General features: G+C 69.8%; 57 protein-coding genes and 1 tRNA gene. 34 read left to right on the top strand and 24 right to left on the bottom strand.

The window, feature by feature from the left end; translation table 11 throughout:
• Positions 1 to 301: 301 nt before the first annotated feature.
• Positions 302 to 1,573: a tyrosine--tRNA ligase gene (gene tyrS, locus FIV44_RS26645; protein WP_141007090.1), complete on the bottom strand. Its 1,272-nt coding sequence runs from the start codon at positions 1,571 to 1,573 to the stop codon at positions 302 to 304.
• Between the two features lie 115 nt (positions 1,574 to 1,688).
• On the opposite strand from tyrS, the gene FIV44_RS26640 reads away from it, so the two are divergent.
• Positions 1,689 to 3,002 carry a serine/threonine-protein kinase gene (locus FIV44_RS26640; protein ID WP_141007089.1) on the top strand — a complete coding sequence of 438 codons (1,314 nt, stop codon included), beginning with the start codon at positions 1,689 to 1,691 and terminating at the stop codon, positions 3,000 to 3,002.
• 11 nt (positions 3,003 to 3,013) lie between these two features.
• On the top strand, positions 3,014 to 3,979 hold the full coding sequence (locus FIV44_RS26635; RefSeq protein WP_141007088.1) for a protein kinase family protein: 966 nt from the start codon (positions 3,014 to 3,016) through the stop codon (positions 3,977 to 3,979).
• A gap of 16 nt (positions 3,980 to 3,995) precedes the next feature.
• On the opposite strand, the gene FIV44_RS26630 is transcribed toward FIV44_RS26635, so the two are convergent.
• Positions 3,996 to 5,051, bottom strand: a complete 1,056-nt coding sequence (locus FIV44_RS26630) for a DNA adenine methylase (RefSeq protein WP_141007087.1) — start codon at positions 5,049 to 5,051, stop codon at positions 3,996 to 3,998.
• A gap of 41 nt (positions 5,052 to 5,092) precedes the next feature.
• Between FIV44_RS26630 and FIV44_RS26625 the strand changes: the two genes are divergently transcribed.
• The 14 genes from FIV44_RS26625 to FIV44_RS26565 all read left to right on the top strand — a co-directional run bounded on the left by FIV44_RS26625 (position 5,093) and on the right by FIV44_RS26565 (position 15,301).
• Positions 5,093 to 5,833 carry a DUF72 domain-containing protein gene (locus FIV44_RS26625; RefSeq protein ID WP_141007086.1) on the top strand — a complete coding sequence of 247 codons (741 nt, stop codon included), beginning with the start codon at positions 5,093 to 5,095 and terminating at the stop codon, positions 5,831 to 5,833.
• Between the two features lie 12 nt (positions 5,834 to 5,845).
• Entirely contained in the window at positions 5,846 to 6,592 is a 747-nt protein-coding gene (locus FIV44_RS26620; RefSeq protein WP_141007085.1) for a PIG-L deacetylase family protein, read from the top strand.
• A gap of 342 nt (positions 6,593 to 6,934) precedes the next feature.
• Positions 6,935 to 7,117 carry a helix-turn-helix domain-containing protein gene (locus FIV44_RS26615; protein WP_141007084.1) on the top strand — a complete coding sequence of 61 codons (183 nt, stop codon included), beginning with the start codon at positions 6,935 to 6,937 and terminating at the stop codon, positions 7,115 to 7,117.
• A 211-nt stretch (positions 7,118 to 7,328) separates the two neighbouring features.
• Entirely contained in the window at positions 7,329 to 8,426 is a 1,098-nt protein-coding gene (locus tag FIV44_RS26610) for a hypothetical protein (RefSeq protein WP_141007083.1), read from the top strand.
• 2 nt (positions 8,427 to 8,428) lie between these two features.
• Positions 8,429 to 8,875, top strand: a complete 447-nt coding sequence (locus FIV44_RS26605; RefSeq protein WP_141007082.1) for a hypothetical protein — start codon at positions 8,429 to 8,431, stop codon at positions 8,873 to 8,875.
• A 1-nt stretch (position 8,876) separates the two neighbouring features.
• Positions 8,877 to 9,074: a helix-turn-helix domain-containing protein gene (locus FIV44_RS26600; RefSeq protein ID WP_141007081.1), complete on the top strand. Its 198-nt coding sequence runs from the start codon at positions 8,877 to 8,879 to the stop codon at positions 9,072 to 9,074.
• Between the two features lie 135 nt (positions 9,075 to 9,209).
• The gene (locus tag FIV44_RS26595; RefSeq protein WP_141007080.1) at positions 9,210 to 9,419 is read left to right on the top strand and encodes a hypothetical protein; all 210 of its coding nucleotides are present in this window, start codon (positions 9,210 to 9,212) and stop codon (positions 9,417 to 9,419) included.
• A 1-nt stretch (position 9,420) separates the two neighbouring features.
• Complete coding sequence (locus FIV44_RS26590; protein WP_141007079.1) at positions 9,421 to 10,176, top strand: hypothetical protein; 756 nt, start codon at positions 9,421 to 9,423, stop codon at positions 10,174 to 10,176.
• Between the two features lie 246 nt (positions 10,177 to 10,422).
• Positions 10,423 to 10,614 carry a hypothetical protein gene (locus FIV44_RS26585; RefSeq protein WP_141007078.1) on the top strand — a complete coding sequence of 64 codons (192 nt, stop codon included), beginning with the start codon at positions 10,423 to 10,425 and terminating at the stop codon, positions 10,612 to 10,614.
• 64 nt (positions 10,615 to 10,678) lie between these two features.
• A complete protein-coding gene (locus tag FIV44_RS26580; protein ID WP_141007077.1) occupies positions 10,679 to 12,016 on the top strand; it encodes an AAA family ATPase in 1,338 nt (445 codons plus the stop codon).
• A gap of 170 nt (positions 12,017 to 12,186) precedes the next feature.
• On the top strand, positions 12,187 to 12,954 hold the full coding sequence (locus tag FIV44_RS30900) for a hypothetical protein (protein ID WP_181410856.1): 768 nt from the start codon (positions 12,187 to 12,189) through the stop codon (positions 12,952 to 12,954).
• Between the two features lie 196 nt (positions 12,955 to 13,150).
• Entirely contained in the window at positions 13,151 to 13,807 is a 657-nt protein-coding gene (locus FIV44_RS30895; RefSeq protein WP_181410855.1) for a recombinase family protein, read from the top strand.
• Positions 13,804 to 14,124 carry a hypothetical protein gene (locus tag FIV44_RS26570; RefSeq protein WP_141007075.1) on the top strand — a complete coding sequence of 107 codons (321 nt, stop codon included), beginning with the start codon at positions 13,804 to 13,806 and terminating at the stop codon, positions 14,122 to 14,124. Before FIV44_RS30895 ends, FIV44_RS26570 begins: the two co-directional genes overlap by 4 nt.
• Entirely contained in the window at positions 14,105 to 15,301 is a 1,197-nt protein-coding gene (locus FIV44_RS26565) for a tyrosine-type recombinase/integrase (protein ID WP_141007074.1), read from the top strand. Before FIV44_RS26570 ends, FIV44_RS26565 begins: the two co-directional genes overlap by 20 nt.
• Positions 15,302 to 15,308: 7 nt before the next feature.
• Here FIV44_RS26565 and FIV44_RS26560 read toward each other — a convergent pair whose 3' ends face one another.
• Positions 15,309 to 15,533, bottom strand: a complete 225-nt coding sequence (locus FIV44_RS26560) for a helix-turn-helix domain-containing protein (protein ID WP_141007073.1) — start codon at positions 15,531 to 15,533, stop codon at positions 15,309 to 15,311.
• Between the two features lie 58 nt (positions 15,534 to 15,591).
• Here FIV44_RS26560 and FIV44_RS26555 point away from each other — a divergent pair, with 58 nt between their 5' ends.
• A complete protein-coding gene (locus FIV44_RS26555; protein WP_141007072.1) occupies positions 15,592 to 15,858 on the top strand; it encodes a hypothetical protein in 267 nt (88 codons plus the stop codon).
• A 390-nt stretch (positions 15,859 to 16,248) separates the two neighbouring features.
• Here FIV44_RS26555 and FIV44_RS30890 read toward each other — a convergent pair whose 3' ends face one another.
• The 12 genes from FIV44_RS30890 to FIV44_RS26500 all read right to left on the bottom strand — a co-directional run bounded on the left by FIV44_RS30890 (position 16,249) and on the right by FIV44_RS26500 (position 26,746).
• Complete coding sequence (locus FIV44_RS30890; protein ID WP_181410854.1) at positions 16,249 to 16,413, bottom strand: hypothetical protein; 165 nt, start codon at positions 16,411 to 16,413, stop codon at positions 16,249 to 16,251.
• A gap of 50 nt (positions 16,414 to 16,463) precedes the next feature.
• A complete protein-coding gene (locus FIV44_RS26550) occupies positions 16,464 to 16,775 on the bottom strand; it encodes a hypothetical protein (RefSeq protein ID WP_141007071.1) in 312 nt (103 codons plus the stop codon).
• Positions 16,776 to 16,884: 109 nt separating this feature from the next.
• Positions 16,885 to 17,490: a DUF4145 domain-containing protein gene (locus FIV44_RS26545; RefSeq protein WP_181410853.1), complete on the bottom strand. Its 606-nt coding sequence runs from the start codon at positions 17,488 to 17,490 to the stop codon at positions 16,885 to 16,887.
• Between the two features lie 41 nt (positions 17,491 to 17,531).
• A tRNA-Met gene (locus FIV44_RS26540) sits at positions 17,532 to 17,608 on the bottom strand.
• Between the two features lie 158 nt (positions 17,609 to 17,766).
• Entirely contained in the window at positions 17,767 to 18,417 is a 651-nt protein-coding gene (locus tag FIV44_RS34240) for a phosphotransferase family protein (protein WP_219996569.1), read from the bottom strand.
• Positions 18,418 to 18,817: 400 nt separating this feature from the next.
• Complete coding sequence (locus tag FIV44_RS26530) at positions 18,818 to 20,557, bottom strand: efflux RND transporter periplasmic adaptor subunit (RefSeq protein ID WP_141007069.1); 1,740 nt, start codon at positions 20,555 to 20,557, stop codon at positions 18,818 to 18,820.
• On the bottom strand, positions 20,545 to 21,351 hold the full coding sequence (locus tag FIV44_RS26525; RefSeq protein WP_141007068.1) for a DUF5666 domain-containing protein: 807 nt from the start codon (positions 21,349 to 21,351) through the stop codon (positions 20,545 to 20,547). The genes FIV44_RS26530 and FIV44_RS26525 overlap by 13 nt, the downstream gene beginning before the upstream one ends.
• 29 nt (positions 21,352 to 21,380) lie before the next feature.
• Positions 21,381 to 22,607, bottom strand: a complete 1,227-nt coding sequence (locus tag FIV44_RS26520) for an ABC transporter permease (protein ID WP_141007067.1) — start codon at positions 22,605 to 22,607, stop codon at positions 21,381 to 21,383.
• On the bottom strand, positions 22,604 to 23,308 hold the full coding sequence (locus tag FIV44_RS26515) for an ATP-binding cassette domain-containing protein (protein ID WP_141007066.1): 705 nt from the start codon (positions 23,306 to 23,308) through the stop codon (positions 22,604 to 22,606). The genes FIV44_RS26520 and FIV44_RS26515 overlap by 4 nt, the downstream gene beginning before the upstream one ends.
• Positions 23,305 to 24,414 (bottom strand): efflux RND transporter periplasmic adaptor subunit, encoded by a 1,110-nt coding sequence (locus FIV44_RS26510; protein WP_246087072.1) that lies wholly within the window; start codon positions 24,412 to 24,414, stop codon positions 23,305 to 23,307. Before FIV44_RS26510 ends, FIV44_RS26515 begins: the two co-directional genes overlap by 4 nt.
• A 209-nt stretch (positions 24,415 to 24,623) precedes the next feature.
• Entirely contained in the window at positions 24,624 to 26,030 is a 1,407-nt protein-coding gene (locus tag FIV44_RS26505) for a sensor histidine kinase (protein ID WP_141007065.1), read from the bottom strand.
• On the bottom strand, positions 26,030 to 26,746 hold the full coding sequence (locus tag FIV44_RS26500) for a response regulator transcription factor (protein WP_181410852.1): 717 nt from the start codon (positions 26,744 to 26,746) through the stop codon (positions 26,030 to 26,032). The genes FIV44_RS26505 and FIV44_RS26500 overlap by 1 nt, the downstream gene beginning before the upstream one ends.
• Positions 26,747 to 27,016: 270 nt before the next feature.
• Here FIV44_RS26500 and FIV44_RS26495 point away from each other — a divergent pair, with 270 nt between their 5' ends.
• The gene (locus FIV44_RS26495) at positions 27,017 to 27,334 is read left to right on the top strand and encodes a hypothetical protein (protein ID WP_141007063.1); all 318 of its coding nucleotides are present in this window, start codon (positions 27,017 to 27,019) and stop codon (positions 27,332 to 27,334) included.
• Positions 27,335 to 27,401: 67 nt separating this feature from the next.
• On the opposite strand, the gene FIV44_RS26490 is transcribed toward FIV44_RS26495, so the two are convergent.
• Positions 27,402 to 30,497, bottom strand: a complete 3,096-nt coding sequence (locus FIV44_RS26490) for a M14 family zinc carboxypeptidase (protein ID WP_219996191.1) — start codon at positions 30,495 to 30,497, stop codon at positions 27,402 to 27,404.
• A gap of 445 nt (positions 30,498 to 30,942) precedes the next feature.
• Between FIV44_RS26490 and FIV44_RS26485 the strand changes: the two genes are divergently transcribed.
• From FIV44_RS26485 to FIV44_RS26420, 15 genes are all read left to right on the top strand, one after another.
• Positions 30,943 to 32,163: a tyrosine-type recombinase/integrase gene (locus FIV44_RS26485; RefSeq protein ID WP_181410851.1), complete on the top strand. Its 1,221-nt coding sequence runs from the start codon at positions 30,943 to 30,945 to the stop codon at positions 32,161 to 32,163.
• A complete protein-coding gene (locus FIV44_RS26480; protein ID WP_141007060.1) occupies positions 32,160 to 32,825 on the top strand; it encodes a hypothetical protein in 666 nt (221 codons plus the stop codon). Before FIV44_RS26485 ends, FIV44_RS26480 begins: the two co-directional genes overlap by 4 nt.
• Positions 32,826 to 32,881: 56 nt before the next feature.
• Positions 32,882 to 33,091, top strand: a complete 210-nt coding sequence (locus tag FIV44_RS26475; protein ID WP_141007059.1) for a MerR family transcriptional regulator — start codon at positions 32,882 to 32,884, stop codon at positions 33,089 to 33,091.
• Positions 33,092 to 33,311: 220 nt separating this feature from the next.
• Positions 33,312 to 34,235 (top strand): hypothetical protein, encoded by a 924-nt coding sequence (locus FIV44_RS26470; RefSeq protein WP_219996189.1) that lies wholly within the window; start codon positions 33,312 to 33,314, stop codon positions 34,233 to 34,235.
• The gene (locus FIV44_RS30885; RefSeq protein WP_181410850.1) at positions 34,235 to 34,396 is read left to right on the top strand and encodes a hypothetical protein; all 162 of its coding nucleotides are present in this window, start codon (positions 34,235 to 34,237) and stop codon (positions 34,394 to 34,396) included. Before FIV44_RS26470 ends, FIV44_RS30885 begins: the two co-directional genes overlap by 1 nt.
• 160 nt (positions 34,397 to 34,556) lie before the next feature.
• A complete protein-coding gene (locus tag FIV44_RS26465; protein ID WP_141007058.1) occupies positions 34,557 to 34,862 on the top strand; it encodes a hypothetical protein in 306 nt (101 codons plus the stop codon).
• Positions 34,859 to 35,296 carry a hypothetical protein gene (locus tag FIV44_RS26460; protein ID WP_141007057.1) on the top strand — a complete coding sequence of 146 codons (438 nt, stop codon included), beginning with the start codon at positions 34,859 to 34,861 and terminating at the stop codon, positions 35,294 to 35,296. The genes FIV44_RS26465 and FIV44_RS26460 overlap by 4 nt, the downstream gene beginning before the upstream one ends.
• Positions 35,293 to 36,657 carry an AAA family ATPase gene (locus FIV44_RS26455; protein WP_141007056.1) on the top strand — a complete coding sequence of 455 codons (1,365 nt, stop codon included), beginning with the start codon at positions 35,293 to 35,295 and terminating at the stop codon, positions 36,655 to 36,657. Before FIV44_RS26460 ends, FIV44_RS26455 begins: the two co-directional genes overlap by 4 nt.
• A gap of 46 nt (positions 36,658 to 36,703) precedes the next feature.
• A complete protein-coding gene (locus FIV44_RS26450; RefSeq protein ID WP_141007055.1) occupies positions 36,704 to 37,126 on the top strand; it encodes a hypothetical protein in 423 nt (140 codons plus the stop codon).
• A gap of 17 nt (positions 37,127 to 37,143) precedes the next feature.
• Entirely contained in the window at positions 37,144 to 37,764 is a 621-nt protein-coding gene (locus FIV44_RS26445) for a hypothetical protein (protein ID WP_141007054.1), read from the top strand.
• Entirely contained in the window at positions 37,761 to 37,979 is a 219-nt protein-coding gene (locus FIV44_RS26440; RefSeq protein ID WP_141007053.1) for a hypothetical protein, read from the top strand. Before FIV44_RS26445 ends, FIV44_RS26440 begins: the two co-directional genes overlap by 4 nt.
• Positions 37,980 to 38,091: 112 nt before the next feature.
• Entirely contained in the window at positions 38,092 to 38,472 is a 381-nt protein-coding gene (locus FIV44_RS26435; RefSeq protein ID WP_181410849.1) for a hypothetical protein, read from the top strand.
• Between the two features lie 146 nt (positions 38,473 to 38,618).
• Positions 38,619 to 38,816, top strand: coding sequence for a hypothetical protein (locus FIV44_RS26430; RefSeq protein ID WP_141007052.1), 198 nt, complete (start codon positions 38,619 to 38,621; stop codon positions 38,814 to 38,816).
• Positions 38,816 to 41,434: a hypothetical protein gene (locus FIV44_RS26425; protein ID WP_181410848.1), complete on the top strand. Its 2,619-nt coding sequence runs from the start codon at positions 38,816 to 38,818 to the stop codon at positions 41,432 to 41,434. The genes FIV44_RS26430 and FIV44_RS26425 overlap by 1 nt, the downstream gene beginning before the upstream one ends.
• A 106-nt stretch (positions 41,435 to 41,540) precedes the next feature.
• Positions 41,541 to 42,332 carry a hypothetical protein gene (locus FIV44_RS26420; RefSeq protein WP_141007050.1) on the top strand — a complete coding sequence of 264 codons (792 nt, stop codon included), beginning with the start codon at positions 41,541 to 41,543 and terminating at the stop codon, positions 42,330 to 42,332.
• Positions 42,333 to 42,335: 3 nt separating this feature from the next.
• Here the strand turns inward: FIV44_RS26420 and FIV44_RS26415 are convergent, their stop codons facing one another.
• On the bottom strand, positions 42,336 to 42,605 hold the full coding sequence (locus FIV44_RS26415) for a hypothetical protein (RefSeq protein ID WP_141007049.1): 270 nt from the start codon (positions 42,603 to 42,605) through the stop codon (positions 42,336 to 42,338).
• Between the two features lie 65 nt (positions 42,606 to 42,670).
• Between FIV44_RS26415 and FIV44_RS30880 the strand changes: the two genes are divergently transcribed.
• Positions 42,671 to 42,847, top strand: a complete 177-nt coding sequence (locus tag FIV44_RS30880) for a hypothetical protein (protein WP_181410847.1) — start codon at positions 42,671 to 42,673, stop codon at positions 42,845 to 42,847.
• Positions 42,848 to 42,939: 92 nt separating this feature from the next.
• Here FIV44_RS30880 and FIV44_RS26410 read toward each other — a convergent pair whose 3' ends face one another.
• The 7 genes from FIV44_RS26410 to FIV44_RS26385 form a co-directional block, all read right to left on the bottom strand.
• Positions 42,940 to 43,506: a hypothetical protein gene (locus FIV44_RS26410; protein WP_141007048.1), complete on the bottom strand. Its 567-nt coding sequence runs from the start codon at positions 43,504 to 43,506 to the stop codon at positions 42,940 to 42,942.
• Between the two features lie 65 nt (positions 43,507 to 43,571).
• Complete coding sequence (locus FIV44_RS26405; RefSeq protein ID WP_141007047.1) at positions 43,572 to 44,396, bottom strand: hypothetical protein; 825 nt, start codon at positions 44,394 to 44,396, stop codon at positions 43,572 to 43,574.
• Positions 44,397 to 44,589: 193 nt separating this feature from the next.
• Positions 44,590 to 45,474: a helix-turn-helix domain-containing protein gene (locus FIV44_RS26400; RefSeq protein WP_141007046.1), complete on the bottom strand. Its 885-nt coding sequence runs from the start codon at positions 45,472 to 45,474 to the stop codon at positions 44,590 to 44,592.
• 65 nt (positions 45,475 to 45,539) lie between these two features.
• Positions 45,540 to 46,046, bottom strand: coding sequence for a hypothetical protein (locus tag FIV44_RS26395; RefSeq protein ID WP_141007045.1), 507 nt, complete (start codon positions 46,044 to 46,046; stop codon positions 45,540 to 45,542).
• Positions 46,047 to 46,121: 75 nt separating this feature from the next.
• Positions 46,122 to 46,397, bottom strand: a complete 276-nt coding sequence (locus FIV44_RS26390) for a hypothetical protein (protein ID WP_141007044.1) — start codon at positions 46,395 to 46,397, stop codon at positions 46,122 to 46,124.
• Positions 46,397 to 46,528: a hypothetical protein gene (locus tag FIV44_RS33395; protein ID WP_281285771.1), complete on the bottom strand. Its 132-nt coding sequence runs from the start codon at positions 46,526 to 46,528 to the stop codon at positions 46,397 to 46,399. The genes FIV44_RS26390 and FIV44_RS33395 overlap by 1 nt, the downstream gene beginning before the upstream one ends.
• Positions 46,529 to 46,577: 49 nt before the next feature.
• Complete coding sequence (locus FIV44_RS26385) at positions 46,578 to 47,174, bottom strand: DUF6907 domain-containing protein (protein ID WP_141007043.1); 597 nt, start codon at positions 47,172 to 47,174, stop codon at positions 46,578 to 46,580.
• Between the last annotated feature and the right edge of the window lie 56 nt (positions 47,175 to 47,230).

Raw genomic sequence — 47,230 nt, 5'->3', positions numbered from 1 at the left:
CATGACACACTGTTGAGTTCTCAAACATCACACGCTCCGAGGTTCCCCGTCGCCGGTTCGTCCTCGAGCTGATGCAGTCCGCGACTTCCTCGACCGTGACCCCGGTCTGTACCAAACCCGCAAGGCTTGCTTTTCTGACCGGCGCCCGAACAGGAGTTCGAGACGTGGTGGTCGCGGGGCCGGAAGCCCTCCGGCTGACCGCCGTCTTGCTTCCCGCCGCACCCGGCGACGAAGAGAACATTACGGACTCCGCCGCCGAAGCACAAATCGGAGCGACGTGACCCGGGCCACAGGCTCCGGGTCAGCGCACGCGCACGCCCGCGAACCGCTTCTTCCCGCGCCGCAGGACCAGCCAGGACCCGGCGATCAGGTCGCTCGCGGCGGGCACGTGCTCGGGGTCGTCGACCCGGTCGTTGTTGACGTACGCGCCGCCCTCGGCGACGGTGCGCCGCGCCTCGCCCTTGGACTTCGCCAGGCCGGTGAGGGTGAGCAGCTCGACGACGTCGGGGACGCCGGCGCTGCCGTCGACGTCGACCGTCCCCGCCTCGCCGAGCGCCGCCTCCAGCGTGGCGGCCGACAGCGCGGTGACGTCACCGCTGCCGAAGAGCGCCTGGGCCGCCGCCTTGGCGCCCTCGGTCTCGGCGGCGCCGTGCACGAGCGTGGTGACCTCGTCGGCCAGCACCTTCTGCGCCTCGCGCAGGAACGGCTTCTCCGCGTGCCGTGCCTCCAGCGCCTCGATCTCCGCGCGCGGGAGGAAGGTGAAGACGCGCAGCAGCTCGCCGACCTTCTCGTCCTCGACGTTGAGCCAGAACTGGTGGAAGGCGTACGGCGGCATCATCTCCGCGTCGAGCCACAGGGCCCCGCCCTCGGTCTTGCCGTACTTGGTGCCGTCCGCCTTCGTGATCAGCGGCGTGGCGAAGGCGTGGGCGGTCGCGCCCTCGGCCCGGCGGATCAGCTCGACGCCGCCGGTGAGATTGCCCCACTGGTCGGAGCCGCCGAACTGCAGGGTGACGCCGCGCTCGCGGTAGAGGGTCAGGAAGTCCATCGACTGCAGCAGCACGTAGGAGAACTCGGTGTAGCTGATGCCGGACTCGAGCCGGCGGCGTACCGTCTCGCGGGCCAGCATCCGGTTGACCGGGAAGTGCTTGCCGATGTCGCGGAGGAAGTCGATGACCGACAGGCCCGCGGTCCAGTCGTGGTTGTTGACCATGGTGGCGGCGTTCTCGCCCTCGAAGGACAGGAACGGCTCGATCTGGCCGCGCACCCGGTCGGTCCACTCACGCACCGTGTCGAGCGAGTTCAGGGTCCGCTCGCCGGAGTCGCGGGGGTCGCCGATCATCCCGGTCGCGCCGCCGACGAGCGCGAACGGCGTGTGGCCGGCGCGCTGGAGCCGCATGGCGGTGACGATCTGGACCAGGTTGCCCATGTGGAGGCTCGGCGCGGTCGGGTCGAAGCCCACGTAGAACCGGACGCTCCCCTCGCTCAGCGCCGTGCGCAGCGCGTCGCGGTCGGTGGACTCGGCCAGCAGGCCGCGCCACTCGAGGTCGTCCAGAAGCGTGGTGTCGACGGACACGTCGGTCCTCTCCGTTCGGGTCTGAGGTGGGCTGGTCCCGTCACAAGGGTGCCCCATCGGCTCGCGGACGGCGCACTGGGCTCTCCTCGGTGGACGCGGGTACGTTGCGAGGACGATGACCAGTCAACGGGTAGCGGGGCGGTACACCCTCGAGCGCGAGATCGGGCGCGGCGCGAACGGCGCGGTGTGGTCGGCGTACGACGAGGTGCTCGGCCGGCGCGTCGCGCTCAAGCGCCTCGGCTCCGCGTCCGGACTCGGGAGCGACGCCGTCCGTGCGGAGCGCGAGGCCCGACTGGCCGCGCAGCTGGGGCACCCGAGCGTGGTGGCGGTCTACGACCTGGTGACGACCGACGGCGGCGCCTGGCTCGTCATGGAGTACGTCGACGGGCGCGCGCTCTCGACCGTCGTCCGGGACGCGCCGCTCTCCCCCGACGACGCGGCGGCACTGCTGGCGCCGGTGGCCGACGCGCTCGCCCAGGCCCACGCACTCGGGATCGTGCACCGCGACGTGAAGCCGTCGAACATCCTGGCCGGCCCGGAGGGCGCGAAGCTCACGGACTTCGGCATCGCCCGGGGCTCGGACGACGCGACCCTCACCCGCACCGGGCTGGTGACCGGCTCCCCCGCCTACCTGGCGCCCGAGGTGGCGACCGGCGGGCACGCGACGCCGGCCAGCGACGTCTGGTCCCTGGGAGCGACGCTCGTGCACCTGCTGACCGGGCGGCCGCCGTACCACCGCGACGACCGGGACAACGGCCCGCTGGCCGTGGTCTACCGGATCGCCCACGAGGACCCGCCGGTCGTGCCCGACGCGGAGTGGTTGGGACCGCTGCTCGCGCGGGCGATGGCGAAGGATCCGCAGTCCCGGCCGGCGATGGCCGAGGTGCGCGATCATCTCGCCGGGACCGCGGTCGTGGCGGAGCGGACCACCGAGCTCCCGGCTGCACCGCCCGCCAGGGGCGGGAACCGGAGCCGGGCCGGCGTCGTCGCCGCCGCGGCCGCCGTCGTCGTCGTGCTCGTCGTGGCCGTGCTGCTCCTCCGTCCGGACGGCGACGACGGGACGCCGGCCGCCCGGTCCACCGCGACCTCCAGCAGCCCGGCCGCTCCGTCGCCCACCGCGCCGACGGCGGACCGGCTGACCACGTTCGCGCAGGAGTACGTCGACACCGCGCACAGCGACCCGGCGCAGGGGTTCGCGATGCTGACGCCGGCCTACCAGGCGGCCAGCCCCGGCTACGCCGACTTCTGGGGAGCGATGCGCAACCCGACGATCCTGGACGTGACCGCCGACCCCGCGGCGATGACCGTCACCTACCGCTACTCCTACGGCCTCCCCGGGAAGGGACGGGTGACGGAGCGGGTCACCCTGCGGCTGGTCGAGCAGGACGGCGTGCTCTTGATCGACGGCGCCGACTCCGCGGCTGGGTAGCCTTCTGGGCCATGGACGACGTGCGGCTGGCCCACCGGGTCCGTACGCACGGCGTCCTGGAGCCCGACGACGCCGCGCGGCTGCTGCTGCCGGTGGCCGACTCCCTCGCCTCGGTCCACGCCGCCTCCGGCCTGCACGGCGCGGTCTCGCCGGCGGCGATCGAGGTCGACGAGAGCGGCCGCGCCGTCCTCCTCGACCGCACCGTGGCCGTGCCGGACCCGTCGTTCACCCCGCCCGAGCTCGCGATGGGCCTGCGGCCGCAGCCGGCCGACGACGTGTGGTCGCTGGCGGCCGTGCTGCTGCACGTCACCACCGGACACCCGCCCGAGGCGTACGGCACGCCGCTCGTCGTACCGCGGACGACGGGATGGCTGGGGCCGCTGGTGGAGCTCGGCCTGCGGGCCGACCCCCGCGAGCGGCCGTCGGCCGCCGAGGTGGCCGACTACCTGCGCGCCCGGGTCGACCCGCCGGCGGAGCGGCGGCGGATCGGTGCCGCGCGGCTGGTGCTCGGCGGCGTGGCGGTGATCGCGCTGCTCGGGCTGGCGGGGGCGGCGCTGCTGTTCTCCGGGGGCGACGACGAGGCGCCGCGCACCCGGCCGGAGACCTCGGGCGCGACGAGCGCCGAGCCCGAGGAGGAGCCGACGACCGTCGAGCCGTCCGAGAGTCCCACCCCGCCGACGGCCGCGGAGCTGGAGGTCTTCGCCCGCGACTACGTCGTCACCGCGAGCGGCGACCCGGCCGCCGGGTTCGCCTGGCTGACGCCGGCCTACCAGCAGCGCAGTCCGCGCTACCGCGAGGTGTGGGGCGCCATCCGCGATCCGCAGATCCTCGACATCAGCGCCGACCCGGAGGCGATGTCGGTGACCTACACCTATCGCTACCGGCTGGCCGGCGGGGGCTCGCGCACCGAGGAGATCACGCTCTTCCTCGTCCAGGACGACGACCGGCTGCTCATCGCCGACGCGACGGCCCGCTGACCCCGGTCAGGCCCGGTCAGTCCCGGGAATCGCGGGTGCGGACCGCGGCCTCCACCCGGTCGGCGGGGCCGGCGACGAAGACGTACTCGACGTTGCGCAGCCGCCCCACCCGACCGACCCGCTCGCCGGCGCCGTTGTGGATGCCGATCTGCGCGCCGACGTACCGCTTGCTGTCGAAGGCCAGCACCTCGACGCGCGCGTGGCCGGCGTCGTGCAGCCAGCGGGTCATCTCGTCGGGCGTCACCCAGGACTCGTCGTTGTAGGAGACCAGCACGACCTCGGCGCGCAGCCGGCCGAGCAGGTCCGCGAGCGCGCCGGGCATCGCGCGCCGGTTGTTGAAGACGCTGCGCCGCTCACGGACGTCGACGCGCTTGCACGCGATGCCGTAGTGCTCGGGTGCGTCCCAGCGGACCAGGGTCTCCCAGATGTGGTAGTTCGCGAAGTAGCGGTGCTGGTTGTACGGCGGGTCGACGTACGCGAGGTCGACCGGGGCCAGGTCGTCGACCACGGTCATCGCGTCGCCGTGGACGGTCCGGCCCGGCCCGGACAGCAGCGCGGGGCGCCGGAGGTCGAGGTCGGCGTGGGAGCGGGGCGCCCACTGCTTGAGGTAGGCCATCTGCACGCCGGTCGTCGAGTCGACCCGGTCGGCGGCGAGGATCAGGCTGGTCAGCAGCAGCGGGCGCAGCGGGCTGCCGGGCGGGTGGTCGCGCTCGATCGCATCCCGGATCGCGTCGATCCGGCGGCCGTTGCGCGGCTGGAAGAAGCGCGCCTGCTCGCAGAAGGTCGCGGTCACGTAGCCCCGCTCGCCCGGCAGGGCCGCGAGGCGCGTGAGCTCGGCGTCGAGCGCGGTCTCGTCGACGTCGGTGGCGTCGGTGGCGACGAAGCAGTCGCTCAGCACCGCCGAGTACGACGCCAGGTCGGCCGCGGTCACGTGCAGCCCCCGGCGCTTGAGCTCCTGGGCGACGCGCGTCGTACCGGTGAACAGGTCGACGGCGGTGCGGGCCCCCGTCGCGACGGCGAGCTCCCCCAGCACGGGCACGAGCGTGCGCTTCGAGCCGAGGTACTTGATCACGACCGCAGCCTAGGGTGCCTCCGCCCGGGTACCGCGTGTCGATGGGTCGCATCCGCGTGGGCACGTCGGGCTGGGCGTACGCCTCCTGGCGCGGCGACTTCTACCCGAAGGGGCTGGTGCAGCGCGAGGAGCTGTCCTACCTGGCCGGTCGGATGTCGTCGATCGAGATCAACGGCTCCTTCTACTCGCTGCAGCGGCCGTCGTCGTACCGGACGTGGCGCGACGCCGCCCCCGACGACTTCGTGTACGCGGTCAAGGGCAGCCGGTTCATCACCCACCTCGAGCGGCTGCGGGACGTGGAGGAGGGGCTGGGCCGCTTCTTCGACTCGGGCGCGCGCGAGCTGGGCCCGAAGCTCGGGCCGGTGCTGTGGCAGCTCCCCGCGTCGCTGTCGTACGACGCCGACCTGATGGGCTCGTTCTACGGGCTGCTGCCGACCGACGTGCGGCACGTCGTGGAGTTCCGTCACCGCAGCTTCTGCGCCGACGAGGCGTTCGCGCAGATGCGCGAGCACGGGATCGGCTGCGTGGTCTCCGACTCGCCCGGGCGCTGGCCGATGGCGGAGGTGGTCACCAGCGACGTGGCGTACGTGCGGCTGCACGGGCACACCGAGCTCTACGCCAGCGGGTACGCCGCCCGCTCGCTCGACCGGTGGGCGCGGAAGTGCCGGCGCTGGTCGAACGACGCCGACGTGTTCGTCTACTTCGACAACGACGCGCGCGGCCGGGCGCCCCACGACGCCGTGGCCCTGATCGAGCGGCTGGGCCGTGGCGGGGACGAGTGACATGCTCGGTGCATGACCGAGAAGCCCGCACCACTGCAGCCGCTCGACGAGGACTGGGAGCGCGCCCTGTGCGTCGTCGCGCACCCCGACGACATGGAGTTCGGCGCCGCGGCCGCGGTCGCCCGCTGGACCGGACAGGGCAAGACCGTCGCCTACTGCATGGTGACCAGCGGCGAGGCCGGCATCGACGGCCTCGACCCCGACACCTGCCGGGAGGTGCGCGAGACCGAGCAGGTCCGCTCCGCGGAGATCGTCGGCGTCGACGTCGTCGACTTCCTGCGCCAGCCCGACGGCGTCCTGGAGTACGGCGTCGGGCTGCGGCGGGTCATCGCCGCCGAGGTCCGGCGGCACCGGCCGGACATCGTGATCACCGGCAACTTCCGCGACACCTGGGGCGGGCGGAACCTCAACCAGGCGGACCACATCGCCGTCGGGCGCGCGGTCGTGGACGCCGTACGGGATGCGGGGAACCGGTGGGTCTTCGCCGACCAGCTCGGCGACGGGCTCGAGCCGTGGAGCGGCGTCCGGGCGGTGTGGGCGTTCGGCTCCCCCGACGCCACCCACGCCGTCGACACGACCGCCACCTTCGACGCCGGTGTCGAGTCGCTGAAGGCGCACGCGGCGTACATCGACGGACTGGGCTGGGAGAACTGGGACCCGCGGGAGTTCCTGGAGGGCATGTCGCGCACCGCCGGGTCGCGGCTGGGCGCCGCGTTCGCCGCGCCGTTCGAGGTGTTCCCCATGGGCTGGGGCGAGTGACGCGGAGTAGGCCGGGTGGGGCTCGAACCCACGACCCAAGGATTATGAGTACCCGGCCCTGAGGCGTCCACGGTTTGCCGAATCGCCAGTGCCTATGCGGGATTCCGTGCCGACACGCCCGATGACCTGCAGAAACGTCGGTACGGCGAGCGACGCCGCGCCCCAGTGAGCAACACCCCGAAACGGCGCGAGCGGGGTCCGTTCGGGGTCGCTGCCCAACAGCTTGGTTCCGTACCAGCGGCACCCCGCCGCACTCGGCTACAGTCGCCTGCGTAAGTCACAGGGCTGCCATGCCTTCCCATCACTTGCGGCCGAGCGCGAGCCGCACCCGGAAGGTTCGACATGGCAGCCCTTGCTCATCTTCTGACCGTTGACGAGGTCGCAGAGATCCTCAGCGTCGCCCCGTACACCGTGCGCAAGTTCGCTCGTGACGGCGCACTACGTCCCGTGCGCCTGGCCGGTAGCCAGCGCCTGCGGTTCCGACCCGAGGACGTCTCTGCCTTCATCGAGGCGTCCGTCTCCTGAGCGCCTTCCGTCTCGCTGGGGTGGGGATTCCTGTCCCAGCGGGTCGGTGGGTGCTCAGACCAACCGCAGCCTGAAACCTCAATAGCGGCGCGCTGTTCGTGTGGACGACCAGAGGACCCCGTTCGCACGAGCGGCGCACATAACTCGGAAGCAGCCGACCCGACGGAACTAGCGTTAGTTGCCTAGTCAACCACTTCGTAGGGAGGGCCCAATGGCTCGTGGAATCAGTTCAACCGGCGACCTGCTCACTCGGCTCGGGGACGGTACCGACCTCAACCGTCTGTGGGCGGACTACTCCGAAGTCGTGAAGGAGTTCAACGCTCGTCGCGACACGCTGTCGAATCTGCTGACGTTCAAGACGACGCTCGCGGTTGACGCCGTCCTTCAGTCCTTCACCGGTGCATCTTTCGAGGATGCGACCGAGTACGGGATCCCGGTGGCGTCGCGGCCGACCGTTGAGGGCGTGGAACTCGGCTACACCTTCAAGTTCAGGGATGCCGCAACGAGGTTCACCTGGCAGTTCCTTGCGTCGGCGACGCGTGAGCAGACCGATGCGATCACGAACAGCGTCCTGGAGGCTGACAACAAGCAGCTGTTCCAGGCCGTCCTCTCGGCGCTGCTGAACAACGTGGCCCGCACCAACGAGAAGGGGGCCGCGGTGTACCCGCTGTGGAACGGCGACGCGATGGTGCCGCCCGAGCACGACGGCCAGACGTTCGGGGTTCATTCTCACTACGTCACATCAGGCACGGCCAGCCTCTCCGCTGCCGGTGGGCAGATCGCAGTCGATGCGCTCATGGAGCTTGTCCTTGAGCACGGCTACGGGGACGGCACGAACGGCCAACTCGTGCTGCTCGTCAACCGAGTTGAGGGCAACCAGATCCGAACTTTCCGCAGCGTGGCGGGTGGCGGCGAGGGGAGTTACGACTTCATTCCTGGAGACGGCGCACCGGCCCGGCTGACCTCCGAGAGCGTCGTGGGCGACACGCCTCCGGCCAAGATCGGAGACCTCCCTTTGATCGGTGCCTATGGTCCGGCATTCGTCGGGATCAGTTCGTTGGTGCCCGCTGGGTACGTGATTGCCGTCGCGACCGGTGGTCCCAACTCGGCGTTCAACCCGGTGGCCATCCGTCAGCACCCGCAGGCGAACCTGCAGGGCCTCAAGCTTCTCGGCGGTGACAACAACGCCTACCCGATCATCGACTCCACCTTCCTCCGCGGCTTCGGAACCGGTGTCCGGCACCGTGGCGCTGCGGCTGTCATGCAGGTGACGGCCAACCCCGCCTATGCAGTGCCGGCCGGTTACTAGCGATGCAGCCGGGAGAGTCCGCCGCGCTGACGCCTGGGCAGCGGGCGCAGGTCGATCAGGTTCTGTCGCTCATCAACGAGGTCGACAAGGCGTGGACCTTCAACGAGCAACTGGCGAATGACGATGAGGTCGAGCGCGTGCTGCTGGAAGAGTTCATGGGCGGCGAGTGGGTCGGGATGCGGAGTGATCGGGCATACCTGCTCTACGCATCCATGAGCCGGATGGTCGAGCTTGACCACGCGCTCACCCCGCACGACATCACCCGACAGGTCGTCGCGACCGCGCCGCGCCGTGAGGTCGAGTGCGACCGCTGCCGCGTCCTGGGTGTCCCCGCTGGGGTCGCCGTGGTCAACATTCGCCGGAACCTCGCGGCGCTCGTCCTGTGCCAGTCGTGCGTCAACCACCTCAACCCTGACGTCCTCATCGAGACGGGAGAGATCAATGCCTGACATGAAGCAGAAGGCTCGCGAGGCCGCATCGTGGCCGAACATGCGCGAGACCGCCGACGACTACGGCATCGAGTGGCGCGTCATCAAGAACGCCGTCGAGCGCGGCGAGATTGAGGCGATCAAGATCGGCCATATCCGGGTCAACCCGGAGAGCGTCGATGCGTGGCTTGAGAGCCGCTACTGGCCCGGAGAGGGCTGACCGAAGGACCAGCGGCGCGGGTGGGGACTCCTCAGGGATCGGACAAACCCTCACGCCTCACCCGCGCTGCTCCTTGGCGACACAACCCCGTGGAAAGGAATCGCTATGTCGCACGCTCGTAAGTCTAGTTCGTCAATGGACCTCATGGTCCGCGTGGAGACCGTCACCGACGACGGCGCCTATGGATGGGTGCTCGAATCCTGCGAGCACTCGGTCACCTTGCAAGTCCCGGACAACGACGTGGACCGGCCCGGCTGGATCATCACCGTGCCGTGGGATCAGGTGATCCGTCTGATCGAGGTCACCGAGTTCATGACCCGCACGCTCACCACCGAGGACGCCTGACATGGGCCGCGTCGTGACCCGATACGACTACACCGACGAGAAGGGCCGACTTCGGTTCTGCAAGGTCCGGCTCGACCCCAAGGACTTCCGCTGGGGCAAGTTCCTCCGATGGGAGGGCGACACGGCCGTCCTGACGAAGGGAATCCCTGCCGCTGATGCAGGCGAGTGGGGCCGCGTGATCTACAAGCTTCAGGAGGTTGCCGCCGCACTCAGGGCGGATGTCCCGCTCGTTATCTGCGAGGGCGAGAAGGACTCGGACAACCTCACCGGGATCACCGGCATGACCTCGACCAGCGCAACGAACCCTGTACGGCCACGTGTCGAGCAAGCCGAGTGGTTCGTGAGGTTCAACAGCCGGTCCGACTTGCTGATCGCAGCCGATCAGGACGTGGCAGGTGCTCGCTCCGCATGGCGCTGGTACCAGAACCTCCGCGAGGTCGGCGCGGAGCAGCGCCGCATCACGGTCATCACGCCGAAGCGGCGCAGGCACAAGGACGTGACCGACGTTCTCGACGCTGGCCTACGGCTTGACGGTTTCCGGGTGGTCGACCTCGACCGCCTCGAAAGAGCGGCAACCCAGTACGCCCCAGGCGGCGGAGGCTCGGTGGGGTCCTCGGGGTCGCTCGACGCCGACGAGTACGACGGCCTGGCCCGCGTGGAGGGGTTGGGGTGGGTCAACGCCAACAACGGATACGTCGTGCAGTTCGACCCCGGCATCCGCAACTGGCGTCCGACGCTCGTGGACGGCGAGCGGTGAGAGTCGATGGAGTCGAGCCGCGAACAGGGTTGCCCGGTCAAGGGGTGCCCGTGGCGCGGACGACCCGACGACTGCCCACTGCATGCCGAGGTTCGCAACACCGACCTCCAACGACTGATGCAGGAGCGACCGGACGGGCGGCGCCGCCGGTAGAGAGCCGGGAGCGGACGGGTCTTGTGCTGGCAGGCCTTCCCCGTCCGCTCCCTCAAACAAGGCCTGCCAGCCGAACAAGAGAAGGAGCCTGCCATGTGGAGGAAGCAACTGATCGAGGGCGACCTCATCGCGTTCATGAACTGGCTGCTGGACAACCCGGAGGACGATCCCGGCTGCGCCGACTGCGGCTCGACGCTGCTGCCACCTGATTGTGGCGGAGTTGCGGTCAACGCTGCGGGACGACCGATCTGCGACATGTGCGACGGCTCGAACGCCGAGGCCTGACCAACGACGAGGACCCCGGCGATGAGGACGACCGAGCCGGGGTCCTCAATGAAAGGACTTCGTGATGAAGCCTAGTTCTGGCGGCGATCCTGCCGCTGCCCATGACCTTGCGGCTGTCAAGGGCAAGCTCTCTAGTGCGTTGGGGCGTCTGATCAGCGAGTCGAGCGACGACGACCTTGTCCTGCACCTCAATCCGGAGGCGGTGTTCAGCCAACTCAAGCGCATGGCCGTCAACGATGTGGCGCGGGACCTGTACGAGCAGCAGCAGTTCGATCCGCCGCCGACATTCCGCACGCTCGCAGAGGAACTGAGGCAGCCCGACCGCACGACGCGGCTGCCGATCCTTCACGACACCGACCGCGACGAGCGCGAGGGAACGATCCTCTGGGACGGTCAGACGCTCGCCATCATCGCTCGCTACAAGGTCGGCAAGACCACGCTTCTGCTGAACCTGGTGCGGTCGCTGGCAGACCGGCAGCCCTTCCTCGATCAGTTCAAGGTCGGCGACGTTGGCGGCGTCGTCGGGGTCTGGAACTACGAACTGCCTGACTGGCAGTGGCGCGAGTGGGCCGACGAGCACGGCATCAAGAACACCAAGCGCGTGAGCCTGTTGCATCTGCGCGGCTACCACGTCGACATGATGCGCGACCACGACGCTGAATGGGCGGTCGAGTGGTTGCAGGAGCGCAACGTCAAGGTCTGGATCATCGACACCTGGCAGGCCGCGCTCAACGGTCTGGAAGAGAACGACAACACCGGCGCGGGCGACTTCTTCCGGCGCGTGCAGTGGATCGCTCGCCGGGCCGGAGTCAGAGCGGTCGTCTGGACCGCGCAGCAGGGCACCGGCGAGGGCAACGGCTCCAAGTCGCAAGCGCGGGCTCGTGGCGCTACGGCGCTCATGGACAACGTCGATGCGTTCTGGACCTACACGTCGAGCAATGACGAGCGCTTCCTCAATGCGAGCGGTCGCGACGTGGACTATCCCGAGTTCAGCGTCACCTTTGACTGGACGACGCGGCGACTGGCATTCGGCGAGGAGAAGTCCGGCGCGAGCGCCCAGCGGCGAACAGAGATCGACGCCTACAAGGACAAGGCGATCAAGCACCTAACCGAGTTGCCGACCGACACCCCGGAGAAGGCACGACAGGTCGGCGCGATCGAGCAAGCGTTGGGCGACACGAGCAAGAAGGGTCTGGTCAGCGCCGCGTTGCGCGAGTTGGACGACCAGAAGCGCATCCACCATACGCACGGCGCTCGCAACGCCAAGGTCTGGTGGATCGGAGACGGAGGCGTGGAGCGTCCTTGCCCCCACCCCTCCTGCGTCAGGAAGTCGCCCGCTCAGGTGGCCGACTTCACCAAGAAGCGTGCTGGTTGTGCTGGCGGTCGTGGGGCGAAACCGTGAGTCCCCGAGTCCCCGCAAGTACCCGCACGAGTACCCGCAGCGGCCACTGCGGGCGAGTCCCCGAGTCCCCGCACCCCTACGGGGAGTGCGGTAGCGGGGACTCGTCGGGGACGCCGCGCACCCGCAGTCCCCGCGACGGCGACTGAAGCGACGAGATAGGAGGCCGAGGAATGGACAGGAAGAAGGCGGCTAGAAGCCCCATTGGGAAGAAGCCGAGGGCTGGGGCGAGCAGCATGGCGGAGCGTGAAAGTGCCGCTGGGCCCGCGAACCGTCCCACCTGTGAGAAGTGTGGGCTCCTCCATGAGGGCTGCAACGCCCACACCAAGCACGGTCCCAATGCCGGGAAGCCATGCGGCATGAAGCCACGCATCGGCTCGCTGGTCTGCGTGAAGCACGGTGGGAATCACCCGGACCACAAGCGCAAGGCCAAGGAGCGGCTGCTGGAGTTGGTCGATCCGGCGCTTGCCGCGCTCCACAAGGTGCTCACGGACAAGAACGCCGACGACTCGACCAAGGTCCGTGCGGCGTTGGGGATTCTCGACAGGACGGGTCATGGTCCTGGCGCCAAGCTTGAGGTCGGCGTGAGCAAGTGGGACCACCTGATGGAAGCCGCGAGCGCTGAGCAGTTCGACCGTGGCGCGATTGAGTACGACGAGCCGAGCGGCCTCCCTTCTGGTGGGGGTGGGGGCCACGAGCCGACGTGGGAGGACGTCGCCCAGGCGCAGAGCAATGCGCGTGCAGAAGCTTGGCGCGAGTACGACTCTGAGGACGCGGCGGAGTACGAGCGACGACCGAACTTCCGGCACTCGCAGACGGTGCGTGGTGAGGCGACGGTCGTGGAGGACTCGATCCTCCCGGGCATCCCGCCGACGAGCGGGCCGAGTGAGTACGGCGGCGACCCGCTCGCGTGGCCGTACGACCGCCCGCCCGCGTCCTGAGGTGGGGCGTACGCGGCTGCGGGGTCGAGCGGCTGGGCCGACCCCCACCCCAGGTCCGCAGGGCCCGCAAACCGCAAGTGACCTCAGCAAGCAGCGTTGCCCAACTGCCTCACCGTACGGTCGCGCCTCCGACGCTCCGGAGCGGCTTCGCCCGTTTCCGATCCGCTCCGGGGCGACAGCAGGAAGGAAGGCACCAATGAGACTGGTGGGATACATCCGGGTCAGCACCCGGAAGCAAGCCGAGGAAGGGCACGGCCTCGACGCGCAGCGAGCGTTGCAACACGGCTGGGCCGGGCAACACGGGCACGAACTCATCGCCGTGATCCCCGACGTGATGACCAGCCGGAGGACTGACCGGCTGCACGGTCGTGAGGCAGCGATCCGGCTCGTGGAGACCGGGCTGGCCGATGGACTGCTGATCCTGCGGTGGGACAGGGCCACGCGCTCGCTCATCGACGGCCAGCAACTTCTCGAGCGCTCACGTGCAGCGGGCTGGCCGATCCTCGACACCAACGGCAAGTCGAGCCTGAGCAAGAGCGACAACCTCATGACCAACATGGAGCAGGTCATCGCCGAGGACGAGCGCGAGCGGATCAGCCAGCGCACCAAGGAAGGGCTCGCCGCTGCTCGGCTCAAGGGCAAGGTGCCGGGCCGGCCAGCAGCCGACCTTCCGGGCATGACCGTGCACATGCTCGCCGACCTCGACCAAAAGGGCATGAGTGCGCGTGCGATCGCTCAGACCCTCAACGAGCGCGGGGTTCCGAGCCCTGGCGGCGGTGCGCGTTGGTCGCACTCGACCGTTCTCCGGGTGCTCCGCCGTGCCGAGGACGAGCGAGCGGAGGCGGCGTCGTGAGCGCATGGGACCTGCCGAGCAGCCGCACCCCTGTTCCGGTGGGGTGGGGAGACCACGAGAGCACCGAGCTTGACCGGCTCGCACGCCGACTCAGCCACGAGCGGACCAAGCAGGTCACCCTCGGGATGCCGGAAGGCCAGAAGGGCACGCGGAAGGCCAAGACGGTCAAGCCGCGTCGGCTGGTGTGCGGCGAGTGGGTGATCTCGTTCCGGTTCGACGGCGAGCGCCACAGCGGCAGGTTCGACACCGCCGAGGAAGCCACGACGTGGCGCGATCAGATCATGAAGGAGAGGAAGAATGGCAACACTGACGACTGACCACAGCCGCCCCAAGCCGTATGAGGTGCGGTGGAGTTGGTACGACGCTGACGGCAAGCGACACAGCCGCAAGAAGCGGTTCGTCACGAAGAAGTCCGCCGAGTCTCACCGGCGCAAGGTGACCGTCGAGCGCGAGCACGACCCACAACAGGGCAAGGAGTCGTTTCGAGAGTGGGCAGCGAAGTTCACCAAGAGCAAGGAGGGCAAGGTCAGCGCAGCGTACCTCCGCAAGATCAACGGCATCCTTAAGAGCAGCGTGCTCCCCGAGTTCGGATCCACGCGGGTCGACCAGATCAATACCGTTGACGTACAGGAGTACCTCGACCGCATCCAGAGCGAGCGGAACCTGACCCCGGCGACGGTCCGTCACCACTGGCTCGTCGTCTCGGGTGTCCTCAAGTACGCGGTCAAGCGCAAGGCGATCCCGCTCAATCCTGCGACCGGTGTTGAGTTGCCGACCGACAAGGCGCTGGGCCGGATCAAGCCGGAAGCCGTGTTCCTCACACCCGGCGAGGTCGCCAAGCTTGCCGCGGCGATGGCCGAGCAAGACCCGACAACTCCGTACGCGCTGATGGTGACGTTCATGGCCTACACCGGCCTCCGGGCGAGCGAGGTCAGCGGGCTAAACATCGACGACGTCGACACGATGCGGCGAGTCCTCCACGTACGACGCACGCGTTCCAAGGTGAGGGGCGGATGGGAGGTCAGCAGCACGAAGAACAGCACGAGCCGCCGCGTGCGTCTGCCCGAATGGCTGGCGCTCGACCTAGCGGCCTATCTGGGCGCTCACCCGAACCGCAAGGAGCCCTCCGCGCCACTGTGGCCCGGTCGGAAGATCCACGACGCGCAGCGGTTCAAGGGCGGCAAAGGTGGGCTCGACTGGTCACGCCCGTGGGACCGAGACGCGTTCTACAAGCGGCACTTCAAGCCAGCGCTCGCGGCGGCTGGGCTGCCCGAGCGCATGAGGCTTCACGACCTGCGTCATACGTGCGCGTCGATCCTCCAATCGGCGGGAGTGCCGATCGAGCACATCAGCAAGCAGTTGGGGCATCGGAACGTCGTCGTGACGCAGGCGATCTACGCCCACGTGTTCGACACCGACACCGCCAACTTCATGGACACGGTCGCCGCGCCTCCATCGACCACGGGCAAGGCGAGCGTTACCCAACTCGCGTAGCGCCCAGTCAGAACAACTCGCTCGGGTGGACACCGAGCGCATCGGCCAGAACCCAGATGTTGTCGAGACTGATGTTGCGTTCTCCGCGCTCGACGCTGCCGATGTACGTCCGGTCGAGGCCAGCGACTTGACCGAGTTGCTCCTGTGACAAGCCGAGCGGCTTTCTCAGTGCGCGCACTCGTGCCCCGAAGTCACGCCGCCGCTCGGAACGGCGATGGTCGGGAGTGGGCACCCGAAGAACATCGCGAAATGACGTCGATGAGTCGACGGACTATGAGTAGCATCCAAGGATGGCGACCAAGGTCACTGACTTCGTTGAGCCGGTCTACGAGCATTTGCGGGCGAACGCTGGCAAGGACGACGAGACCGGCATGCTGGTGACGCACACTCCACTGCACCCGTGGTTGATGGACACCTACGATCTGACAGAGTCGCAGGCCAAGAACATTCGGACCGAGACGGTCCGAGCGCTCACCGCCCAGGGGCGTGTCCGGCGCGATCACCCGCGCTCAGTGAAGGTCTGGATCCTTCAGAGGGACGACGATGGGCAAGTTTGACGATCGGTTCATGGAGCCTGATGAGGACGACCCGTACGCCGAGTTGTTCGCAGACTGCACAACTCCTGAAGAAGTTCTCCAACTCTAGGCTGAGATTGATCACGCCGCGCAAGAGGGCCCTCGCGGCTCGACGGCCTGACGACCGCCCCGACCCCCACCCCTCCGCCCGACGATCCGGCTACGGCCCAGCGAGCACACCCGAGCGAGCCGGTACGACCCCGGCGAGCCCAGGCGAGCGTCCGCGTATGGGGCTGAGGCTGGGCGCGAGCCTCCCGGCTGGGGGCGAGTCCGGGCGAACGTCGCGAGCCCAGCAAACGGGCGATTGCGGGCGAGCCGCGATGTGCTGCAAGGCCGACCGCGGCGGGGGGCCGACCTTGCGAGCGGGGTTGGTCAGTTGTCGGGGTCGTCCTCGACCGGCTCGATGAAGCGGTCAGAGAACTTGTCGGAGTAGGGCCTGTGCGCGTCGCAGAAGAACGTTCCTTCGCTCGTGTCGTCCTCCCCGAGCATCCAGAACTCGTCCTCGTGCTCGACCCACGTCGAGTCAGCGCCGCACACGCTGCAACGCGGCACCCTCGGATCGCCTGGCGAGTGGATGACGGAGAGCATCACTTCGCCGCCTTCCGGGTGGGGGTGGCCTTGGCGGTCGGCGTCTTCGCCGCCGTCTTCTTGGCGGTCGGCAGGTCAAGCCGGTCGCCGGTGATCTTGTCGGCCTTGCCCGCGACGATCGCCTTGCACTTCGGGCAGAAGTTCGCCGGGGTCGAACCATTCTTCCAAGCCGGACCCCGGCTCGTCGCGGTCGTCTCCGACCCGTGGTTGAGGCAGGTCGTCCGCCACTCGTCCCCGTCCTTGCGGGTCCAGGTCGTAGCCCCGGTCGAGCGGCTCACAGCGTGGCGAACTCGGTTGCTGGTCTCGGGCATAGCAGCCCCTCCTTCGGTCGTCGGCTCCCCTTGCAGAAGCCGAGGAGCGGCGAACCGTACGCCTGCCGTTGGGCAGGTTCTTCATTCCGCAGGTCGGCTGTGCCAGGACCTACTCGCCGCCGCGACGTTCCTCTCTGCGCTGGCGGACCCGAGCAACTTGGGCGGGCTCCTGGTAGACGCGGGTCAGGATCGCGTCCATCAGGGCCAGGACCTCCTCCGCGTCCTCCTTGGTGATCGGTTCCTCGGCCAAGTCCGCGTGAGCGACCTCGTTACCGGCGAACCGGATCTCGTGAGCGGCATCCTTCATGGCGTCGGAGATGACGCCCTGCTTCGCCATCTCATCAATCTTCTTGTCGAGCATGCCCTTGGTGATCCCGTGATCCTTCGCAGTTGCCTCGACGACAGCACGGGCCAGTGCGATCGCGCCGCGATGGGCGCCGATACTGAGTGATTGATGAGCCTCGTCAGCGGTGGAGGCGATGTGCTCAGGCACGTCCGGGAACTCCTTCCCACCGACGTGCCTCGGCCACCAGTCGTTGACCTCGCCACTGCTCTGGTGGACGTAGCCACCGATCACCTTGCTGCACGACGGGTTGTTGCATCGACTCGCGCCGTGCCGAGTTGAGGACGTCGGGCCAGCTTGCCTGCTGTTGTCGAGCCATACAACCGAGAACGTGCTGAACGCCTTGCAGTGAGGGCAGATGAACGAAGTCACGCCCCGACGATAGGGCGCACGGCCGACACATCGTCGCGGATTGGTAGGGCAGGTCGGACTCGAACCGACGACCAAAGAATTATGAGTTCTCTCCTCTAACCAACTGAGGTACTGCCCCGTGTCGCGTTCGCAGCCTATCGAGCGCGGATCGGCAGGGGTCCGAACGGGGTCCGTGCCGAGGCGATCCTGCAGCTGACCTGCGGATTCTCGCCTAGGGCCTGAACGTTATGAGTCCTCTGCTCTGACCGACTGAGCTACCGGCCCGCGCGCCTCACCCTAGTGGGGCGGCCCGGCCCAGCGGTGCGGGGTCGAGCAGTGTGGCCAGCCAGGCGGCGGGGCGGAGCCGAGGTCCGCGCGCTCGTCGGGGGTCATCGTGGCGACGCAGCGGCGCCAGGACTCGACGCGCGCGAGCCGACCGAGCTGGAGCGCGGCGGGGAGGGCGGCGCGCAGCGCGTCGAGCGGGACGAGGTCGGACCAGACCTCGAGGGCGGCGTCGGCGATCCGCCACAGGGCGGGGTCGTCGGCCGGCAGGTCCAGGGCCTGGCGGGCGGTGGCGAGGGGGACGAGGAGGCCGGCGAGGGGGGCGCCGAGGACGGCGTCGCCGAAGTCGAAGAAGCGCAGGCCGCCGTCGGGGGCGCGGACGACGTTCCCGGCGTGCAGGTCGTTGTGGAGCAGGGTGAGCGGGAGGTCGAGGTCCTCGACCTCGTCCGCCCAGCGCTCGACGGTGGGCAGCAGCGCCTCCAGCAGGACGGCGACCTCGGGCGCGAGGCGGCGCGGGTCGCCGGGGCGAGGGCGGCGAGGCGGCCGACGGCGTCGGCGACGTACGTCGTGGCGTCGGCGGGGGCGAGCACGGTGAGGCCGAGGTCGGCGACCGCGTCGACGGCCCTGCGCTGGAGGAGGGCGGCGTCGGCGGCGATCCGCGCCCAGGTCGCGGGGTTCGCCGCCCCTCGCGTGCGTGGACGGTCGGGCCGAGGTCGGCGGTGAGCAGCAGGTCGCGGTCCGCGTCGGCCGCGAGGACGGGGACGACGCGCTCCGGGGCGACCCTCGCCAGGACGGTCATCAGCCGCGGCTCGTGGGCCTGGCCCGGGCAGTTCTGCTTGGCGTACGACGACCGGCCGGCCGCCCGCACCCGCCACACCGCCGACCACGGCCGGTGGGCGACCACCTCGACGTGGTCGGGGACGCCGACCGCGGCGCTCAGGAACGCGCACAGCTCGGCGCGGAACTCCTCCGTCGCCCACACCGCGCTCGTCCACGTGCCCGTGCTCACCCCCGCAGCGTCACCCCGCGGGGCCTGTCCGCGCCACCGGTTTCCGTGCGGAGGCGCTCACCGGCGGATCGTCACGCCGCCGGGCGGCCCCATCGGGCTCCCGCCCCCACCGAAGCCACCGCCGCCGAACCCGCCGCCCGGGCCCTGGTCCTGCGAGTCGCCGCTGGGGAGGTTGGCGTCGAGGTCGGCGAGCACCACGTCGGTCCCGGCCTCCACGCCGTCGAGCACCTCGACCTCGGTGCTGCCGACGATGCCGGTCGTGACCCGGACCCGTCGCGTCCGGCCGTCGACCAGGGTCGTCACCGTGCCGTCGCTGACGGCGGAGGCGGGCAGCGTGACAGCGTCCTCGGCGCGCCCGACCACGACCTCGACGGCCGCAGGGAGCCCGTCGGGCAGGGCCAGGTCGCGCTGGTCGAGGGTCACCTCGACGGCGTACGTCGGATCGGAGCTGCCGCCCCCGGCGCCGCCGCTGTCGCTGGTCGTGCTGGTCGGCACGTGGGCGACCCGGCTGATCACGCCGGGCAGCGCGTCGGCGGCGCCGGCGGGCGTGACGGAGACGGCCGTGCCGGTCGCCAGCTGCGCCGCCTGGGACTCCCCCACCTCCACCGCGACGGTGGTGACGCCGGGGGCGACCACGACGGCGACCGTGCCGCCCGCGCTCACGTCGTCGCCCACGGCGACGGACAGCGCCGCGACCGTGCCGTCGGCGGGAGCCCGCACGACCGCCGCGCGCAGGTCCGCGCGGGCCGAGGCGAGCTCGGAGCGGGCGCGGTCGATCGCGGCCTGGTCGTCGGCCAGGGTCGCGGCGGTGACGGTCCGGCCGGCGCCGCCGGACGAGGCCCCACCCGATCCGCCCGAGCCGCTGGAGCTGCTGGAGCTGCTGGAGCCGTCCGAGGCGCCGGAGGACGGCGTGGGCGTCGCGGCGGGCGCGGCGTCGCTCCCGCCCGTGTCCCCGCCCGTGTCGCCACCCGTGTCGCCGCCCGTGTCGGCGGCGGCGACGTCGCCGAGGGCCGCGGTGAGCGTCGTGCCCAGCGTCGTCAGCGCGGTCTGGAGCGCGGCCTGGGCGTCGGCCGTGGCCGCCTGGGCGGACTGGACGGCCGCGAGGGCCTGGGCGCAGGCGTCGTCGACGCCGGCGTCAGCGGGCTCGGTGCTCTCGGCGTCGTCCGCCGGGGTCGGCGCTGCGGCGCAGACCTCCTGCTGAGCCGTCAGCGCGGCGGCCGACTTCTCCAGCGCCGCACTCGCCGCCGACTGGGCCGCGAGGACGGCGTCCTGCTGGGCGGTGAGCGCGGCGAGGTCGGGCGCCGGCGTGGACGGGTCCTTCGCCTTCGTCTCGGTCTTGGTCTCGGTCTTGGTCTTCGCCTGTCCCGTGGCGGCCGACCCGCTCGAGGAGGTCGTGGCGGCGCTGGCGACCGCGGTGGTCTGGGCGTCGCGGTCCTCGGCGAGCTGGGCCTTCGCGGCGGCGAGGTCGGCCTGCGCCTGGTCGACGGCCGCACGCAGCGATGCCCGGTCGAGGACCGCGACGACGTCGCCCTGCGCGACCTGGTCGCCGACGGCGACGGGCACCCGGCTCACCTCGCCGGACGTCCCGAACGCGAGGTCGGCGCGGCCGGTCGCACCGATCACGCCGGACAGGTCGAGGACCTGCTCGACGTCACCCACGGCCGCCTGGACCGTGCGGTACCGGACCGCGTCGTCGCCGGTGGCGCCGTACGCCGCGAAGCCGGTCCCGGCGATCGCCAGGACCGCCAGCGGTACGACGAGGCGGCGGGGCGGCCGCGACAGCCTCAGCGCCCGCACTGGTCGTCCACCGCGTCGCTGACCTGGATCGCCGTCGCGGTCACCGCGCCGGCGTCGTCCGCGTCGCCCTGCACCCGGACGCAGCGGCCCTGGGTGAGGGCGGTGGCATCGGCGTCGACCTGGTGCGTGTAGGTCGTCGCGGCGCCGACCGTGACGGTGACGTCGCCGTCCCTGCCCTCGACGACGAAGCCGGCGTCGGTGACGGCCGTGACCTCGCCCATCACGCCGAGGCCGCCGGGGCGGCCGCCGCCGTCCGGCATGCCCGAGGGCCGGTCGGTGGGCAGGTCCGTGGGCAGGTCCGTGGGCATCCCGCTGGGGCGCTCGCCGCCTCCCCCTCCCCCGGCGCCACCGCCGCCGGGGCCGCCGCCGAAGCCGCCGGTGCAGCCGTCCGCGCCGGCGCTCACGGACACCGAGGTCGCGGCGACCTCGTCGGTCGACGTACCGGTGTCGTCGGTGCGGACGACGACGCAGGTGCCGACCTCGACGTCGGCGAGGGTGCCGGCGACCTGGTCGGTGACGGTGGTGCTGTCGGTGACGGTGACGGCGGTCTGGCCCGCGTCCTGGCTGCGGACCTGGAGCACGTTGCCGTCGACGGCGGCGATCTGCCCGAAGGTGCCGGGCATGCCGCCCGGACCGCCGGCGCCGTCAGCGCCACCGGGACCACCGCCGTCGGCGGCGTTCGGGGCGCCCTCGGTGCCGGAGGCGACGGTCGCCGGCTCGTCGTCGCCGCAGCCGGTGAGCAGGACGGCGAGGGCGGCGCCGGCCGCGAGGGGCCGGAGGAGGAGAAGGGACATGGGTGCTCCTGGGTCGTGGGACGGGACGGTCATTCGCTGCGGAGGGCGTCGATGGGGGTCAGCCGGGCGGCCCGCGTGGCGGGGTACACGCCGAAGCCGACGCCCAGGGCGAGCGCCGTGGCGAGGGCGGCCGTGGTCGCGAGCAGCGAGACCGCGACGGCCTGGTCGATGAGATGCGGCAGCACCTGGGCGCCGACGACGCCGATGAGGACGCCCACGACGCCGCCGGTGAGGCCGAGCAGGGAGGCCTCGACGAGGAACTGGCGCCGGATCACGCGCGGCGTGGCCCCGAGCGCCTTGCGCAGGCCGATCTCGCGGACCCGCTCGGTGACGGAGACGAGCATGATGTTCATGACGCCGATGCCGCCGACCAGCAGCGAGATCCCGGCCACGCCGCCGAGCAGCACGGTGAAGGTCCGGTTGGTCGCGTTGGCGGTCTCGACGAGCGAGTCCTGGGTGGCGATCGAGAAGTCGGCCTCCGCGGTGGTGACGCCGTGTCGCGTGGCGAGCAGCGCCTGGACCTCCTGGTACGCCGCTGCCAGCGTCGCCTCGCTGCGCGCCTCGACGTAGATGGTCGAGACGGCACTGGAGGTGCTGCCGGTGAGCCGGCTCGCCGTGCCGACGGGTACGACGGCGAGGTCGTCCTCGCTCGTGCCGGAGGCCGAGGCGCCGGAGGACGCGAGCACGCCGACGACGGTGACCCGGGTCCCGTTGACGGTGACCTGCTGCCCGACCGGGCTCTGCCGCCCGAACAGCTCCGAGGCGGTGTCGGCGCCGATCACGGCGACCGCCGCGCCCTCCGCGGCCTCGGCCGCCGTGAAGAACCGGCCGGCGGAGAGGTCGCGGCCGCGCACGTCGAGCCACGGTGGCGTCGTACCCACCAGGGAGGTCGTCCAGTTCGTGTCGCCGTTGACGAGCGAGACCGAGCTGGTGACGGCGGGCGCGACCGCGGCGGCGTCGGGGACGACGGCGGTGTCGGCGATCGCGGTCGCGTCGGCGATGGTGAGCGTCGACGCGGAGCCGAAGCCGCCGCGCACGCCGGCGCTGCTGGTGCTGCTGCCGGGCGAGACGATGAGCAGGTTGGAGCCGAGCGCGTCGATCTGCTCCTTCACCTCGCGCTGCGCGCCCTGGCCGAGCCCGACGGTCAGGATGACCGAGGAGATGCCGATGACGATGCCGAGGACGGTGAGCGCCGAGCGCAGCCGGTGCGCGCGGATCGCCGCCAGGCCGGAGCGGACCGTCTCCCACCAGCTCATGCGGGAGCTCCCGCTGCGGCGGTGGGCCGGTCGACGGTGATCAGGCCGTCGTCGATGACGAGGTTGCGCTGCGCGCGGGCCGCGACGTCCGGCTCGTGGGTGATCAGCACGATCGTCCGGCCGGCGGCGTGCAGCTCGTCGAAGAGGCCGAGCACGTCGCGGGTGGAGGTCGAGTCGAGGTTGCCGGTCGGCTCGTCGGCGAGGAGGAGGTCGGGCTCGGTGACCAGCGCCCGGGCGACGGCGACGCGCTGCTGCTGGCCGCCGGAGAGCTCGCCCGGCCGGTGGTCGACCCGCTCGGCCAGGCCGACGCGGGTCAGCGCCGCGACGGCGCGCTCGCGGCGCTCGGCGCGCGGGATGCCGGCGTACACCAGCGGGAGCTCGACGTTGCGCCACGCCGACATGGACGGGAGCAGGTGGAACTGCTGGAACACGAACCCGATCCGGCGGTTCCGGATCACCGCCAGCGCCGCCTCGTCCAGCTCGGCGGTGTCCTCGCCGGCGAGGAGGTAGTGGCCCTCGGTGGGGACGTCCAGGCAGCCGAGCAGGTTCATCAGGGTCGACTTGCCGGAGCCCGAGGGGCCGATCACCGCGACGTACTCGCCCGTCTCGATGGCGGCGTCCACACCCCGCAGGGCCTCGAACTCGACCGAGCCGGAACGATAGGTCTTGCGGACGCCGGCGAGCTCGATCAGCGCGCTCACCGGCCGCCCCCGCCCGGGAAGCCGCCGCCACCGCCGGGGAAGCCGCCGGACGGCATGCCGCCACCCTGCTGCATCTGCTGGCGGAACTGGTCCAGCTGCTGCTGCATCTCCTGGTCGCCGCCGCTGCCGCCGGGGCCGGTGAAGCCGGGTACGACGACCACGTCGCCCTCGCTCAGGCCGGAGACGACCTCGGTGGCCATGCCGGTGGTCTCGCCGAGCTCGACCTCGGTGCGGGTGGTGGCGCCGGTCGCGGTGTCGGTGACCTTCTCGACGTAGGTCGTGTCGCCGTCGGTGCGCACCGCGCGGCTGTCGACGGTGAGGACGTCGGCGCGCTGGCTGACGACGATCGACACGTCGGCCGACGTACCCCCGAAGAGGTCGTCGCGCTGGTCGGTCACCCGGATGGTGACGGGGAAGACCGCCGCGCCGCTGGAGTCGGTCTCGGCGACCAGTCCGACGTCCTGGACGGTGCCGTAGACGGTCTCGTCGACGCCGCTGACCGTGATCTCGGCCTGGAGGCCCTTGGTCACCTTCTCGACGTCGCCGCTGGCGACGGTCGCGTCGACGACGAACCGGCCCGTGGAGACCACGGTGATGGTGCCGTCCGTCGAGCTCCCGCTGCTCCCGGTGGCGCCCGAGCCGCCCGATCCCCCGGAGCCGACCGTGTCGCCGACCTCGATGCCGACGGCGGTGACGGTGCCCTTGGTGGTCGCCCGGAGCACGGCGTCCTCGACCGCGTCCTGCGCCTGGGCCAGCTTGGACTCCGCCGCGAGGACCGCCGCCTTGTCGGCCGCGAGCTGCTCGTCGGACGCGCCGTCGGAGACATGCTCGGACCGCGCCGTCTCGGCCGCGTCGAGCGAGCTCTCGGCGGCGTCCAGCTCGGCCTGGAGCACCTCGTCGTCGACCTCGGCCAGCTTCTGGCCCTTGCGGACGGCGTCACCGGGCTGGACGTGCACCGCCGTGACCGTCCCGCTCACCGAGAAGGACAGCTCGGCCGTCTTCGCCGCGGCGACGGTGCCGCTGGCGGTGACGGTCTGCTTGAGCGTCTGGGTGCCGACGGTGGCGGTGGTCGAGGTGGCGGCGGCGGGCCCGTCGCCGCGGAACAGCAGCCACCCCCGGCAGCAGCGGAGAGGACGACCAGCGCGGCCAGCGAGAGGACGAGGCGACGGCGTCCGCGCCGCGGAGGGCGCACCCGTCGGAGCAGTGAGGCGATCACGCCGACGACGATGGCGGCGCGGACTGTGCCGTCCATCGGCCTCGTCTGTGAGCAGCCTGTGAGTCGGCTCCCGAGCGTCGCCTGTGTGCCTCGGCGCGGTCAGCCGAGGCGGACGGTGATCCGGGTGTCCCCGGGCACGCTGTGCAGCACGACGGATCCCCCGTGCGCGCTGACGATCGCCTGCACCAGCGCCAGGCCGAGCCCGACGCCGTCGGAGCGGTGCCGGGAGGTGTCGCCGCGGGTGAAGCGCTCGAAGGCGGTGTCGACCAGGCCGGGCGGGAAGCCGGGACCGTCGTCGTGCACGTCGAAGCCGTCGGGCCGCACGGTCACGGTGACGGTGGTCCCGGCGGGCGTGTACTTGCGCGCGTTGGCCAGCAGGTTGGTCACGACCTGGTGCAGCCGGTGCTCGTCGCCGATGGTCTCCACCGGCTCGCCGTCGACGGGCAGCACGATCTGCCAGCGGTGGTCGGGGTCGACGACGCGGGCGTCGTCGACGGCCTCGAGCAGCAGCCGGGTGAGGTCGACCGGCTCGGCCGCGAGCGGCCGGCCGGCGTCGAGGCGGGCCAGCAGCAGCAGGTCCTCGACCAGTGCCGTCATCCGCCCGGCCTCCTCCTCCACCTTCGCCAGCGCCACCGCCGAGGTGTCGGCGTCGCCGCGGCGGCGGGCGAGCTCGGTGTAGCCGGCGATCGTCGTCAGCGGCGTGCGCAGCTCGTGGGACGCGTCCGCGACGAACTGGCGCACCTGCTGCTCGCTGCGGTGTCGCGCCGACAGCGAGGACTCGACGTGCGCCAGCAGCTGGTTGAGCGCGAGGCCGACCTGTCCCGCCTCCGTGCGCGGGTCGGTGAGGTGCTCGGGCACCCGCTCGGTCACGCCGATCTCGCCCTCGGCCAGCGGGAGCTCGGCGACGGCGTGCGCGGTGGCGGCGACCTCGGTGAGGGGCCGCAGCTGGCGGCGTACGACGGCGGTGCCGGCGAGCGCGGCGGCGAGGGTGCCGAGGAGGGCGAGGACCACCTCGAGGCGGATCAGCGAGAGGGTCGCCTCGTCGACGTCGTCGGTGGGCAGGCCGACGACCGTCTTGTCGCCGCTCCCGTCGGTGCTGGCGACCACGCGATACGAGCCCTGCCCGGGGACGTCGACCGTGCTCGGCGTGCGCGTCGCGCGCTCCTCCAGGGACGCGAGAGCCTCCTCGGAGAGATCGACCTGTCCGTCGTCGTTGTCGGCCACGACGAGGCCCCCGTCGCCGGTGTCGGTGTGCCAAGCCACGAGCAGGCCGAGCTGGGCACCGGGACGCCCGGCACCGGGGATGATCACCGGGCCACTGCCCCGAGGGCCCGGGCCCATCATCCGGTTCGCTGTCTGCACGACGTCGGCGTCGAGCCGGTTGGTGAGCCAGGCCCGCATGCCGAGCGTCGTGACGGTGCCGACGAGCAGCGACACCACCGCGACCAGGGCCACGGCGGTGACGACGAGCCGCGCGGTGAGCGAGCGCGGCCAGAGCCGGTCCATCAGCCGGCCGGCTTCAGCACGTAGCCGGCGCCCCGCATGGTGTGGATCATCGGCTCGCGGCCGGCGTCGATCTTCTTGCGCAGGTAGGAGATGTAGAGCTCGACGACATTCGCCTGGCCGCCGAAGTCGTAGTTCCAGACCCGGTCGAGGATCTGCGCCTTGCTCAGCACCCGGCGGGGGTTGCGCATGAGGTAGCGCAACAGCTCGAACTCGGTCGCGGTCAGCGAGATCTCCACACCCGCCCGGGTGACCTCCCGGCTGTCCTCGTCGAGCACCAGGTCGCCGACCACGAGGGTCGACCGGCTCTGCTCGACGGCGGTGCCGGCGCGTCGTACCAGGGCCCGGAGGCGGGCGACGAGCTCCTCGAGGGAGAACGGCTTGGTGACGTAGTCGTCGCCGCCCGCGGTGAGGCCGGCGACCCGGTCCTCGACGGCGTCGCGGGCGGTGAGGAACAGGACGGGCACGGTGGGGTCGTCGGCGCGGATCCGGCGCAGCACCTCCATCCCGTCGTGGTCGGGCAGCATCATGTCGAGGACGACGACGTCCGGTCCGTGGCTGCGCACGGCGCTGAGCGCGTCGCTGCCCGTGTGGGCGGTCTCCACCGCCCAGCCCTCGTAGCGCAGCGCCATCGCGACGAGCTCGGCGATGTTGACCTCGTCGTCGACGACGAGGGCGCGCAGCGGGGTGCCGTCAGGGCGGGTCGCGGTCTCGGTCATGGCATCAGACTGTGCCAGCAACCTGTGCGGATCCTGTGGACCGCTTGTGCGGATCCTGCGGCTCTTCATGGGTCGGTCACAGGGTCGCCACAGGCATGCGGTCCAGCGTGGAGCCATGACCCAGCACGACGACGCAGACCAGAACCCGGCCCCGGACGCCGCGCCGGCCCCTGCCGCCGGAGCGCCGCCGACGGAGCCCGCTCCCGTGCAGTCGCCCACGCCGCCGCCGTCGTCCGCGCCGCCGCCGTCGTCCGCGCCGCCCCGGGAGCCGTGCCGCCGGCACCGAAGCCGCGGTGGCGCGACCGGGTGTTCGGCTTCCGCGCGATGGTCGCGGTCGCCCTGGCCGGGCTGGTCCTCGGCGCCGGCGCGGGCGCCGGCACCGCCCTGGTCGCGAGCCACGACGACGGGCCTCGGTTCCGGCAGGAGCGGATGGGCGGGCCCGGCAACGGGGACCGTCCCGGCTGGGGCGGGCGCAACGGCCAGGGCGGACCGCCTGGGATGGGTCAGCTGCCGCCCGGCAGCGCACCCCAGCAGCAGGAGAGCGAGTCCCCGCAGGACGGCGCGTCCCCGAGCACGTCGGGCAGCTGAGGCCCGGACGGCGCCACGGGCCGGCGACCTGACGTCGCCGGCCCGTGGCCGTGGTGTCGGGGTCCTGCTAGCGGCGCGCCACCTTGAGCTTGACCTTCGTCGACGACCCCTCCGCGGAGGCGCTGCCGGCGTAGGTCACCGTCACCTTGTGCTTGCCGGCCTTGGCCTTCGGCAGCTTGACGGTCACCTTGCCGTTCGCCGCCACCGTGACGGAGGCGACCTGCTTGCCGTCGACCGCGACGGTCACGGTGCCGGACACGTCGGCGCCCGGGGCCGCGACGGCGACCTTCAGCTTCGCCCGCTTGCCGGTCGTGACCTTCTTGGCCTTCTTCACCTTGGCGGTGACGGTCGAGGCGACCTTGCCCACGACCAGCGTGACGGACGCCGAGACGCTGGGCTGGAGGTTGGCGTCGCCGCCGTACTCCGCGGTCAGCGACCGGGTGCCGGCCGAGGCGAAGGGGCTCAGCGCGACCGAGGCGACGCCGTCGGCGTCGATCTCGCCGGTCCCGATCACGATGTCGCCGTCGCGGATGGTGACCACGCCCGTGGGCGTCTCCTGGTCTCCGGGACCGGTGGCGGTGACCTTCACCCGGGCCGTGACGCCGGCAGCGCCCACCGCCACGTTCGCCTGGCTGAGGGTCAGCGAGGTGGCGCTCGGGGCGAGCGGCTCCTCGTAGCCGACCTCGGCCTTCCACGAGCGGAAGTTGCCGGCCTGCCCCGGGACGAGATGGCGCTCGACGTTGCCCCGGCTGTCGACCGTGATCCAGCGGATCTCCGCGCCCTCGTCGACCTTCAGCCGCTCACCGTGGGTGTTGCGCAGGCCCGCGGCGTCGTAGCGCTCGGACTCCAGGGTCGGCAGGATGCCGTCGAGGGTGTAGAAGATGGCGGCGGGCTCGTTGGTCTCGAACTCGACGTTCACCTTCCCCTCGGCCGTCGACGGGGTCACCGAGACGGTCGAGACCGGCGGTACGTCGTCGCGCTCGTGGTCGAGGGCGACCTGGGCCATCTCGATCAGGCCGTTGGCGAACTCCTGGCTCTCCTCGTGGGCCGAGGCGCCGCTGGGGGTCGCGGCCTCGAAGGGCGGCTGGAAGGTCGTGCCGACCTCGAAGTCCCAGGCGTAGATGCCGTACTTGTACCAGAGCAGGTCTCCGGAGTTGCCGGCCGCGGAGTACAGCACGTCGACGACCTGACCGGTCTTGGCGGGCGTGACGCTCAGTCCGCGGTGCCGCTTGATGGCGGTCAGGATCCGGGACGAGGCTCCCCAGAAGAGGCCCTCCTCCTCGAGCGTCGGGACGGGCGCGGTCTCGCGGCCGGTCGCCTTGTACGACGCCGGCGACCACATGAAGTAGTTGCCGGAGCTGTGCACGTTCATCGAGAAGGTGATGTTGGGGTTGGTCTTCGCGACCCAGTCGACGTTCCTCGCCTCGGGCTCGGTCAGCTCGCCGGGGCCGGCCGACGTACTGCTGGTGCAGCTGGTCGTGGAGGCGCCGCTGTAGCCGTCGAAGGCGCTGTACTCGGTGTAGTTGCGGTTGACGTCCACGCCCCAGCTGTTGCGGCCGTTGAAGTCGCCGCTGTCGGCCAGGGAGCAGTGACGGGTCATGTTCTTGCGCTGGCTGGCGTAGTCGTAGAACGAGTAGTGCCCGCCGTCGGGGTTCACCGACGGCAGGATCCAGATCTCCAGGTTGTCGACCAGGTCCCGCGTCGCCGCGTGCGAGGCGTAGTTGCGCAGCAGCCGCTCGGCCGTCTCGATCGTCACCAGCGGCGGCACCCACTCGCGGGCGTGCTCCTGGGCGTAGTAGAAGACACCGGGCTTCGAGCCGTCCCGGACCTTGCCGATCTTGATCGCGTAGACCTGCTGCGGGTCGCGGGAGACCGAGGCCGGGGCGCCGAGGCCGTCGGTCAGCGTGACCGGCACGGACGTCGCCGGCGTGACACCCGCACCCGCGTCACCGCGGTAGGTGTAGGCGGTGACCAGCGTGCGGGCCACGACGTTCGCGTTGATGGCCGCGACGATCTGCGCGGCGGTGCTGGTGAGCGCACCGGTGCCGTCGGTGGCCGAGGAGACCTTGATGGCCTTGCCGACGACGTTGACGCTGAGCGGGGAGTCGGGTGCGCCGGGGTCGGTCACCTCGACCGTGATCCCGTTGCCGCCCTGGTGTCCCCACGCCTTGGAGTCGACGCCGAAGCGCTGCGCGTTGGCCGTCGCGTTGTTCGCCGTCGGGCCGACCAGCGCCTGGGCGAGCCGGCGGTAGCCGTTGGTCTTGTAGGGGAGCTCGACGATCTCGGCCAGGTCCGGGAACTCGTCGGCGAGGCTCTTGATCCGGTCGTAGAGCTGGGTCGGGTCGAGGTAGGACTGGATGAAGTCCTCCTGGTAGCCGTCGCCCTTGAACGGGTCGTCCTCGCTGTCCTCGGTGGGCAGCCAGTCCTCGACCTTGGCGATCGCGACATCGCCGCTGGGGCTGGTGATCCGGACCCGGTCGGGGCGCGTCGTCAGGCCCGCGCTGCTGGCACCGGTGTGGTACATGTACACGCCGGAGTCGACGAACCGGGTCAGGTTCTGGGTGCCGCCGCTGCCGAACCCGGTGCCGGCACCGCTGTCCCGCTCGACGGTCAGGCCGGTGACGCTCGCCCCGTTCGCGACCTGGGCCTCGACGGCGAGGACCGGCGTGCCGAAGGAGGTGTAGTAGTCGGCCCGCAGGATCTTGACGTCGCTGACGTCCGGGTCGGTGGCCTCCTCGTCGAACGCCTCCGCCGCCTCGGCGTTGGCCTGCACGGTGGCGTCGCGCTCGGCGAGCGCGGCCTCGGTGTCCTCGACGGTCTGCAGCGTCTCGCCGACCTCGAAGCCGAGGCCCTTCAGCTGCTCGACCTCGCTCGGCGTCACGATGGCGTGGACGCCCAGGCCGTGCTCGTCCTGGTGGACGCCGTGGTCGAGGTCGACCCCGGTCGCCACCAGCCGGTCGAGCTCGGCGGTGCCGGGCACCACGATCTCGACGACCGCGGGGACCTCGTCGTACCCGCGGTCCAGGACGGTGTCGTCCTGGGCCGCCTGCGTACGGGGCACGGCGGCCGTGGACGTGCCCGGCAGGACGCCGACCACGAGCCCGAACAGTGCCAAGCCGGCGGCCGAGGCAGCCAGGCGCTTCTTTCTCAGATGTGCAGACACGATCAGCCTTTGCGTGTGGAGGGACGGATGATCACACTCCCGAGAGAGAATGTGAGGGGCCTCACAAAAAAGTGTGTGCTCACACAATCGGTCGCCGCCGCCCTCGTCAACCAGGTCGCCGAAAGTGGTGCCCTGTTCTGGACGAATGGTCCGGAATCGCCCGCCAGACATGACAAACGCCCCGCCGGGCGGACCGGCCCGACACGCACGAGAGGGCCTGACCCTCCTGCAGGTCAGACCCTCTTCCTTGCTCCCCCGATTGGACTCGAACCAATAGTTTGTTGCTATTGGACCAATCTGGACAGAACCGGTCAGATAGTGCCTGTGACCTGCTGAAACAGACCCTACGTCCTGCAGGTCCAACTGTCCACATCTGGACAGAAACTACCGTATGATCCGATGCATAGCCGATGCAAGCGTCGGTTGCAGCGGGAGGCGGCACGGCATGGCACAGAAGGCGCGGAGGCGCTTCGGGCAGGTGACCCGGATGCGCTCAGGGAGATGGCAGGCACGGTTCTCCGTGCCCGCGAACCACCCGTCGGGCCGCGGCGGCCAGAGCATCACCGCTCCCCACACCTTCGAGCCGAACTCCTACGGCAAACAGGCCGCCCAGGACTGGCTGCGCGCCGAGGAGCTCCGCCTGCAGGCCGAGGGCGCCGGGTGGCTCACCATCGCCGAGCATGCCGAGGAGAATCGCCGCCGAGCCGTCGCCGAGGAGGTCCCGACCTTCAGCGAGTACGCCGCCGCCTGGCTGCGGTCCCGCAAGGTGAAAGGCAAGCCGCTCCAAGAGTCCACAAAGCGCGGCTACCTGATCTGGCTCAACAAGTATCTACTCCCCACCTTCGGCGACATGCCGCTCAACGAGATCACCCCGGCCAGCGTCGTCAGCTGGTACGACGACCTGCCCCACGAGAAAGCCAAGACGGTCCGCGAGACCTACTCGCTCGCGAAGGCGATCATGAAGACGGCCGTCGCTGCCGACGGCGTGCTGCCCGGCGCGGTCAATCCGTTCGCGATCGAGGGCGCCAGCACCTTCGGCAAGCGGTCAGAGAAGAGGACCGAGGTCATCGAGGACAGGGACCTCGCGATCATCCTCGACACAATCCGTCCCGAGTGGCGGGCGATGGTCGCGCTCGCCCTCGGCTGCGGCCTCCGGTACGGCGAGCTGGCCGCGCTCCGGCGCTCCGACATCAACCTGCGGACCACTCCCCCGGTCGTCCACGTCCGCCGCGCCGTCGGCACCGGACCAGGCGGCCAGCGGTACGAGAAGCCCCCGAAGTCGGCCGCGGGTGTCCGCGACCAGCGCATCCCCGAGTCCGTGGTCTCGGTCCTGACCGAGCACCTGCACACCTACGTCACCGGTCGCACCGGTCTCTTGTTCCCGGGGCCGTCTGGTGACTGGCTTCGACCAACCAGGTTCCGGGACGCCGCCGGCGGTTGGTACGACGTCCGCGAGGCCGTCGGCCGCGGCATCAACTTCCACGACCTCCGCGCCACCGGCGCGACACGACTCGCTCAGCGCGGCGCTCACGTCGCAGAGGTGCAGGCGTTCCTCGGCGACGCGTCCTCGCAGGCCGCCGAACGGTACGTGCGAGCCACTCAGAGCCGCATGGACGACCTGACCGCCGCGGCATTCGCAGGGCTGAACTTCGGAGGGAAGGCGTGACGAAGCCGACGAGACCATCGCTATACGCCTCAGAGCTGTGGCTTCGTCGCTTGACCACATCGGAAGCCCGCGTGTCACAGAGGCCAGACTTTCTTGAGAAGATGCGGGTGCGCCTTGTCTGCGACCAGGACCATGCCGCGGTCGACGTCCGAACGCTCTCAATCACCAAATCCTGGAGCGGGATCCGCTGGGGATGGGAGAGCGGCGGTGGCCGCATGGCGCTCGACATGCTCGTCGGTGATCGCGAACTCGACCCCCACTCCTTCAAGAAGACCACAGGCGTAACGGGCGTCCCGGAGACGGTGATCAAGGCCGCGGGGAAAGACCTCCGGCATCGGTACGTCTTTCATTGCCCAAGCCCCAACTGCCCGGTCAACGTGCCGGCCCGCGAAGATTCCCTATCGGCGGCTCTGTGGGCCATGGTCGACAACCCAGAGCTGCTCTGGCGTGAGGAGTACGTCCCCCATCACTGCGGCTGGATCGCTGGAACTGATAGGTGGCTGCCTGTACCGGAAACGGGCATCGTCCCGACGCACCCAGATGACTGGCCGCCGGGCAACTATCGGATCGTGCCACCTAGCGAGGAGCCGATCCGCGCAAGATTCACGGGCGCGTTCCTCCTGCACTTGGACACGTTGCGTCATATACTGACTCTCGTCTGATTGGCACTCCATCGAGTGCAGGGCGCTAGCGCGCCCTGACTCTGGAGGAGCCAGAGATGGCGGAGCCCGCCACTGAAACGCTCGGCCGTAAGGTCAAGCTCTCAGCCGCATCTGAACTGCGCGGTATCTCGACCAAGACGCTGCGCCGCCGAATCGCCGACGGCAGCCTGACCGGCTACAGGCTTGGCAGCCGCATCATCCTTGTCGACCTCGACGAGCTCGACGCGCTGCTCAGCCCGATCCCGTCCGCGACGAAGGTCGGGTGACGCGGATGCGACAGGAACGACGAAGCGGGCCCGCTACCCACGGACCCGCTCCAGAGAACTCGACCACGACGACGAAGTTCATCACCGAGTGTACGCCGACCGATGACGTCGTCCGGTGCACTCGCTGCGGGCACGTCGTCTGGACTGAGGAGTCGGTACGCCGTGAGCTCGGCCCGGTCTGCCGGCGCCTTGTCGCTGAGCTGGCGGGGGTGGCGGCCTGATGACGACCACCATCACGACCAGCACGACGACCTCGAAGACGAGCAAGGTGGTCGTAAGGCACAAGTCCCTTACGACCACCACGCCGGCCAGGAACCGACGTACCGCAGCGGAGTACGCCGAGCTCGACCAGGCCATCGTCGAGGTCTGCCGCGCCGACAACCCGCTCTCGGTCCGCGGCGTCTTCTACCGCGTGATGTCGGCCGGGGTCGTCGCCAAGACCGAGAAGGAGTATGGCGTCGTCCAGCGTCGTGTTCTCAAGCTCCGCCGCGACGGCGCCCTCCCCTACGGCTGGATCGCCGACGGATCACGCTGGCATGTGAAGTCGCCGTCGTGGGACTCGGTCGAGCAGGCGCTGCACGACACCGCGATCTCCTACCGCAGGGCGCTGTGGTCCAACCAGAACACCTACGTGGAGATCTGGAGCGAAAAAGAAGCCGTCAGCTCAATCGTGTCACCGGTCACGGACTCCTACGACGTGCCGTTGATGATCGCCCGCGGGTTCGCCTCCGAGACGTTCCTGTACGCCACCGCCTCGACCATCAGGGCCGTCGGCAAGCCGACCGTGGTCTACCAGCTCGGTGACCACGACCCCTCCGGCGTCGCCGCCTGGCGCCACGTCCAGGTCAAACTGCGCGAGTTCGCCCCGGACGTCGAGATCCTCTTCGAGCGCATCGCCGTCACCGAGGACCAGATCACCACCCTCAACCTGCCGACCAGGCCGACCAAGGCCACCGACTCCAGAGCGAAGACCTTCGCCGGCGAGTCGGTCGAGGTCGACGCTATCCCGACCAGGATCCTGCGCGACCTCGTCGACACCGCGATCACCCGCCACATCGACCCCATCGCGCTGGAAGCCACCAGGGTGTTCGAGCGCGAGGAACGACAAGGACTGCTCGCCATGGCTCGGGGGTGGTCGGTGTGATGTTCACCCGCGACGGATTCCTGACCTTCCTTTTCAAGCAGGCCGACAAGGCCGGCTACGGGTACGCCAACGGCCCCAACTTCGAGGCCATCCCCGGCCTGGAGGACGCGGCTGCTGACTTCATCGAGGCACTGGTCCGCGACCTGGGCGGTGAGCAGTGAACGCTCACCAAACGTACGACGCGTTCTGCTGTCTCTCGCTGGAGATCGAGGAACTCAACCGTGCTGCTCTGTTGGGTCTGACCTGCTCACCAGTTCGGTGTGCTCGTCGTGATCTGGCCACCGCCCGCCCGTCCCTGCACGTGGTCGGGGGTGAGGACCGATGACCACCAGCACCTCAACCTCGTCGACCGAGACGATCGGATCGGTCCTCGACAGGTACGAGCACGGCACCCGTCGGGCTCTCCAAGAAGCTCTGGCGGCCGGGCTGCGTTCGACGTGGCTGCGACGGGCCGAGGAGTTCGAGCGGGCCCGTCCCCGTCCCGGTGACTACGTCGGGCGGTCGACGCCGGAAGAGCGTGCGGCTCGGGACCGGCGACTGGCTCGGATGGCTGAGATGTGCCGCCACCGAGCCTCGCTGGCCTCGCCCGTGGAGTTCGAGGACCTCGTCTGGCAGGTGGTCACGTGAGTACCCGCAGAAGGATCACCGTCACCCTCGACGGTCGGGTCGCGATCTTCCGCGGCTGGCGCGTAGCCGAGCTCATCAAGGATGCCGGAGCCAAGCCGATCTTCTCCAGGTCGGCCGGGTCCGCGGGCGGTTGGATGATCGATCGTCACCGTCTCGGCGACGTCCTCGCGTACCTGGAGCAGCGTGGTCTCGCGGTCACCGTTGACGAGGAGTTGCACGACGAGACGACGGTTCCCGGGGCCGGGAACCTTTCTGCCGGCGCCGACAACATGGTCGAGGAGCGTTTCACGGGATCCCGTGAAATGTGTGTCCGTCCGGCTGACCCCCTTCTCCTGCGGTCGCAGGAGAAGTTCACGGATGACCGTGATTCTCCCGGCACCGGGAAGAACTCCCCGGGACCCCGGAACGTCACCGAGGGCGGTGGTCTGTGGTGAGCGAGTGGCACGAGATCATCACCAAGTTCGCCCCCCACCTGCACAGGCTCCAACCATGGGAGCAACTGCCCGCCGGGTGGGACGACCAACTCGACGAGCAGATCGCCGACATGGTCGAGGACCGCTGGTTCGAGCACACCAGCGACTTCCAGCGACAGGTCCACAGCGAGGCCAGACGGATCCGGGTCTCCGAGCACGCCCGCGACCTGCTGGCCCGGGAGAAGGCCGCACAGGCCGCTGAGCCGTTCGATCTCGGCACCCTCGGCGAGATCCTGCGACGTCCGACCGAACCACCGCACCGGGTCGAGGGCCTGATCCCTTCCGACGCCAGCACCCTGGTGGTAGCGCAGCGCAAGACCGGCAAGACCACCCTGCTGCTCAACCTGGCCAGGTGCCTGCTGACCGGCGAGGACTTCCTGTCCAACTTCACCACCCGCCCGGTGGTCGGGACGGTGGCGTTGTTGAACTACGAGGTCTCCGCCGCCCAAATCGCCCGGTGGGCTGACGACGTCGGCGTCGACCGCGGTCGGCTGCTGCTGGTCAACCTGCGCGGTCGCCGCAACCCGCTCCCCGTACCCGAAGACCGGGCCAAGCTCGCAGAGATCCTGCGCTCATGGCAGGTCGAGACGCTGATCGTCGACCCCTTCGGCCGCGCCTACACCGGCAAATCCCAAAACGACCCCGGCGAGGTCGGCTCCTGGCTCGTCAGCCTCGACCAGTTCGCCCGCACCGAGGTCGGCGCCAAGGACCTCATCCTGGCCACCCACGCCGGCTGGGACGGCGAACGCACCCGCGGCTCCTCCGCACTCGAGGACTGGGCCGACTCCATCATCACCCTCGTCCGCGACAAGGACAGCAACAACGGCGGCAACAACGGTGGTGAGGAGCGGTACCTGCGGGCCGAGGGACGCGACGTCATGGTCGAGGAAGACCAGCTCCGGTTCGACCCCACCACCAGGCTGCTATCCCTGGCGGGCACCGGGAACAGGAAGGCCGCCAACAAAGCCAGACGGGTCGACAGCCTCGTCGGGTTCGTCGTCGACGAGCTCCAAGGCGACCTCGCGCTGTCCGGCTACGAGATCGAGAAGAGATGGCGCGCCAAGGGCCTGTCGTTCCAGAAGGGCGAGGCCAACGCAGCAGGCCGACGCGGTGCCGAGCTCGGTCAACTGCTGCTCGAACCCGGCCCCAGGAACGCCCTGATCTTCCGTCTCAACCCCTCACCTCCCCGACCTCCCCACACCTCCCCAACGGGGACGTCGGATGACCTCCCCGACCTCCCTATATATAAGGGGAGGTCATCGGGGGATGTCCCGACCACTGACCTCCCCGAAGACGCCCCACTCCCCCTGGAGGCGTCATGAGAAGCCTCGACCAGGTCCTCGACCGCCGGCCGCGTCGGTGTTGGGGGTGGTGGCTGTGGCGGTAGAGGCAACGGCGATCCCGACGATCTTCGTGCCGATCGAAGGGGAGGCGTGTGAGCCGATCTGGCAGATCCTGCGAGCCGAGATCGCTCGTCAGCAGCGCAACGGTGGGCAGGTTCGACCCGCGGTCGCTCGGGCTGTCGAGCGACTCCGCAAGGGGGCGCAGGACCACCTGACACTCCAGGCGATGTTCGCGCGCGAACATGTTTCTGGCCCAGTCACGAACATCACGCCAGAGTCGGCAACAAGCGAACTGATCAGCACCAACGAGCTGGCAGATCGACTCCATGTCACCCCGACCCACGCACGCCGACTGGCGCGAGACGCCGGCATCGAGCCGGCAGCCCGCAACGCTTGGCGGCCCGTCGATGCCGACCAACTTGTCACCCAGAGAGGACACCAACGATGACGAAGCCACTGCCCGAGGTGCGGCTGGACCCCGAGTTGGCCAAGGCCCATCAGGCGCGGGAGGACTACCTCGCCCAGGTGCAGGTTCTGCGTGGCGATGTCCGGCTGACCGAGCTGGCCAAGGCCGAGCAGATCGAGGCTGCGTGGCTGGGCTATCGCACGACGGTGGCCGAGGCCAGCCAGGTGTTCTGGACCCGACGCCAGGAGCGTCTCCAGGCGCTAGAGGCGGCGCTGCCGATCGGCCCGAACGTCCCGGACGACACCCCGCGTGCCGACGCTGCGGTGCTGCACCAGGCGTTCGCCGCCGCGTACCAGCAGGCGCTGGATGCCCCGATGGAGCAGCTGCCACAGCGGTACACGCAGGCACGCCGGTTCGGTGACGACCTGACTGCTCGGGCGGTGCTGACCGCGTCGGTGGACCGGGGCAGCCGGGCGGTGGTCGAGGCGTGGACCGCCGAGGCGCCCGAGCGTGAGGTCGCGATGGCCGAGGCGATGGAACTGCGGAGTCTGATCCACGGCGGCGTCACGACCGACGCGCTGTTCGTCAGCCAGGCGTTCGGGGCATCGGAGCTGGACAACAAGCCCTCGGAGGTCTGGCAGCTGCCCCGGCTCCGCGAGGCCGCGGGTGTGACGCGGTGAGCGTGGTCGCGGTGCTCGCCAAGGCTGAGCACGAGGTCACCGTGTGCGAGGTGTGGTGGCGCAGCAGCCAGCAGGGTTACGCCTCGTGCTCGTGTGGCTGGTCGCGTCAGGACGTCAATCTCAACCTGACCCGGGCGTCGGCCTGTCGGCACCTCGCCGACCGGGTCCAGCCGTTCGGGCAGGAGCCGGAGACCCGACGAGGGCGAGCACGGTGACCCCCGGGGACCCCTCCCCATACCGGGGTGGGAGCCGAGTGACTGGGGGTAGCCGCTGGGGTCGAGGTAGGTCCCAGCGCTTCGTTTTCGACAGCACGGACAGGACACCGAGATGACTGACTCACGCGTGAAGACCCCTCCTCGGGGGTTGAAGAAGCACGGTCGCAAGCTGTGGCGCAGCGTGGTTCCGGCCTACACCTTGCGTCCGGACGAGCTGGTTCTGCTCGAATCGGCGTGCAAAACGGTCGATCTGATCGCGGAGTTGGAGGCCGCGATGGTCGACGAGCCGTTGGTCACCTCGGGCTCGATGGGTCAGCTGCGTGAGCATCCGCTGTTGTCCGAGACCCGTCAGCAGAAGGCCCTGCTGGGCCGCCAGTTGGCTCAGCTCAAGCTGCCCGACCTCGATGCCCAGGGTGTGCCGCAGGCCAAGGTGAACGCTCAGCGTGAGGGCGGCATCGCGCGCTGGCAGCAGCAGTGGAGGTACGGCCAGTGATGACCCGAGCGAACGGAGCCCCCATGCCCACCCCGAATGTCTCCACCGATCCCGGTACCGCTCCAGCCGCTGATCCTACTGCTGGTTCCGCTGCTGATCCTTCTGTGTATCTCGCAGCGCTCCCGCCGGTGGTCCAGTCCCAGCTGGTGGCGTTGGTCAAGGCCGCAGCCGACACCGGCGAGGGCGAGAAGGGGTTGATCCTCGGCTGGCTCGACCAGGCCGTGAGTCGGTTGTTCACGCGGATGGTGTGGCAGGAGCACGCGAAGCTGGTCGAGCTGCTGGCCCATCTCGGGATGCTGCTGGGCGCGCTGCATGAGCAGTCGCGGCCGAAGGAGGTGGCCTGATGGCTACTCGTCGCGAGCGCGTGATCCTGGACCTCCAGGACGACTTCTCTGGTCCGATGGGCCGGGCGGCTGGGGCGACGGCGCTTCTGAATCACGAGCTGGATCGGCTGGCGGGTCAGGCGATCGTGTCCAGCCGGTTCGCGCGGGGTGTCGAGCGCGACATGGACAAGGTCTCACAGAGCACCCGCCGCACGAGCGCTGACATTAACCAGCTCTCGGGACGCCTCTCGCTGTTGGCGCGATTCATGGGCGTCTTCGGGCCGACGGCCTCGCCGATCAGCGCCGTCGCGGTCGCTGGCGTCGCCGGCATCGCCTCCCAGCTCGGGTTCGCGGCCACGGGGGCGCTGTCGCTGCTCGTCGCTGTCCAGGGTGTCGGGGATGCGCTCAAGGTCGTCGAGGAAGCGCGCCTGGAGCCCACGGCGGCCAACTTGGCGAAGGCCGAGCAGGCCATGGCCAAGCTGGCCCCCGAGGCCCGCGAGTTCGTCACCCGCTTCCAGGAGATCCGGCCTGTTCTCGGCGACCTCCAGGAGGCCGCTGCCCGTGGCTGGTTCCCCGGGCTAACCCAGGCTCTGGGCTCCCTGGAGAAGGCCGCCCCGCGGATCGAGCGGATCCTCGAAGCCGTCTCCACTGCAGGCGGCAACGCCGTCGCGGACGGGGCGCGCTCTCTGGCGGGCAACCGTTGGGCCGACTTCTTCGACTTCATCGAGGCCGAGGCACCGCAGGCGATCTCCGACCTCTCCCGCACCGTTGGCTCGCTCACGCACGGCCTCGCCGAGCTGTGGATGGCCTTCGACCCCGTCAACGACGACGTCCGCGACTGGCTGGTCGACGTCGCGGACTCGTTCGACGACTGGGCCGCAGGGCTCGACGAAACTGAGGGCTTCAAGGAGTTCGTCGACTACGTCCGCGAGAGCGGCCCTGTTGTTGCCGATGCCGCGAAGGCGATCGGTAGCGCGATCCTGGAGATCGGCGAGGCTGCGGCGCCGCTCGGCGGCCCGGTCCTGGAGTCGCTGACGATGCTCGCCGATGCGATCGCCACCATCGCCGACTCACCTCTCGGCACCCCGATCCTTACGGCCGTCACCGCGGTCTCCGCGCTCTCGCTGGCCTCACGCGGCCTGAGTGCCGCGCTGGCGGGCGCCAACACGCAGTTGAAGGCGATGGGCGTACAGAGCCCTCGTACCGCTGCCGCTCTCGGCATGGTGCAGAAGGCCATGCTTGCCCTGGTCGGGATCGAGATCGGCACCCAGGTCCTCGACGGCATCCGCGACTCCGCTGTCGGCGCCGCCCCGAGCGTCGAGAAGCTCTCCACCTCGCTACAGGGCCTCGACGCCTCCGGCCTCAGGGAAGAGCTCGGCGGCAGCCTCAAGGAGCTCGCTGATGCGGCGAACCAGGGCGGCCTCAAGACCCTGTCCGCTGACCTCGCCAAGGCCGTCGACAACGCCACACTGCTCGGGGTCAACATCGGCGGCGTGTTCAAGGCATTCGCCCCACAGCTCGGATACATGGGGGTCGAGACCGAGAAGGCCAAGAAGGCAGCGGCTTCGCTGGACCAGGCACTGGTGCAGATGATCGGCAACGTCGGGGCCGACGAGACCAAGCGAGCCTTCGACGACCTCGCCAAGTCCGAAGGGCTGTCCGCTTCTGCCAAGCGGGACCTGATCAAGCTGCTCCCCGGCTACAAGGGCGCCCTCGAAGCTGCCGGCGTCGCAGCCGACGGCGCCGTCGGACCGACTGACGATCTCGCCGACTCCGTAGAGAAGCTCAAGACCGCCTACAGCGACCTCGACGCAGTCCTCAACAAGCAGGCCGCGTGGGACGCCTACCAAGCCGCGATCGACAACATGACCGCCTCGGTCAAGGAGAACGGCAAGACCCTCGACGCCAACACCGAGAAGGGTCGCGCCAACCGCGAGGCGCTCAACCAGATCGCCGAGTCCGCCCTCCAGTTCGCCGAGCACCTCGACGAGGCGGACCGGGGCGACTTCCTCCGCGCCGCGATCCGCAACTTCAAGCAGGGCGCCGAGGAAGCCGGCGGCCTGGACAAGCGAGCCCGGGAACTGCTGCGCGCACTGCGCGAGCTGGCGAATGCCCACGCTGACCCGAAGATCACTGCCGACACCGCCGCCGCCAAGGCGGCCCTCCAGAGCCTCAAGGCTCAGCTTGACTCCATCCGCAGCAAGGACATCACGGTCTCGACGACGTTCAAGAACTTCTACGAGAACGTCCGCGGACCCAAGGGCAACCGGGGCGGGGCGACTGACCCGTTCCGCGGGCCACTGGAGAATCCCGCCGACGGCGGCACGATCCCCCGCTTCGGCGGCCGCCCCATCCGCTCGGACGCAGGCTCGACCGTCCCCGACGACGGCGGCGGATACCGCGACTACCTGCTGTACATGCTGGCGCCACTAGAGGAGGTCATCTCCAACCGTCGTGGCCAGGCCGACGAGTTCCGCGCCGAACTCAAGGACATCAACGCCGGCATGTCGCGCGCCGAGGTCGTCGAGCGAATGCTGGCTCGCGGCATCCAGACCCGCGACACCTACGCCCTCGCCTCCGGCGGCGCCGTCGGGAACTGGACGGACCACGTCGAGAAGAACCAGGAGATGGCTGCATGACCCTCATCGCGTTCGCGACCTACGGAAACCGCGCCGAGCTCGTCACCGACACCGCCGCCTACACCCCTGGTGCCGCGAGTTCGGCCACCGCACCAAGTTCATGGCCATGCCCCACCTCGACGCGATCCTGGCCACCCAAGGCGACCACACCTTCGGCGTCGCAGCGCAGATCGAGTTCGGCGAGCTCGACGTCAGCTTCGACGACACCGCCGACCACGCCCCCCAGATGCTCCGCTCAGCCTGGAACTCTCTCGGCGAACGCACCCCAGAAACCGAGGGATCCGCCTTCTTCATCGGCAACTCCACCAAAGCCGGCGAGTTCGTCGCCTACCGCTACCTCGCCGAGCACAACTTCGAACCCGAGCAAGTCACCGGCGCCCACATCATGCCCACCCCGCTGACCTATCGACCGCAGTCCTTCGAGGTCGAACGTCTCGGATGGCTCGACGAAAACCCACAATGGCGCGAGGAATGGACCGAGCAGCCAGAGCTGCCCGCACCAGCCAGCCGCGCTCAGTGGATCGACCTCGCCGACGCAGCTCGAACCCACCGAGCCCTGTTCCCGGACCCCAGGTTCCGCGTCATCGTCGCCGGCAAGCTCATGTGGACCCGCATCGCCCCCGGACGCATCCGCACCGAAGTCATCCACGAGTTCAACGACACCGGCGACGAACTCGACCGCCTCGTCGCCAACACCCTCCACCCACGAGCCCAAATCGCCCCCTGCGGATGCGGCTCCGACAAACGCGCCCTCGACTGCCACATCACCGCCGCAGCCGACGAACCCTGCCCCTGCGAGCGCTACAACAAGACCTTCCGCAACTGCTGCATGCTCACCGACGCCGAAGCCGAACAAGCACCCACGCTCGGGCTCGTGCAACCGCGGATCAACGCCTGAGGCCTACCGCCCAGCCGGCCGATCTCGATGCCTCGGCAACCGTGCCACCTCGACCGGCGTGAGGTACTCGGCACGCATCCACTCCACCGACACTGACGGCCGGATGTACACACCACCACCCCGCGCGATCGCCACCAGCCCCTCCCAGTAAGCGTTCCCCTGCCGATCAGCCGTCTGCCGCCACTCCAGCAGCAGCCCCAGCCACGGGTCCGGCCCATGCTGGGCACCGCCAGAGATGTCCACCCACACCACACAGGGCAGGGCGACCGTCATCCACAGATACTAGAACACCTGTTCGAATCAGGCGATCGTGAGGGACCCTGGCTACCGTGTCCGAGGTGACCAAGTTCATCGAGATGTACATGCCGCCACTCATGCTCGTCGCGAGCGTGGTCCTCACCGCGATGAATGTCATCGAGCGTGACTGGACAGGAGCCGCAATCGGCGCAGTCATCGTCCTTTTGTCAGCCGACCTCACACGCAGAGAGCGCAACCGCCGCCATCAAGACTCTTGAACCTGGACGGCTCCCCGCCCATCACGAGAGACGCCGACGACGACCTTTGACGCAGACAGGCACTACAAAGCTTGCCTCCGAGGCATCCTCGATCACGGCGTCGGCGCGAGCGTGTCCAGGTTCTCCTCAGCGCGGTCGAGGATCTTCGTTGCCTTGGCCCAGCGGTCCTGAACCTTGCGGTTGGTCTCGCCCTCGCTGAAGTCGCAGTTGTAATCGCCGATGCAGTCGGACCAGATGTTCTTGACCTCGATGTATTGGTTGAACGCGTTCTCCAGCGGCTTGCCGACCGTCGTGAGACAGTCGCCTCCGAGTTCGATGATCTCGTCGATCGCGCCGTCGTAGGCCACCTGAACGTCGCCGAGCTTGTCGCCGTAGTCCTGGTAGTTCAGGCCGATGCTCAGGCGGGAGTTCACATCGTTCAAGGCCGTCCTCAGGTCTGCGGTCGCCGTCGTACACGCGTCGTACTGGGCCTGCTGCTCCGCTGAGCGTGATGCCTGCGCCGACGCCGAAGCAGCTGACGCACTTGCTGCTGAGGCGTTGGCTTCGGCCTGCGCCTTCTCCTCAGCAGTCGGGCCCTCCTCACCACCGCAGGCGGAGAGTCCGAGGAGTGCGCAACTTGCTGCTGCGATCGTCGTCGCGAGCCGGAAAGAGAAGCTCATGGCGGGAACGGTAGGACGCTGCGTCCGGGCCTGTCCTGCGTTTGGCCGCACCTGCTGGAACTTCGTCACTGCGGCACCGGGAAGTTGTCGTTGGTCAGCGCTTGGGGCATCCGGAGGCGGGTGTGGCCGGCGCGGACGGTGTTCCAGGTCTGGATGGCCAGGGCGAGTCCTTCGGTCTCGTTGATCCGGCCTCCGCGCACGCGCAGCAGGGTGATCCGACGGCGTAGCTGGGCGATGGGGTGCTCCTTGGGGACCTCGTCGCCGTCGGCGACGCGCATGAGGAACAGGTCGGCCTGCTCGGGGTCGAGGCGGACGAACAGGTGGTGGCACAGCCCGAACACCGAGGCCGGCAGCGTCTCCCGCGACGCCAATCTCGAGGCGAGGTCGGCTGAGGCTCGGATCTCGGGGTGGCGGTCGAGGAAGTCGTCCATCTCCAGGGCGGTGGGCTTGATCGCCCCGGTGTTGGTCCGCATCCCGCGTTCCCACATCACCGCCCGCCGCACGACTGCGGCCAGGGTGGTGGTGTTCTCTTCCCCGGCGAGCTTGAGCGCGTCGGCATACGAGCGTTTGGCGCCGGTGTCCACGGTCGCCATGACGTCGCCGCCGAGGTTCCTGACCACGACCATGGGTACAGATGTACCCGCCTGTACGACGGCGCTCAGGCGGTGCTGGCCGTCCAGCAGCACACCACCGGGCCCGAACTTGACTGTCTCCCCGTTCAGCCGCCAGCGACCCGCCTCGATGTCACGGGCGTAGGAGTCCACGACCGGGCGGCGCAGGTTGCGGTTGTTCGGGTTGCGGCTCAGCCAGGTCTCGGCGATCTGCGGGGTGACCTCGACGATCTCGACATCGGGTCGGTCAGCATGGTCAGCAGATTGGTCATCGGGCACGGGTGAAGGTCTCTCTCGGGATGGGCTGTACGCCGGGGATGACCTGCGCAAACGCCGGTCGTGAGCACAGGGTGTACGACGTGGTCCAGGTGGTCCAGGTGGTCCAGGTGCAACACCTGGGACCGAAGTCGGCGCCCGCCCATCGAGGGCGGGCAGCTTGGTGGCTCGCGGCCACGGATGTGGTGGCGGCAGATCACTGGGCTTTCTCCTCCGCGCGGGCCATCCCGTCGATCGCCGTCAGGCGCATCTTCTGCCCTTCCATCGGCAGCGCGCGCCGAATGTCTACTACGAGCTCTTCGACAGCCACGCTCCAGAGGGCGCCCTTGCCCGTACTCACCACGCCGTCGCGTGGGTCCCAATCGACATCGTCACCGTGCTGATCGGTGGCGATGCGATGCCACGCGTCGACGAGGGCGAGGTGTTGGACTCTTCCTGGGGCATTCGGGTCGATCTCGATGCGCCACCGATCCTTGGACTCGTCGAACTCGTACTTCATCAAGAAGCCCCGGCTACGATCCTTCGGCCTACGAGTGCGAAAGTGCACGTCCACCCCGAACTCGGCGATCCGCCTGATCAGTCGGTCTCGATCAGCCACTGCCTGCTGCTCGCGTGTCGGCTCGGCCATCCACTCTTCGGCGACGTCCCGGTGCTTGTCGGTGCGCAGGACCGCGTGAGTGGTGTCCTTGCCGCAGTTCCGACACGGCACGGTGGTGAGCATCCGCCGGCCGAGCGGGTCATCGCTGACGTCCATCACGTGCTTGCCGTCGTACACCTCTTCGGCGACCGTGAACCTCCGGAACGTGCCGCACTCACAGCACAGGGCCCGGCCACGACCGGTACCCACGTCCTCGCCGACGGTCCTCGGGCGAGGCTTGTCGAACTTGCTGCCACGCGCCGTGGCCTTGAACAGCGACTCGCCCATCAACTCATCTACCGAGACCTCGAGAGCGGCCGCCAAGCTGGCCACCTCGTCTTCGAGGAACCAACGGTTGGCCGACATGCCCTGTGTCAGTTTGGAGTAGGAGATCCCGGCAGCCTTCGCCGTCTCGGTGAGGGTCCAGCCCCGGTCCTTCGCCATCTGTCGAAGGTTCTGCCGAAGATCCGCCTGAACCGGTCGACACAGCGACCCGTAGGACGTCGCCATCACTGTGTCTCCATGGTGTCGTTGAGGCCATGCACGCCACCTGGCGCCTCGGAGGGGTCGGCGATCACGAAGGCGGTCGGATCTGCGATACCCGCCGATCGACTCATCTCGACCGCCAGGCGACCGAAGCCAGCCTTCTCCGGTGTGACACGCTCGGTCGTGACACCGACGAACGGCCTTCCGTCCACGTCGCCGCACCACGGGGACAGGTCGAGCCCCATCTCCCGGTTGCAGGCCACGATCGACAGGACGAAGAAGATCGCCTCGGCCTTGGTGTTGTCGTCGAGTGCATCGCAGATCAGGGCGACGTCTCGGATGCCGCGGTCGTCGACGTCAAGTGTCAGCGCGGCGAGGAAGTCTCCGCTGTCGCCCTCGGGCTTGAGCAGTTCAATCTTCAGACCCAGCAGCATCGCCATCCCGTAGGCGCGTGCCAGCGGGTTCGGCAGGTCGTAGATGGTGCCCTCGGTGACCCGGTCAGGCTCGGCTGTGGTGGATGATGTCGTCATGGTTCTGCGTCCTCCTCGGGGACGGGGTTCCAAGGCCCCACTGGTGTTGGCGCACCAGTCCGGGGCCGCTTTCGGTTACAGGGTCGGACTCGGGTCCGACACTTCGGGGCCGCCGACGATCTTCCACACCTTGCTCGCGGTGTCGTCGTCCTCGGTCAGCGCCGAGGCGAGGTCGTAGACGAGCTGACGCGCAGCCGGAAGCTCGAAGAAGTGGCCGTAGTTGTCGATGGTCAACATCACGAGCTGGGTCGACACCAACGGCGTCACACCCTCCGGCAGGTCGACCGGGTAGGAGGTGATGCGCTCGACCTCGACCGGACGACCGTCGGCGGATCGGATCAGGTCGTACATCAGGCGTTCGCCTCCAACTCGCCGCGGAACTCGGAGAGCAAACCTTCGACCTCGCCGACCCGAACGCCAAGCAGCTCGCGCTGGTCGTCGGTGAACCTGACGCCCTCGATCTCGCCGATGGCCTGTTTCATCTTCCGCCGAGCAGCCGACAGCAGCGCGGCGGCGGGGTGGCGCTGGTCGTCATCGCCCTGTCGCCTGCCAGGCCCCCAGAGCGACCAGAGCCACGTCAGGCAGCCCCTTGATCGCCTCCACCGCTGTCGGGCCCGCAGCAAGGCATCCAGGGCACGTCACGCCCACCCAGGCCGACGTCATCCGCGACCCGTCAGCCGGACGCTGAGCGGCCGCGTCACACAACAGCCGGGACAGGAACGGACGACCCTCCGGCGTGCAGACCCAGAAGTGGACCAGCGGCTCGGCGTCGGTGACCGGAGCCGTCGTCTGCTCGACCAGATCCGCGGCTTCGACCAGCGCCGCTGCCAGCCGACGCGCGTCCGGCGGATCCAGCTCGGCGTAGTCCTGGCCGCCGCGACTCATCTTGCCGTCGATGTTGATGACGGGGCCCTCGCGGCGGCCACCTCGCGGGCTGTCCCAGATGTCGACGTGGACCCGCAGCGCCTGCCGGGTCGGCAGGTCCCAGGCGTCGATCACCTCGCTGCGGTGGAACGTGGCGCCGTCGAGCGGGTCAGCCAGGTCCCTGGCGTGCTCCTCCGGCGGCGTCGTACACCACGGTGGGCAGACGAGGACGGGGACTTCTGAGGCCTCTGGAGTGGCGGTCATCTGCGTTCCTCTCGGTTGGAGAGGCTGTCGCTCAACGATGCATAGCCGATGCAAGC

The organism is Nocardioides humi, assembly GCF_006494775.1.
Taxonomy (GTDB): Bacteria; Actinomycetota; Actinomycetes; order Propionibacteriales; family Nocardioidaceae; genus Nocardioides; species Nocardioides humi.
The sequence above is the reverse complement of the archived record's forward strand: the minus strand, read 5'-3'. Positions and strand labels throughout refer to the sequence as shown.

Bases quoted from the DNA above. Each gene is read 5' to 3' on its own strand.
- FIV44_RS26595 (WP_141007080.1), top strand. From the start codon at position 9,210: ATGGACCTCATGGTCCGCGTGGAGACCGTCACCGACGACGGCGCCTAT.
- FIV44_RS26420 (WP_141007050.1), top strand. From the start codon at position 41,541: ATGCCCCACCTCGACGCGATCCTGGCCACCCAAGGCGACCACACCTTC.
- FIV44_RS26385 (WP_141007043.1), bottom strand. From the start codon at position 47,174: ATGACCGCCACTCCAGAGGCCTCAGAAGTCCCCGTCCTCGTCTGCCCA.
- FIV44_RS26585 (WP_141007078.1), top strand. From the start codon at position 10,423: ATGTGGAGGAAGCAACTGATCGAGGGCGACCTCATCGCGTTCATGAAC.
- FIV44_RS26415 (WP_141007049.1), bottom strand. From the start codon at position 42,605: ATGACGGTCGCCCTGCCCTGTGTGGTGTGGGTGGACATCTCTGGCGGT.
- FIV44_RS26500 (WP_181410852.1), bottom strand. From the start codon at position 26,746: ATGACCGAGACCGCGACCCGCCCTGACGGCACCCCGCTGCGCGCCCTC.
- FIV44_RS26470 (WP_219996189.1), top strand. From the start codon at position 33,312: ATGACGACCACCATCACGACCAGCACGACGACCTCGAAGACGAGCAAG.
- FIV44_RS26410 (WP_141007048.1), bottom strand. From the start codon at position 43,506: ATGAGCTTCTCTTTCCGGCTCGCGACGACGATCGCAGCAGCAAGTTGC.
- FIV44_RS26390 (WP_141007044.1), bottom strand. From the start codon at position 46,397: ATGTACGACCTGATCCGATCCGCCGACGGTCGTCCGGTCGAGGTCGAG.
- FIV44_RS26435 (WP_181410849.1), top strand. From the start codon at position 38,092: ATGACTGACTCACGCGTGAAGACCCCTCCTCGGGGGTTGAAGAAGCAC.
- FIV44_RS30900 (WP_181410856.1), top strand. From the start codon at position 12,187: ATGGACAGGAAGAAGGCGGCTAGAAGCCCCATTGGGAAGAAGCCGAGG.
- FIV44_RS26620 (WP_141007085.1), top strand. From the start codon at position 5,846: ATGACCGAGAAGCCCGCACCACTGCAGCCGCTCGACGAGGACTGGGAG.
- FIV44_RS26520 (WP_141007067.1), bottom strand. From the start codon at position 22,607: ATGAGCTGGTGGGAGACGGTCCGCTCCGGCCTGGCGGCGATCCGCGCG.
- FIV44_RS26550 (WP_141007071.1), bottom strand. From the start codon at position 16,775: ATGCCCGAGACCAGCAACCGAGTTCGCCACGCTGTGAGCCGCTCGACC.
- FIV44_RS26505 (WP_141007065.1), bottom strand. From the start codon at position 26,030: ATGGACCGGCTCTGGCCGCGCTCGCTCACCGCGCGGCTCGTCGTCACC.
- FIV44_RS26635 (WP_141007088.1), top strand. From the start codon at position 3,014: ATGGACGACGTGCGGCTGGCCCACCGGGTCCGTACGCACGGCGTCCTG.
- FIV44_RS26640 (WP_141007089.1), top strand. From the start codon at position 1,689: ATGACCAGTCAACGGGTAGCGGGGCGGTACACCCTCGAGCGCGAGATC.
- FIV44_RS26565 (WP_141007074.1), top strand. From the start codon at position 14,105: ATGGCAACACTGACGACTGACCACAGCCGCCCCAAGCCGTATGAGGTG.
- FIV44_RS26555 (WP_141007072.1), top strand. From the start codon at position 15,592: ATGGCGACCAAGGTCACTGACTTCGTTGAGCCGGTCTACGAGCATTTG.
- FIV44_RS26465 (WP_141007058.1), top strand. From the start codon at position 34,557: ATGACCACCAGCACCTCAACCTCGTCGACCGAGACGATCGGATCGGTC.
- FIV44_RS26475 (WP_141007059.1), top strand. From the start codon at position 32,882: ATGGCGGAGCCCGCCACTGAAACGCTCGGCCGTAAGGTCAAGCTCTCA.
- FIV44_RS26525 (WP_141007068.1), bottom strand. From the start codon at position 21,351: ATGTCCCTTCTCCTCCTCCGGCCCCTCGCGGCCGGCGCCGCCCTCGCC.
- FIV44_RS26625 (WP_141007086.1), top strand. From the start codon at position 5,093: ATGGGTCGCATCCGCGTGGGCACGTCGGGCTGGGCGTACGCCTCCTGG.
- FIV44_RS26485 (WP_181410851.1), top strand. From the start codon at position 30,943: ATGGCACAGAAGGCGCGGAGGCGCTTCGGGCAGGTGACCCGGATGCGC.
- FIV44_RS26580 (WP_141007077.1), top strand. From the start codon at position 10,679: ATGAAGCCTAGTTCTGGCGGCGATCCTGCCGCTGCCCATGACCTTGCG.
- FIV44_RS26590 (WP_141007079.1), top strand. From the start codon at position 9,421: ATGGGCCGCGTCGTGACCCGATACGACTACACCGACGAGAAGGGCCGA.
- FIV44_RS33395 (WP_281285771.1), bottom strand. From the start codon at position 46,528: ATGAAACAGGCCATCGGCGAGATCGAGGGCGTCAGGTTCACCGACGAC.
- FIV44_RS26425 (WP_181410848.1), top strand. From the start codon at position 38,816: ATGGCTACTCGTCGCGAGCGCGTGATCCTGGACCTCCAGGACGACTTC.
- FIV44_RS26400 (WP_141007046.1), bottom strand. From the start codon at position 45,474: ATGGCGAAGGACCGGGGCTGGACCCTCACCGAGACGGCGAAGGCTGCC.
- FIV44_RS26600 (WP_141007081.1), top strand. From the start codon at position 8,877: ATGAAGCAGAAGGCTCGCGAGGCCGCATCGTGGCCGAACATGCGCGAG.
- FIV44_RS26395 (WP_141007045.1), bottom strand. From the start codon at position 46,046: ATGACGACATCATCCACCACAGCCGAGCCTGACCGGGTCACCGAGGGC.
- FIV44_RS26605 (WP_141007082.1), top strand. From the start codon at position 8,429: ATGCAGCCGGGAGAGTCCGCCGCGCTGACGCCTGGGCAGCGGGCGCAG.
- FIV44_RS30885 (WP_181410850.1), top strand. From the start codon at position 34,235: ATGTTCACCCGCGACGGATTCCTGACCTTCCTTTTCAAGCAGGCCGAC.
- FIV44_RS26610 (WP_141007083.1), top strand. From the start codon at position 7,329: ATGGCTCGTGGAATCAGTTCAACCGGCGACCTGCTCACTCGGCTCGGG.
- FIV44_RS26615 (WP_141007084.1), top strand. From the start codon at position 6,935: ATGGCAGCCCTTGCTCATCTTCTGACCGTTGACGAGGTCGCAGAGATC.
- FIV44_RS30895 (WP_181410855.1), top strand. From the start codon at position 13,151: ATGAGACTGGTGGGATACATCCGGGTCAGCACCCGGAAGCAAGCCGAG.